Source organism: Adlercreutzia wanghongyangiae (assembly GCF_035989245.1).
In the GTDB taxonomy this organism is placed as follows: domain Bacteria; phylum Actinomycetota; class Coriobacteriia; order Coriobacteriales; family Eggerthellaceae; genus Adlercreutzia; species Adlercreutzia wanghongyangiae.
On sequence record NZ_JAYMFF010000024.1, the window covers coordinates 1 to 57,671 of the forward strand.

47 protein-coding genes are annotated in these 57,671 nt (G+C 62.8%); 12 read left to right on the forward strand and 35 right to left on the reverse strand.

Going from position 1 to position 57,671, the window contains the following annotated elements; all coding sequences use genetic code 11:
• Positions 1–182: 182 nt before the first annotated feature.
• Positions 183–1,067: an electron transfer flavoprotein subunit alpha/FixB family protein gene (locus tag VIN30_RS10480; protein ID WP_338211421.1), complete on the reverse strand. Its 885-nt coding sequence runs from the start codon at positions 1,065–1,067 to the stop codon at positions 183–185.
• A gap of 43 nt (positions 1,068–1,110) precedes the next feature.
• Entirely contained in the window at positions 1,111–1,866 is a 756-nt protein-coding gene (locus tag VIN30_RS10485; RefSeq protein ID WP_338211423.1) for an adenine nucleotide alpha hydrolase family protein, read from the reverse strand.
• Positions 1,867–2,156: 290 nt separating this feature from the next.
• On the opposite strand from VIN30_RS10485, the gene VIN30_RS10490 reads away from it, so the two are divergent.
• Positions 2,157–2,942, forward strand: coding sequence for an enoyl-CoA hydratase/isomerase family protein (locus VIN30_RS10490; RefSeq protein WP_326423610.1), 786 nt, complete (start codon positions 2,157–2,159; stop codon positions 2,940–2,942).
• A 135-nt stretch (positions 2,943–3,077) separates the two neighbouring features.
• Here the strand turns inward: VIN30_RS10490 and VIN30_RS10495 are convergent, their stop codons facing one another.
• The 8 genes from VIN30_RS10495 to VIN30_RS10530 form a co-directional block, all read right to left on the reverse strand.
• Positions 3,078–4,076 carry an MBL fold metallo-hydrolase gene (locus VIN30_RS10495; protein WP_338211426.1) on the reverse strand — a complete coding sequence of 333 codons (999 nt, stop codon included), beginning with the start codon at positions 4,074–4,076 and terminating at the stop codon, positions 3,078–3,080.
• A gap of 15 nt (positions 4,077–4,091) precedes the next feature.
• Positions 4,092–5,636: an MFS transporter gene (locus tag VIN30_RS10500; RefSeq protein ID WP_338211429.1), complete on the reverse strand. Its 1,545-nt coding sequence runs from the start codon at positions 5,634–5,636 to the stop codon at positions 4,092–4,094.
• A 19-nt stretch (positions 5,637–5,655) separates the two neighbouring features.
• Positions 5,656–6,522, reverse strand: a complete 867-nt coding sequence (locus VIN30_RS10505) for a MaoC/PaaZ C-terminal domain-containing protein (protein WP_338211431.1) — start codon at positions 6,520–6,522, stop codon at positions 5,656–5,658.
• A 30-nt stretch (positions 6,523–6,552) separates the two neighbouring features.
• The gene (gene caiC, locus VIN30_RS10510; RefSeq protein ID WP_338211433.1) at positions 6,553–8,145 is read right to left on the reverse strand and encodes a crotonobetaine/carnitine-CoA ligase; all 1,593 of its coding nucleotides are present in this window, start codon (positions 8,143–8,145) and stop codon (positions 6,553–6,555) included.
• Positions 8,146–8,240: 95 nt separating this feature from the next.
• On the reverse strand, positions 8,241–9,461 hold the full coding sequence (gene caiB, locus VIN30_RS10515) for an L-carnitine CoA-transferase (protein WP_338211435.1): 1,221 nt from the start codon (positions 9,459–9,461) through the stop codon (positions 8,241–8,243).
• Between the two features lie 102 nt (positions 9,462–9,563).
• Positions 9,564–10,712: a crotonobetainyl-CoA dehydrogenase gene (gene caiA, locus VIN30_RS10520; RefSeq protein ID WP_326423616.1), complete on the reverse strand. Its 1,149-nt coding sequence runs from the start codon at positions 10,710–10,712 to the stop codon at positions 9,564–9,566.
• A 78-nt stretch (positions 10,713–10,790) separates the two neighbouring features.
• Positions 10,791–11,774, reverse strand: a complete 984-nt coding sequence (aes, locus tag VIN30_RS10525; RefSeq protein WP_338211437.1) for an acetyl esterase — start codon at positions 11,772–11,774, stop codon at positions 10,791–10,793.
• Between the two features lie 31 nt (positions 11,775–11,805).
• The gene (locus VIN30_RS10530) at positions 11,806–13,143 is read right to left on the reverse strand and encodes an MFS transporter (protein ID WP_338211439.1); all 1,338 of its coding nucleotides are present in this window, start codon (positions 13,141–13,143) and stop codon (positions 11,806–11,808) included.
• Positions 13,144–13,537: 394 nt separating this feature from the next.
• On the opposite strand from VIN30_RS10530, the gene VIN30_RS10535 reads away from it, so the two are divergent.
• The 3 genes from VIN30_RS10535 to VIN30_RS10545 all read left to right on the forward strand — a co-directional run bounded on the left by VIN30_RS10535 (position 13,538) and on the right by VIN30_RS10545 (position 18,403).
• Positions 13,538–15,004: a helix-turn-helix transcriptional regulator gene (locus VIN30_RS10535; RefSeq protein ID WP_338211441.1), complete on the forward strand. Its 1,467-nt coding sequence runs from the start codon at positions 13,538–13,540 to the stop codon at positions 15,002–15,004.
• A gap of 153 nt (positions 15,005–15,157) precedes the next feature.
• A complete protein-coding gene (locus VIN30_RS10540) occupies positions 15,158–16,768 on the forward strand; it encodes an FAD-dependent oxidoreductase (RefSeq protein WP_338211443.1) in 1,611 nt (536 codons plus the stop codon).
• Between the two features lie 156 nt (positions 16,769–16,924).
• Complete coding sequence (locus tag VIN30_RS10545) at positions 16,925–18,403, forward strand: helix-turn-helix transcriptional regulator (protein WP_338211445.1); 1,479 nt, start codon at positions 16,925–16,927, stop codon at positions 18,401–18,403.
• 228 nt (positions 18,404–18,631) lie between these two features.
• On the opposite strand, the gene VIN30_RS10550 is transcribed toward VIN30_RS10545, so the two are convergent.
• From VIN30_RS10550 to VIN30_RS10590, 9 genes are all read right to left on the reverse strand, one after another.
• On the reverse strand, positions 18,632–20,323 hold the full coding sequence (locus VIN30_RS10550) for an AMP-binding protein (protein WP_338211447.1): 1,692 nt from the start codon (positions 20,321–20,323) through the stop codon (positions 18,632–18,634).
• An 8-nt stretch (positions 20,324–20,331) separates the two neighbouring features.
• Positions 20,332–20,910 (reverse strand): helix-turn-helix domain-containing protein, encoded by a 579-nt coding sequence (locus VIN30_RS10555; RefSeq protein ID WP_338211449.1) that lies wholly within the window; start codon positions 20,908–20,910, stop codon positions 20,332–20,334.
• Between the two features lie 191 nt (positions 20,911–21,101).
• Positions 21,102–21,401, reverse strand: coding sequence for a ferredoxin family protein (locus VIN30_RS10560; RefSeq protein WP_338211452.1), 300 nt, complete (start codon positions 21,399–21,401; stop codon positions 21,102–21,104).
• Positions 21,398–22,699 carry an FAD-dependent oxidoreductase gene (locus VIN30_RS10565; protein WP_338211453.1) on the reverse strand — a complete coding sequence of 434 codons (1,302 nt, stop codon included), beginning with the start codon at positions 22,697–22,699 and terminating at the stop codon, positions 21,398–21,400. The genes VIN30_RS10560 and VIN30_RS10565 overlap by 4 nt, the downstream gene beginning before the upstream one ends.
• A gap of 63 nt (positions 22,700–22,762) precedes the next feature.
• On the reverse strand, positions 22,763–23,953 hold the full coding sequence (locus VIN30_RS10570; protein WP_338211455.1) for an MFS transporter: 1,191 nt from the start codon (positions 23,951–23,953) through the stop codon (positions 22,763–22,765).
• A gap of 202 nt (positions 23,954–24,155) precedes the next feature.
• Positions 24,156–25,316 carry an acyl-CoA dehydrogenase family protein gene (locus VIN30_RS10575; RefSeq protein ID WP_338211456.1) on the reverse strand — a complete coding sequence of 387 codons (1,161 nt, stop codon included), beginning with the start codon at positions 25,314–25,316 and terminating at the stop codon, positions 24,156–24,158.
• 1 nt (position 25,317) lies between these two features.
• On the reverse strand, positions 25,318–26,232 hold the full coding sequence (locus VIN30_RS10580) for an electron transfer flavoprotein subunit alpha/FixB family protein (RefSeq protein ID WP_338211457.1): 915 nt from the start codon (positions 26,230–26,232) through the stop codon (positions 25,318–25,320).
• Entirely contained in the window at positions 26,232–27,005 is a 774-nt protein-coding gene (locus tag VIN30_RS10585) for an electron transfer flavoprotein subunit beta/FixA family protein (protein ID WP_338211458.1), read from the reverse strand. The genes VIN30_RS10580 and VIN30_RS10585 overlap by 1 nt, the downstream gene beginning before the upstream one ends.
• Positions 27,006–27,095: 90 nt before the next feature.
• Positions 27,096–27,842 carry an SDR family NAD(P)-dependent oxidoreductase gene (locus VIN30_RS10590; RefSeq protein WP_338211459.1) on the reverse strand — a complete coding sequence of 249 codons (747 nt, stop codon included), beginning with the start codon at positions 27,840–27,842 and terminating at the stop codon, positions 27,096–27,098.
• Between the two features lie 445 nt (positions 27,843–28,287).
• Between VIN30_RS10590 and VIN30_RS10595 the strand changes: the two genes are divergently transcribed.
• Positions 28,288–29,856, forward strand: coding sequence for a PucR family transcriptional regulator (locus tag VIN30_RS10595; RefSeq protein WP_338211460.1), 1,569 nt, complete (start codon positions 28,288–28,290; stop codon positions 29,854–29,856).
• Here VIN30_RS10595 and VIN30_RS10600 read toward each other — a convergent pair.
• The 4 genes from VIN30_RS10600 to serC form a co-directional block, all read right to left on the reverse strand.
• Positions 29,853–31,790, reverse strand: a complete 1,938-nt coding sequence (locus tag VIN30_RS10600; RefSeq protein WP_338211462.1) for an MDR family MFS transporter — start codon at positions 31,788–31,790, stop codon at positions 29,853–29,855. The two genes, VIN30_RS10595 and VIN30_RS10600, sit on opposite strands and share 4 nt — an antisense overlap.
• 285 nt (positions 31,791–32,075) lie before the next feature.
• On the reverse strand, positions 32,076–33,596 hold the full coding sequence (locus VIN30_RS10605; RefSeq protein ID WP_338211464.1) for a 2-isopropylmalate synthase: 1,521 nt from the start codon (positions 33,594–33,596) through the stop codon (positions 32,076–32,078).
• 152 nt (positions 33,597–33,748) lie between these two features.
• Positions 33,749–35,326: a phosphoglycerate dehydrogenase gene (gene serA / locus VIN30_RS10610; protein WP_338211465.1), complete on the reverse strand. Its 1,578-nt coding sequence runs from the start codon at positions 35,324–35,326 to the stop codon at positions 33,749–33,751.
• A 24-nt stretch (positions 35,327–35,350) separates the two neighbouring features.
• Positions 35,351–36,433 carry a 3-phosphoserine/phosphohydroxythreonine transaminase gene (serC, locus tag VIN30_RS10615; RefSeq protein ID WP_338211466.1) on the reverse strand — a complete coding sequence of 361 codons (1,083 nt, stop codon included), beginning with the start codon at positions 36,431–36,433 and terminating at the stop codon, positions 35,351–35,353.
• A 402-nt stretch (positions 36,434–36,835) separates the two neighbouring features.
• On the opposite strand from serC, the gene VIN30_RS10620 reads away from it, so the two are divergent.
• Entirely contained in the window at positions 36,836–37,090 is a 255-nt protein-coding gene (locus tag VIN30_RS10620) for a glutaredoxin family protein (RefSeq protein ID WP_338211467.1), read from the forward strand.
• 130 nt (positions 37,091–37,220) lie between these two features.
• Complete coding sequence (locus VIN30_RS10625) at positions 37,221–37,997, forward strand: dimethylarginine dimethylaminohydrolase family protein (RefSeq protein WP_338211468.1); 777 nt, start codon at positions 37,221–37,223, stop codon at positions 37,995–37,997.
• A gap of 133 nt (positions 37,998–38,130) precedes the next feature.
• On the opposite strand, the gene VIN30_RS10630 is transcribed toward VIN30_RS10625, so the two are convergent.
• The 3 genes from VIN30_RS10630 to VIN30_RS10640 form a co-directional block, all read right to left on the reverse strand.
• On the reverse strand, positions 38,131–38,436 hold the full coding sequence (locus VIN30_RS10630) for a hypothetical protein (RefSeq protein ID WP_338211469.1): 306 nt from the start codon (positions 38,434–38,436) through the stop codon (positions 38,131–38,133).
• 184 nt (positions 38,437–38,620) lie between these two features.
• Positions 38,621–42,460, reverse strand: coding sequence for a UvrD-helicase domain-containing protein (locus VIN30_RS10635; protein WP_338211471.1), 3,840 nt, complete (start codon positions 42,458–42,460; stop codon positions 38,621–38,623).
• Positions 42,457–45,156, reverse strand: coding sequence for a PD-(D/E)XK nuclease family protein (locus VIN30_RS10640; RefSeq protein WP_338211472.1), 2,700 nt, complete (start codon positions 45,154–45,156; stop codon positions 42,457–42,459). Before VIN30_RS10640 ends, VIN30_RS10635 begins: the two co-directional genes overlap by 4 nt.
• Before the next feature lie 227 nt (positions 45,157–45,383).
• Between VIN30_RS10640 and VIN30_RS10645 the strand changes: the two genes are divergently transcribed.
• Complete coding sequence (locus tag VIN30_RS10645; RefSeq protein ID WP_326423643.1) at positions 45,384–45,701, forward strand: hypothetical protein; 318 nt, start codon at positions 45,384–45,386, stop codon at positions 45,699–45,701.
• A gap of 130 nt (positions 45,702–45,831) precedes the next feature.
• Here VIN30_RS10645 and VIN30_RS10650 read toward each other — a convergent pair whose 3' ends face one another.
• A complete protein-coding gene (locus VIN30_RS10650; protein ID WP_338211473.1) occupies positions 45,832–46,785 on the reverse strand; it encodes a tetratricopeptide repeat protein in 954 nt (317 codons plus the stop codon).
• Positions 46,778–47,104 (reverse strand): HIRAN domain-containing protein, encoded by a 327-nt coding sequence (locus tag VIN30_RS10655; RefSeq protein WP_326423645.1) that lies wholly within the window; start codon positions 47,102–47,104, stop codon positions 46,778–46,780. The genes VIN30_RS10650 and VIN30_RS10655 overlap by 8 nt, the downstream gene beginning before the upstream one ends.
• A gap of 189 nt (positions 47,105–47,293) precedes the next feature.
• Here VIN30_RS10655 and VIN30_RS10660 point away from each other — a divergent pair, with 189 nt between their 5' ends.
• A complete protein-coding gene (locus VIN30_RS10660; protein WP_338211476.1) occupies positions 47,294–47,551 on the forward strand; it encodes a hypothetical protein in 258 nt (85 codons plus the stop codon).
• Between the two features lie 93 nt (positions 47,552–47,644).
• On the opposite strand, the gene VIN30_RS10665 is transcribed toward VIN30_RS10660, so the two are convergent.
• From VIN30_RS10665 to VIN30_RS10685, 5 genes are all read right to left on the reverse strand, one after another.
• Positions 47,645–48,529 (reverse strand): nucleotidyl transferase AbiEii/AbiGii toxin family protein, encoded by an 885-nt coding sequence (locus tag VIN30_RS10665; RefSeq protein WP_338211477.1) that lies wholly within the window; start codon positions 48,527–48,529, stop codon positions 47,645–47,647.
• On the reverse strand, positions 48,522–49,058 hold the full coding sequence (gene abiEi, locus VIN30_RS10670) for a type IV toxin-antitoxin system AbiEi family antitoxin (protein ID WP_326423648.1): 537 nt from the start codon (positions 49,056–49,058) through the stop codon (positions 48,522–48,524). Before abiEi ends, VIN30_RS10665 begins: the two co-directional genes overlap by 8 nt.
• A 64-nt stretch (positions 49,059–49,122) precedes the next feature.
• On the reverse strand, positions 49,123–50,646 hold the full coding sequence (locus tag VIN30_RS10675) for a DUF2130 domain-containing protein (RefSeq protein ID WP_338211478.1): 1,524 nt from the start codon (positions 50,644–50,646) through the stop codon (positions 49,123–49,125).
• A 10-nt stretch (positions 50,647–50,656) separates the two neighbouring features.
• Complete coding sequence (locus VIN30_RS10680; protein WP_326423650.1) at positions 50,657–51,085, reverse strand: YolD-like family protein; 429 nt, start codon at positions 51,083–51,085, stop codon at positions 50,657–50,659.
• Positions 51,078–52,436: a Y-family DNA polymerase gene (locus VIN30_RS10685; protein ID WP_338211479.1), complete on the reverse strand. Its 1,359-nt coding sequence runs from the start codon at positions 52,434–52,436 to the stop codon at positions 51,078–51,080. The genes VIN30_RS10680 and VIN30_RS10685 overlap by 8 nt, the downstream gene beginning before the upstream one ends.
• 131 nt (positions 52,437–52,567) lie before the next feature.
• On the opposite strand from VIN30_RS10685, the gene VIN30_RS10690 reads away from it, so the two are divergent.
• From VIN30_RS10690 to VIN30_RS10700, 3 genes are all read left to right on the forward strand, one after another.
• Positions 52,568–54,622 carry a DUF262 domain-containing protein gene (locus tag VIN30_RS10690; protein ID WP_338211480.1) on the forward strand — a complete coding sequence of 685 codons (2,055 nt, stop codon included), beginning with the start codon at positions 52,568–52,570 and terminating at the stop codon, positions 54,620–54,622.
• Positions 54,623–54,765: 143 nt separating this feature from the next.
• Positions 54,766–54,993: a type II toxin-antitoxin system RelB family antitoxin gene (gene relB, locus VIN30_RS10695; RefSeq protein WP_338211481.1), complete on the forward strand. Its 228-nt coding sequence runs from the start codon at positions 54,766–54,768 to the stop codon at positions 54,991–54,993.
• Positions 54,990–55,274 carry a type II toxin-antitoxin system RelE family toxin gene (locus VIN30_RS10700; RefSeq protein WP_338211482.1) on the forward strand — a complete coding sequence of 95 codons (285 nt, stop codon included), beginning with the start codon at positions 54,990–54,992 and terminating at the stop codon, positions 55,272–55,274. The genes relB and VIN30_RS10700 overlap by 4 nt, the downstream gene beginning before the upstream one ends.
• A 54-nt stretch (positions 55,275–55,328) precedes the next feature.
• Here the strand turns inward: VIN30_RS10700 and VIN30_RS10705 are convergent, their stop codons facing one another.
• Both VIN30_RS10705 and VIN30_RS10710 read right to left on the reverse strand, forming a co-directional pair.
• Positions 55,329–56,021 carry a DNA alkylation repair protein gene (locus VIN30_RS10705; RefSeq protein WP_338211483.1) on the reverse strand — a complete coding sequence of 231 codons (693 nt, stop codon included), beginning with the start codon at positions 56,019–56,021 and terminating at the stop codon, positions 55,329–55,331.
• Between the two features lie 126 nt (positions 56,022–56,147).
• The gene (locus VIN30_RS10710) at positions 56,148–57,569 is read right to left on the reverse strand and encodes a helix-turn-helix transcriptional regulator (RefSeq protein ID WP_338211484.1); all 1,422 of its coding nucleotides are present in this window, start codon (positions 57,567–57,569) and stop codon (positions 56,148–56,150) included.
• Positions 57,570–57,671 lie beyond the last annotated feature (102 nt).

Here is a 57,671-nt window from a genome sequence, read left to right on the forward strand (position 1 = left end):
CCCGCGCTCGCGGCCACGTAGGCCGCCACGGCGCCGGCGCAACCGGAGCCGACGACGATGATGTCGAAATCTGCCTCGGACACTCGTCTCTCCTTTCCTCTACGGTTCGTTGGGGTCGGGCCCGTGCCGTATTCCCCGGCGCAACATCGCCACCGCGCGGGCCCAACCCTCTTCGAACGATCCTACAGGGCGGCCGTCACAGCGGGCAGCACGTCCTTAATGTCGCCCACCAAGCCGAAATCACACTGCTTGAATACGGGGGCGTTCTTGTCCTTGTTGATAGCAAATACCATGCCAGAACGGTTGCAACCCACCATGTGCTGCATCTGGCCGGAAATACCGCAGGCCACGTATACCTTCGGCGTGAGCACCAAACCTGACACACCCACATAAGTGCCCGACGGCATCCAGTCTACGCCCTCGGTCAGGGGACGCGAGCAGGCCAAGCCGCCGTCGATCTTCTCAGCCAGGGCGCGAGCCCAATCCAGCTCGGACTCCTCGGCGAAGCCGCGGCCGCACGCCACTACGGCATCGGCCTTGAACAGGTCGGCACCACCCTTCTCACGCTCACGGGAGGAAACCAGGGTCACCGGCGTGGCGGGCGCCTGCCACGTCACCGTTTCCACCACATCGGTGCCAGCGGGCTCGGCGCCCTCGAAGGTGCCGGGAGCCACCGTGTAGAAGGCAACGTCGCCGGCCGCCTTGCGCACGCGCTCGCCCACGCCGCCGAAGTACAGGCTCTTCGCGCCTTCCTCATCCAGCGCCACGGCATCGGTGATCACCGACGCGCCCGCGGCGGCGGCCACCCGACCCAGCACGCTCTTCACATGGCGGCGCGGCTCGCCCAGCACCACTGCCGGCGCCTCGGCATCATAGATGGCCTGCACCGTCGCGTAAGCGTCGTCGACCACAGCCCCCTCGGGAACGGCAACGACCAGGGTCTTGTCGGCCACACCCGTCGGAGTAGCCCCGAAGGTGACCAGCACCACCTCATCGGCCAGGGTGCGGGCACCAGCGGCCAACTCGCGGGCAGCATCGGTGGTCTCGGCAATTACCAGTGCTTTCATGTTCAGCTCTGCCTTTCTCTTCTATCTATTCAACCAACGAAACTTACAGGGCAGCCTTCAGCGCCGCCGCGAACTCCTCCACGGCGCCATCGGCGGAGGCGTCCAGCACCGTGCAGGCACGCTCGGCGGCCTGAGGCGCCGCGCAGGACACTACCTCGATCGTCCGCGCGGGAGCCACCGAAGCCGCAGTCACTTCCATGGGTTTTTTGCCGGCGGCCAGAATGTCCTTCATGCCGGGGATGCGCGGCAACGCCACATCGGGCGACACCGCCACTACTGCGGGCAGAGGCACGCGCACTTCCTCCACTACGTCTTCCAAGGTGCGCTCGGCCACAATAGTGTCACCTTCGGCCGTAAGGGCCGTCACCGCGCTCACGCTCGGCAGCCCCAGGCGGGCAGCCAGCTGCACGTCAACCTGCTGGGCGTAGTCGTCAGCCGAACCATCGCCGCACAGCACCACATCGAAGTCAGTCCCGCCGAGCAGGGCCGCCAGCGCCTCGGCCGTGGCCGCGGCATCCAAATCGGCCAGAGCGTCGTCGGCCACCATGCGCAGGTTGTCCACCCCGCGGGCGAGCACGTTCTTCTTCAGCTTGGAATCATCGATGGAGGCGGGGCCGACGGTGATGGCGGTCACCGTGGAGCCCGGATGGGCGGCGGCCAGCTGGGCGGCGGCCTCGATGGCGTTCAGGTCGTAGGCGGACACGATGCCCTTGGCCTTCGAGAAATCCAGCGACCGGTCCCCCGCGACCTGGATGTCCTGATCATCGGGAACCACCTTGAATGCAACGACGATATTCACTTCAGCACACTCCCTTCTAATTGGTACTCCTCGTGCTTGAGCTTTCCGCAAGCGATGCCGGACGCATCCGCCCTCGCTTCGATGAGCGAAATTATTCGCGTTCCCCTCAGCGTCGCGCATCGCCTAAACCCCGTGAAAGCATCGTTACTCAAAAGTTAGTGATAGGCCATATTCGGGGTATTCCCCACATACCGCGCTCCATGCGATGCCCGCCCACGTGCCCACGGCCTATCATCGCGATGGATGCACCGCGCATCCGCAATTCCGTTTCCAATATTGAGGAGGAACCCATGGCAGACTACTTTGGCACCGACACCGTCGTCTCCGAGTTGCGCGAGGACGGCCTGCTGATCATCCGCATCAACCGCCCCGACGTGGCCAACGCCCTGAACGGCGTCACGTCGGCCGCCATGGAGAACATCATGAACCATGCGGAGACCGACAAGAACGTGCGCGCCATCATCGTCACGGGCACCGGCAAGGTGTTCTGCGCCGGCGAGGACCTCTCGGAGCTGTCCGAGGGCGGCGAGTGCCAGACCGTCACCGAGCACGGCTTCGGCGGCCTGACCGCGCGCCTGTGCTCGAAGCCCGTCATCTGCGCCTGCAACGGCTCGGCGGCTGGCGGCGGCATGGAAATCGCCCTGTCCTGCGACATGGTGGTGGCCGCCGAGAACGCGAAGTTCGGCTGCACCGAGGTGGGGCTCGGCATCATCGCCTCCACCGGCGGCATCGTGCGCCTGGCCCGCGATATCAACCGCAAGGACTGCATGGAGCTTCTGCTCACCGGCAAGAAGATCAAGGCCCCCGAGGCCAAGGCCCTGGGCCTCATCAACTACGTGGTGCCCGCCGAGGAGGTGCTCGACCGCGCCATCGAGCTGGCCGAGGAGTGCCTGAAGAACGCGCCTTTGGCCCTGAAGTGGACGAAATTCATCGTGCACGCTGCCGACCAGATGTCCGAGGAGGACGCCATGCGCTTCTCCGACGCCGCCTACCGCTTCCTCGAGAAGACCGAGGACGGCATCGAGGGTCCGGCCGCCTTCGTCGAGAAGCGCGCGCCCCAGTGGATCGGTCGCTAACCCAGCCTTCTCCTCGCAGCCGGCATGCCGCCTCCTACCCCAGGCGATCTTTCCCCGAGCATCCCGGCGACTTTCCCCAGAGCCCGCCCCTCCGGCGGGCTCTTCTCGTTGAGGCCCGAGAAGCCCCCCACAGGTTCAGCGGGGGCGGAAGAGGGCGGCGCGCCCGTCGGTTGCGAGGCGTTCGACCCTTCCGGTTGCGCACAGGTGCCGCAGCACGACCAGGGCCTCCAGCATGAAATAGTAGCGCGCCATGGGCCTCGTCGCGCGCCAGGACGCGTCGGAGAGGCCCGCGAGGGCGCAGCGGGCCACCTCCTGGCCCGTCGCCCCCTTCCGCTCGCACAAGAAGGCGAGCACTGCTTGCACGCGGGACCGCTTGCGGGCGACGATGGCGTCGATGCGGGCGGCCAGGGTCGCTCTGTCGCGCTCGGGATCGCCGTGACCGAACAGCGCGAGGCGGACGGGCAGATCGCGCACGCGGCGCATATGACACAGATACAGACCGAGGCCGTCTACGCCATCGGGATGGGCGTCCACCGCAGGCGTCGTAGCGGGCAGCACGTGATCGCCGGCGAATAGAATGCCCCGATCGGGCTCGTAGAAGCAGAGGTGGTCGGGGGTGTGGCCGGGCGTCTCCATCACGCGAAACCGGCAGCGGCCCACCGAAATCTCATCGCCGTCGGCAACGGGACGGTAGGCGAAGCGCCCCGCGGGGAACACGGCGGTCTCGGCGTTGCAGGCGCCGTAGCCTCGCGCATCCTCGGAAGAAGCGCCCATGTCCCGCATCTCGCGCCGAAACCCCTCCTGGGTGCGCCTGAGCCGGACGGCCTCGCGCGCAGCCACCGCCTGAGGACTCAGGTGCAGAGGCACCGAGGCCGACAACAAAGCGGGCAGCACCCCCGCATGGTCGAAGTGCCCGTGGGTGAGCATCACCTGGCACGCTCCAAAATCGACGCCCAGCTCGCGCAAAGCCGTCTGCAGCCGACGCGCATTACCCAGGCCGGCCGCACCGGCATCCACAATCAGCCATTGACCGTGATCGTGCAGCACATGGCAATTCGTCTCCCCCGCGCCCACGTTGGCGAAGGGAAGGCGAATGCGGTAGATCGCGGGATCGGCGCATACGAGCTCGACCACGGGCGCCCTTTCGCCCTAGCGGCGCGGGCGTACCGCGGGCACGCCGTCGATCTCCTGCAGCGCGCTCGTCTCGGCCAGCGACTTGCCGCGCGTTTCCGGCGCCATCGCGAAGGAGGTCGCCAGCCCGCCGAGCACGAGCACGGCCGCGGCCAGCATCACCGGCCCCACACCGCAGGCGTCCAGCATCAGCGGCGTGGCGTAGGTGGCGGCGATGGTGCCGATGCGCGAGAAGGCGATGGCGATACCCACGGCCGTGGCGCGCACCTCGGTAGGAAACAGCTCGTTGGGATACAGCCACTGCAGGATGCCCGGGCCGCCGCTGAAGAAGGCGTACAGTCCGAAGGCGGCGATAACCACCGCAATCGGAGCTGTCGGCCACAGGCCCAACACCAGCAGCCCCACGGCCATAAGCGCCAAGCTGACCAGCAGCAACGGGCGGCGACCCATGGAGTTCAGCCAGAACATGGCAGGAATGCTGCCCACGAGGAAGAACAGGCTCACGGCGCTCTCGCCCAAAATGGCCTCGCGGCCCTCCCCCAAGCCGAAGGCCGTCATAATCTCGGGACCGAACGTGTAGATGGCGTACATGGGCACCACCTGGCACAGGATGAACACCCCCAGGAAGAACATGCGCTTCAGGTAGCCGCCCTTGAGCAGCGTGGCCAGCGAGGTTTTCTGGGGCACTTCCTCGGGTTCCAGCTCCACATCGGGGCCGAACACGCGGGCCACCACGGCCGTGGCCTCGTCGGTGCGCCCCTTGCTCGCCAGCCACAGGGGCGACTCGGGAATGTCGTGGCGCCCGATGAGCAGTATCGCGCAGGGCACAACGGCGCTGCCGAGCATCCACTTCCACCCGTCATCCAGGCCGTAGAGGACATAGCCCACCACTGCGGCCACCGTTGCTCCCAGATACCATGCCGCCGACACCAGCCCCATGGACACGGCCCGGTGCTTCTTGGGCGTGAACTCGGCGATAAGCGAGGTGGCGATGGGATAGTCGGCGCCCACGAACACGCCGATGAGGAAGCGGGCCGCCACCAGCTGCCACGCCGTGGTGGCGAACACGCTCGCCAGCGAGAACACCGCGATGGCGATAATGTCGATGGTGAACATTTTCTTGCGCCCGACGATGTCGGTGAGGTATCCCCCGAAAATAGTGCCGAAGAAGATGCCGAGCATGACCGACGCGCCGATGGCCGCGCTCTCGGCCGCCGTCAGGCCCATCATGGGCACGATCTGGGTGAGCGCCACGCCGATCAGCGAGAGCACATAGCCGTCCAAAAACGATCCGCCGCTGGAGAACAGCGACACCTTGCGCAGAAACGGGGTCATCTGCACGTCGTCGATGCTCTTCTTGGCCGTTTGCCGCGTCTTAGCCGGAAGCTCGCGCAGCACCCGCCCCACCGACCCGGCCGACCGCTTCAGCTGCTCCTCCCGGTAGGCGCGCTGGGAACGCACGTCGGGGTTCACGTGCACGCAGCGCACCGCGGTGCCGCCCGGCGCCGCCAGGCATCCCTCGGGAGGACTCGTCACCTGGGTCTTGCCCTTCACGTCGCTCATCACAGCTCCCTTCCGACCCTTACTCCCACTCCAGCACGCCGGCATTCAGAAACGGCTTGTCCTCGGGCGCATCGGCATTTACCATGCGGAAGCGCGCCTCAGCGTCGGACACCTTCCACACCTGGGTTGCCAGGCGCGTGCCGGGCAGCACCGGAGCCGTGAACCGGCATTTGAAGCGGCGCAGGCGCTCTGGCTGGCCCGGGAACAGCAGCGCGATTCCGTGGCGCATGGCGATGCCGGCCGTACACACCCCGTGGTTGATGGGGCGCGCGAGCCCGGTCTGCTCGGTATAGCCCCAGTCAATATGCTGCTGGTGCCAATCGCCCATGAGCCGGTAGATGAGGGGCCACTGGTAGCCGCACACCTCCTCGTACGTCAAATCGGGCGCGCGATCGGGGTAGTCCACCACATCGGCCGGGGGCCGCTCGCCGCCGAACCCGCCGTCGTAGATGCAGCAATCGTAGGTCTCCACGGTGCACAGGTGGGTGCCGTCGGCGGAATAGGACCTCCCCACCTGCTTGGAAAGGGATCCGCGCCCCTCCCCGCGGTCCCACAGGGCCTCCTGGGTCACATAGGTCTCCACATGATCGTTCATCTTGAACGGTGCATGAAAGAAGGCGTCGATGCCGTAGTGCAGCGACCCCGCATAGTCGAAGCCGTAATCGAGCGTAGTCGTCATCTCCTCGTTCACCGTCAGCGGCACGCCGAAGATGGGGAGCACCTTCAGCTGGGGATTGGTCGCATCGTGTTCGTTCACGTATTCCAAGTCCGTTCTGCCGTCCCATCCTGCGCCGCAGCCGAGCGCGCAGATCTCCAAATCGCGGAACGTGTAGTCGCGCACGAAGGGGCCGAAGGTGCGCCCGACGATCTCAGTGCTCACGGTCATGCATCTCTCCTTTGAACGGGCGTCCGGCGCTCAGCCGAGCCGCTTCTTCTCCACCTTGCCCACGCTGGTGTGGGGCAGGCTGTCCACCACCTCCACGATGGTGGGAACCTTGAAATCGGCCAGACGGCAGGCGCAGTAGGCCGTTATCTCCTCGACGGGCGCCTCGCACCCCGCGACGGGCACCACGAAGGCCTTCACGGCCATGTCCCGCACCGGGTCGGGCACGCCGATGACGGCGGCCTCGGCCACTGCCGGATGATCGACCAGCACCTCTTCCACCTCGGAGGCCGAGATGTTCTCGCCGGCGCGCTTGATCATGTTGCTCTTGCGGTCCACGAAGTAGAACCAGCCGTCGGCATCGCAATAGCCCTTGTCGCCGGGAAGGTGCCAGCCCCCGGCGCTCAGCGCGGCGGCCGTGGCGGCCTCGTCGCGGTAGTAGCCCTTCATGAGCGAAACGCCGGGGATGCCGCGCACGGCGATGTCCCCCACTTCGCCCGCCGCGGCGGCCCGCCCGTCCTCCCCCAGGATGGCCACCTCGTAGCCCGGACCCGGCCGGCCCACGCTGGGCCAGCGCCGCGGGCCGCTCACGCGGTCGGTCAGCACCCAGCACACCGATTCGGTGGAGCCGTAGCAGTTCTGCAGGCGCACGCCGAAGCGCTGCTCGAAGGCCTCCTTCTCGTCGTCGGACAAGGCCAGGTAGTACTGCACCGACCGCACGCAATGGTCGCGGTCGGCGGGGTCGGGCGGCTGCATCATCATGGTGCGCGCCATCATGGCCACCAGCTGAATGGCCGTCGCCCGGTAGGCGCGCACCTGGGACCAGTAGCGGCGCGCGCTGTACTTCTCGATCATGATGAGGGTGGCACCGGCCGTGAGCACGGGCATGAGCGCCGCGGTCTGGAAGTTCGAATGGAAGGCCGGCATGGTGGTGAGCAGGCGGTCCGCCGCCGTAAGGCCGCACTGCCATTCGCCGTAGCGGCCGCCGAAGATCAGGTTGGCATGGGTCAGCTCAACCCCCTTCGGGCACGAGGTGGTGCCCGAGGTGAAGATGATCATGGCCGTGTCCAAAGGATCGATCGAGCGCAGCTCGCCCAACTGGTCGGGGCAGGCCTCCACGGCGGCGTCGAAGTCGACGGCGCGGCCGAACAGGGGCGCACCTGCCGCGTGGGCGATCAGCACGTGCTCCATGGCATAGGGCCGTACGCCCTCGCAGGAGCCCGCGCAGCTGCCCTCGGGCCGCGGCGCATCGGCGCAATAGCAGCACTGGCAGTCGGACTCGGCCACCACAGTGCGAATGCCGCATTTCTCAAGGACGAAGGCCGTCTCCTCCAGCTTGTGCTGCATATTGATGGGCACCGCCACCGCCCCGATCTTGGCCAGGGCGAAGGTGACGCTCACATATTCGGGCGAGTTGTACAGCTGAACGGCCACGTTCTCGCCCTTGCGAATGCCCAGGGCCAGAAAGTAGTTCGCCGTCCGGTTGATAAGGCGGTCGAATGCCGCATAGGTGAAAGAGCGCTCGGTGCCGAAACGGTCCCGGCTCACCAGGAAGAGATGATCGCCGCGACTGGCGGAAAGCCCGTTCCACAAGTCGCGGAGATTCTCGTTGCCCCCGATAGCCATTACCTGATCCTCCTTCTCGCTCGCACGTTCCCCCGAAGAGGAACCCGCCGGGCGGGCGGGTCCCTCGCTCTCTCTTAGGACTTGCGCCCTGCGGCCTAGTTCTCGCCGCGGCGGATGGCGCCTTCCTCCTCCAGGGCCGCCATCTGCTCCTCGGTGTAGCCCAGCTTGGACAGCACGTCGGCCGTGTCGCCGCCCTTGGCGGGCATGGGGCGCCAGATGCGGCCGGGCGTCTGCTCGAAGCGCGGCATGGGCGAGAGGCCCTTGAAGGTCTCGCCATCGGCGGTCTGCCACTCCACGAAGTTGCCGCGGGCGGCCATGTGGGCGTCGGCCACCATGTCCTCGAACTCGTAGACGCTCTGAGCAGCGATGGCCTGCTCGGCCAGGATGTCCTCCAGCTCCAGCTTGGTGCGCTCCTTCAGCCACGCCTCCAAGCGGCGCTCGAACTCCTCGGCGATGGGCATGGAAAGCCACAGCGACGCGGTGTCCTCGGGCAGCTCGGGCGTGCCCCAGGCCTCGCCCAAACCCAGCGTCTCCAGCATCCACTTGTTCTGGCGGATGCCGAACAGGTTCAGCGCGATGAAGCCGTCGGCGCACTCGTAGACGCCGATGCCGCAGAGGTTCTGGTTGCGGGCGCCCGCGCGGGGCCACTTGATGCCGTCGTTCAAGTAGTCCACCAGGTAGTACTGGCTCATGTACATGATGCCCTCGTACATGGCCCAGTCGATGGACTCGCCCTCGCCCGTGCGCTCGGCCTTGCGCAGAGCCGCCAGCGATGCGGCGATGAGCAGATAGGAGTTGATGTAGTCGCCGGAATAGGGCATGGTGATCATGGGCTGCTCGGGCGTGCCGTTCTGGCAGGTGAAGCCGGCATAGGGCCCCACGGTGCCGTCGTAGGCCGGGCGCTTCACGCGGTCGGGATCGCCGAACTTGCCGTAGCCGGAGCAGTGCACGATGACGAGCTTCGGGTTCACGGCCCACATGTCCTCATCGGTGAAGCCCTTGCGCTCCCAGGTGCCGCCCTTGGACGACTCGAAGAAGATGTCGGCGTCCTTCAGCATGTCCAGCAGCACCTGCTTGCCGCCGGGGGTGAACTGGTTCAGCTGCACCGAACGGCAGTTGCGGCGCTCGGCCTGGGCGGCGTTCTTGGCGTCGCGCACGGTGTCGCCGTAACCGGTGTTTTCCAACCAGATAACGTCGGCGCCCCAGTCGGCCATGATGTTGCAGGCGCGCGGGATAGCCTCCTCCATGGCGGCGAAGACGACCTTCACGTCGTCCAGAACGCCGAAGGACGGTTTCTCAGTGGGGATAGCAGCCATTTCTCTCTCCTTTACAAAAGCAATTTGGCAATTTGGCAATATCAGAGATTCACCCAAGAAAGTCGGCGGCCGTCGGGCCCGTCAGACTCGACGGCCAACCGGTTACTGGCGGTACTTGATGGAGGCGCCCTTGGACGTGGCCAAGATCATCATCTCGTCGGTGCCGCCGGACACGCGGTCGACGCGCAGGTCGCGCCAGATGCGGTTGATGCGGTGCTCGCTGGCCACGGCGATGCCGCCCATCACCTGCATGGCGTCGTCGGTCACCTCGAAGGAGGCGTTGGCGCAGTAGTACTTGCACATGGCCGCCATAGCCGCGTCGAACTCGCCGCCCGCGTTGTCGGCCATCCAGGCGGCCTCGTACAGCATGTTGCGCATGTTGGTCAGCTTGATGCACATCTCGGTGATCTTCAGCTGGTTCAGCTGGAAGCGGCTGATGGGCTTGCCGAAGGCCATGCGGGTATTGGCGTGCTTCATGGCATCCTCGAAGGCACAGATGGCCGTGCCGTAGTCGCAGGCGCCCACGAGCCAGCGCTCGAAGTTGAAGTCGGACACGCCGCGCATGAAGCCGTTGCCCTCGCGGCCGAAGATGTCGGACTCCTCCAGCTCTACGTTGTCCAGGTACACCTCGCAGCAGCTGTCCATGCGCAGGCCCAGCTTCGGCAGCGGCGACAGCTTCACGCCCGGCTTGGACATATCCACGAAGAACTCGGTGAACACCGACTCGTCATCGGCGTTCTTCGCCATGATGACCAGGTACTTCACGCCCGCCGACGAGGTGATGAAAGTCTTGGTGCCGTTCAGGTAGATCTTGCCGTTCTCGCGCTTGTAGGTGGTGGCCAGCGAGCTCACATCGCTGCCGGCGCCCGGCTCGGTGCAGGCGGAGTTCCAGATCTGCTCGCCAGTGCCCAGCGTGGCCATCACGGCGTCGATCTGCTCGGGCGTGCCCTCGCGGATGATGGTCTCGAAGCCGGGCAGCTGGTACAGCACGTAGGTGGGCGCGCCGTAGCGGCCGAGCACCTCGTAGACGGCCATCAGCGTCACGCAGGGCTGCTCCAGGCCCAAACCGCCGTGGGACTCGGGCAGCATGATCTGGTCGAAGCCCAGCTCGCACAGGCCGGCCACCCAGCGCAGGGGGTACTCGTGCTTCTCGTCGCACTCGTGGAAGTAGGTCTCCCAGTTCTCGCTTTCCATGTACTCGCGGTAGCTGTCGACAATCAGCTCCTGCTCGTCGGTAAGCTTGAAGTCCATAGTCGGTTTCTCCTTTCGGGTTATGGTGTCGTTGCCAGCGAAGAGGGCGGCGGGGGCCGCCCTCCCGTATCCAGTTGATCAGGCAAGACCCAGGGTCTCGCGGTAGAAGGCGGCGGCGTGATCCAGGGCGTCGTTGGCCGCATCGAGCATCTTGGTGTAGTGCAAAAACGCGTGGATGACGCCCTCGAACACCTCGTAGCGGCACGGAATGCCGTACTGCTCGCAGATGGCCGCCAGGCAGGCCGAGTCGTCGCGCAGCGGATCGAACTCGGCGGCCGCGATGTAGCAGGCCGGCACATCGCGGGTCAAGTCGTTCAGGAACAGGTTCGCGTAGGGCTCCTGCGCCAGCTCCTCCGGGTTCTCGGCGTACAGCCCCATGTAGAACTGCCAGTCCTCTTCGGCCAGACCGTCCCAGGGACCTCCCAGAAGCCGCATGGAGGCGGAATCGGTCAGACCGAACCAGCCGTAGAACAAAAGCAGGCACCGCACGAAGTCGGCCCCATCGCACTCCTCGCGCAGGTACAGCGTGGCCGCCAGCCCCAGATGAGCGCCGCCCGAGTCGCCGGCGAAGGCCAGACGATCGCCGTCGATGCCCCAACCCGCACCCTCCCGGTGCAGGAAGGAGGCAACGGAGGCTACCTCGCGCACGGCGCTGGGATAGCGCGCCTCGGGCGAGAGCCGGTAGTCCACGGCCACCACGGGCACGCCCGCCCGCTCGGCCAGAATGCGGCAGATGCGGTCATGGGTGTCCAGGTTGCCCAGCACGAACCCGCCGCCGTGCACGTACACGATAGCCGGCGACGTCTCCCCCGCCGCCAGCGGGCGCGGGTAGTAGCGGCGCACGGGAATGGCGCCCGAGGGTCCCTCCACCGCATCGTCGACCACGCAGGCCAGCTCCGGCGCTCCCTCGTTCCACCAGGCCCGCCCGGCCACGTAGTTCTCGCGCATCTGGGCGAAGCCGGCGCTCGTGTCGTTCGCATCCCCCGCCAGGGCGTCCTCCTGGGCCAGCACGGCGCTCATCTGGGGGCTAATGCGGGACAGCACATCGATCTTGTTCGGCATGGCGCGCTTCCTTTCCAACGTCGGTCGGATGCTATACGGTGGCCTCGCCGCCGGCGATCTGCTGGGCCTCAGCCTCCTCGGCGGCGTTCACCGTCTCGGTGCCGAAATGCTTCTTGATGGAACGCAGCAGCATGACCAGGCAGATGCAGCCGATGACGCCGAACATGATCTCGAAGCCGAAAATGCTGTTGTAGGCCGCGATGCCCTGGGCGTCGATCAGGCCGCCGTACCAGGTGTGGATGAACACGTCGGGCAGAAAGCCGATGACCGAGAGCAGGCCGGCGGCGGTGCCGAAGATGCGCATGGGAATCTTGATCTCCGACAGCGGCGAGCTTCCGATGGAGAAGGCGCCGTAGGTGGTGAAGCCAAACACCACGACCAGCACGGCGGCTACCAGCGAGCTGCCCGGATCATGCGGGAACAGGATGAAGCCCACCAGCACGGCCATGGACAGGATGAAGGCGCCCAGAATGACCTTGGAGGGGCTCTTCAGCTTCGTGGCCAGCCAGCCCACCACCGGGCCGGCGACAAGGCCGATGCCGTAGGTGCGGATGAGACCCACCACGTTCACCAGGTTGCCATCGGCATCGAAGCACTGGGTGAGGTAGGGCGTGGTGTAGGTAGCGCCCTGGTACACGGCGTACACGCAGAAGTAGGCGACGCAGGCCCAGATGACGCCCGGATGCTTGATGGCCTCCAGGGCCTCCTTCACGCTGAACAGCTTGGCGTCCTTGTTGATCTCGCCCTTGAAGTCGGGGATGAGGAAGATGGAGGCCACGCCCAGCACCGCGATCATCACGGCCAGGAAGACGAGCATCACCTGCACGCCGGCCACCACGTTGGAGATGGCGGCGATGATGCCGGCGTTGATAAGGCCGATTACCAGGCCGGTCACGCCGTAGATGGAGTAGCTGATGCCGATCTTGGAGGCGTACTCGTCCTCCTCGCAGCACAGGCGGATCACCTTGAAGCGGGTGCCCCACCAAACCAGGATGGAGGTGACGCCCATCAGCACGAACAGCACGAGGCAGATCTGCACCGAGGGCAGCATCGCGTACACGCCCACGAGCACCGCCGTGGCCAGAAAGCCGCCCACAGCCAAGGTGCGCATGCGGAACTTGTCGGCCACGATGCCCGAGGGCAGGTAGCAGATCATGGCCGCGATGCCGTAGGCCGACACCATCAGGCCCAGATCGGCGTTGCTGCACCCCAGCGCCTGCATCAGCGGATCGTAGAACACGTTCTTCAGATACATGGGCGCGTAGATGATGGACGAGCCCATGGAAATGAGCACGACGAGTGCCCACTTGTGAAGCGACGTCAGATCCTTGTACGTCACTTCCCCCTTGCCCTTTGCAAGCAACGACATGGTGGTGCTTCCTTTCTCTTACGTCAGGCCCGGCACCCCCGCCGAGCGGCCCCGCAGGACCTCGCGAATCCCTTTCGCGTACCTGACCGATCTGGTGAGCATTGTGGAATCGCAACCGCGTCGCGCCATCGCTCGAACACCATGAAAGCGTCGTTACCTAGTTTTTTGCGAGGGCCGCAAAAAGATCGCAAAGGCAGCGTTTTCCATCGCAAATCCCTGATGAGATGGGGAATACTCAAAATGTAGTGATGTCATTTCGCGATGGTGATTCATATACTCAAAATCGAGAAAGCGGGTTCGAGAGAGCAGTCGGGAAACTGCCATTGCGGTACGCTATGCTATAGTGATGTTTCGCCGCGCGATACCCGACGAGACGACGCAGGAAGGTTCGCCCATGGATGTCACGCGCCCCGAAACCGACTCGAGCACCGACGGGCGGCACGAGGCGATCGTCGCCTTCCTCGACCGTCCCTTGGCGAAGTACGTCGGCTTCGCGCTTCTGCTCGCGTGGCATTACACCCTGTGGTTTATCCCCGACTTCTTCTTCGACGTGCAGCTGCTGGACGACCGCGTTACCGTCAGCTGGATCGTCAGCCTGCTGGCCTCCTCGGTGTTCCTGTTCCTCATCGCGGCCCTGCTGGGACGCAAACGCCACCTCAGCGACTGCCGCGCCGCCCTGCCTGCCGCCACCGCCGTCGCCGTAGCGGGCACCTTGGCCCTGGGCTTTCTCCCCTTCCAGCTGGTGGCCGCCCCGGTCTACTTCGCCATCGCCCTGGTGATCAGTGCGGCCGAGGCCGTGCTGTGGATCCTGTGGGGCGAGCGGTACGCCTGCATCAAGGCAAGCTTCACCATCAACCGCATCGGCACGGTGTTCGGGCTCACGTTGTTCCTCTGCGTCCTTGCCGCCTATTTGCTGCCCTCGCCGCTCACCGCCCCCTTCGCGGCCCTGCTGCCGCTTATCTCCGGCATCGCCCTGGCCGTCGCGCGCACCGACGGCCGCGACACCTTCCCCGTGCTGCTGCCGCGCAGCGCCACCAAGAGCGGTTTCAAGAACATGCTCGGAGTCAGCTTCGTCACCCTGTTCGCCTGCGCCGCCTGCTACTTCCTCAGCTGCATCATCCCGTGGGAGCAGCTGCCCACCTCCGACGATTCGTTCACCTTCGGCATTCTGGGCGGTGCCCTGTTCATTTTGGCCATCGCCGGCATCTACACTCTTTCGCGCAACCGCCTGAACATATTCAAGATATACCCGGCGCTGCTGGTGGCGCTCATGGTGGGCTTCGCGCTGTTCCTGTCGTCTCCGGCACTGTATCTGGCCGCCTTCGTCGTGGGCATCGGCATCCAAGCGCTGTTCGAGGTGCTGCTCATCATGTATTTCGGCATCCTGACCACCAAAGGCTATGCCACGCCGGCCCTCACCTTCGCCATGGCCGGAGGTTTCGTGCGCCTGGGCCTGGCAGCTGGAAACTCCCTGGCGCTGCAGTACGAGAGCATGCCGCTAGCAGTGAGCAGTGCCATCACGCCGCCCACCTGCCTGGCACTTATGTGCCTTCTGGCCATCGTGCTGGTGCCGCTCGTGCGCATGGAGTTCAGCATCGTGGCACTGACCGCCGCCCCTCCCACTCGCAACGAGGTGGAGGAGATCTGCACCGAGGTGGCCGCCGAGTTCTCGCTGTCGGCTCGCGAGGCCGAGATCCTGCTGCTCATCGCCCGCGGCCACACTACCAACTCCATGGCCGAGAAGCTGGTCATATCCCCCTACACCGTGAACACCCACATCCGCCACATCTACGACAAGATGCAGATCCACAAGCGCAGCGAACTGCTCAACTACCTGAACATGCAGCGCTCCGATTTCTAAGCCTTCACCAGGGGTTTACCCCGCGCGTAACATGAAAGGGATGACCGCGTCCGCCGACAAACCTCTGAAACGGAGGTCGACGGCGGCCGTCACGGCCCCCTACCATGGCGTCATCGCCTTCGGGCGACACGCTACATGGAGAAGGAGGACATCATGGACATCTCTCGTCGCAATTTCCTGAAAGGAGCGGGCGCCCTGGGTGCCGGCACCCTGGTGGCCGGCCTTGCGGCCTGCTCCTCGCCCAACACGTTGGCTTCCACGCAGGGAGCAAACGGCGATGCCACTAACGCACCCGAACCCAAGACCTACACGCCCGACGAGACCCTCTCGGCCGACGTCGCCATCGTCGGCGCCGGCAACTCCGGCATGTGCGCCGCCATCGAGGCCGCGAACGCCGGACTGAAGGTCGCTCTCGTCGAGAAGCAGAACGAGATCGGCGGATCGTCGTTCGCCACCGAGGTCATCTTCGGCCTCGGCTCCACGATGCAGAAGGAGGCGAACCTGCCGCTGCCCTACCGCTACGAGGTGGTGGACCAGGAGCTCAACTATACCAACTACCATAGCGACCCCCTTCTGTGGGGCGACTACATCGAGCATTCGGGCGAGAACATCGACTGGCTCCAGCAGCAGGGCGTGGCGTTCGATTCCGTTGACGACTATCGCGGCGTCAGCGCGTTCCCGACCGCCCACTGGTGGGAGGGAAAGATCGGCACCAGCTTCATGGAGGCCATGGCAAAGAAGGTCGGCGAGCTCGACATCCAGGTGCTCACCTCCACGGCCGCCCTCGACCTGAAATCTGACAACGGCACCGTAACCGGCCTATACGCCGAGACCCCGGAGGGCTCTACCCTGGAGATCGACGCGCCGGCTGTGTTGCTGGCCTGCGGGGGCATCGGCAACGACCTCGAGCTGCTGCAGGAAAAGACTGGCATCGACACCACCCACGTGAAGACCGAGTTCCCGCTGCCCAACGTGGGCGACGGTCACCGCATGGCCTGGGCCGTGGGTGCCAAGGAGACCGATATCTCCATTCTGCCCTGCATGGGCGTGGATGGCTTCGTGATTCGCGACGCCATTTCCCTCGCCTCCTGCATCCAGCCCGGCCTCTACATCAACGCGACCGGCGAGCGCTTCATGGCCGAGGACCTGCACCTGAAGAAGCTGTACGCCCTGGTGCTGAACGCGCAGAGATCGCAGCAGTGCGACACGTTCACCTTCTTCGACAACGACTTCATCGAGCTGCTTGAAAACGGACGCGGCCTTTACGTGGGCAACCTCGAGTTCGAGGCCGGCGACAAGATTCCCGGGCTTCGCGATCAACTGGAAACCGGCTCGCAGGCCACGGGCTACCGCGTCGTGTTCAAGGGCGACACCCTGGAGACGCTCGCCGCCGACATGGGCGCTGACCCCGAAACTCTCGCCGCCACGGTGCAGCGATACAACGAGCTGTGCGCCCAGAAGGTGGACGAGGACTTCGGCAAGGACGCCGCGTACCTGAATCCCATCGGCGAGGGCCCCTACTACGCCGTCCACTGCGACATGTCGGTGCTGACCACCTTCGGCGGTATCGCCATCAACCGCCGCATGCAGGTGCTCGACGAGGAGGGCGCGATCATTCCCGGCCTCTACAGCTCAGGTGTCACGTCGTGCAGCCTGTACCAGGATACCTATAACTACCAGATCTCGGGCGGCATGAACGGCTACTGCACCTATTCGGGCCGAACAGCAGCCCAGCAGATCGCCGCCGACCTCGGCAAGGCCTAGGGCCCGCGCCGACGCCATCCGCACAGCTGCGGGAAGCTCCCAGTCCCCTCCCCCGATTGCTTCCCGCATCTGTAACATTGACCCGCCCGTCTCTCCGAGAAGCCGCTAGGATGAAGGAGAGACGGGTTGCGCCGTATTGTCCGACAAGGAGGGGCCATGGAAACGCTGCGAACGTACTTCGACCACGCATCGGCACGATGCATCGTGGGCTTCGCCCTCTGCTGGGCCTGGATCGACACCGCCCTGGTCGGCCTTCCGTCGGCGCAGCTTCTTTCGACCCAAACGGCCCTGGGCGAGCTTACCTCCATGGTCTCGGTCGTCTTCTGCATCGGCGCCTACGTGCTCTGCTACCTCCGGCCGGCTTTCTCGCGCAGACTGCGCACGAGAAAGGCCCAATGGCTCACGGCAGCGGCCGCCTGCCTCGGCACCGCGCTCGTGCACGCGCCCAATCCCGCGCCGGCGAGCGCGCCCACCCTCATCGGGCTCGCCCTCGCCGGAGTCGCCATGGCCCTTCTCGTGCTCATGTGGGCCGAGGACTACGCGAGCGACCCGCATTCCCGCGGATACATCTGGGTCGCGGGCTCCATCGCCCTGTCCTTCCCGCTCTACCTGTTCGCCACCGAGTTGTCCCACTGGCTGCGCATCATCATCGTGGCCGGATTCCCCCTCGTCAGCTGCGCCCTGCTCCGCACCGCCGAGAGTCCGGCGGCCCAGGATGCCGCGAGGCCCCCGCTGCTCGCGCACGGCGGGAAGAACGGCGCCAGGCGCGAAATCCGCATTCTGGGGTTCTCGGGCAGCCTCGCGTTCTGGTTCTTCGCCTTCGGCTTCGTGTTCGGCATCATGCAGCGCTTCTCGCCGGCCACCGATATGCCCTCCCCCATCCTGATGGACTTCCAGCAAGGCGGCCGCGCCCTGGCGGCCGTGGTGTTCTTCATCGGGCTCTACTTCTTCTCGTGGAAGCCCCATACCGCCTACCGCATTTCCACCATCATCGTGCTCGGCGCGCTGGTGGTGCTGCCCATCTTCGGCTCGAACAACACCTTCGCCGCCGGATTCATCGCCCATACGGCGTACGGGTTCTTCGAGTGCATGACCTGGTCCATCATCTTCGAAGCCATGCGCGTCCACCGAAGGGACGCAGGGGCCGAGGCCGGCGCGGCGCGGCTGCTCTCGGCGCTGGGGCTGCTCGGGGGCACTCTCGTCATCCTCGTCGCCCGAGACGTTTTCGCGGCCAATGCGCTGCAGATGCAGAGCATCCTGTCCTCGGCCGTCTGCATGCTCGTCATCTCGGTCATGATGGTGCTGGGCAACACAGCCGACAACAACGTCTGGGCCATGATGAAGGCCGGAGACGCCTCCCGCTCCCAGGCGAAAAACCACTCCGGGAACGCCCTTGCAGCTGGCGCTGCGCGCCTGGGCGAACGCTGCGGCCTCACCGACCGGGAAATGCAGATTCTGGCCCTTTTGGCCGAGGGAAGGAGCTCTCCCTACATCAGCGAGGAGCTGCTCATCGGCGTCAACACCGTGAACACCCACAAGCGCCGCATCTACCAGAAATTGGGCATCCACAACAAGCAAGAGCTCATCGACAAGGTCAGACACGCCGCCGAAGACGCCATCACCGCCGCCCCCTGAGCAAGCGCAGCAGCGCGGAGGATGCCCTTGCCGAACACCCGCATCCCCTCTGTAGGGGCGGGCTTCAGCCCGCTCCCCCTCCGAAGGGATGGTCTCGGTCGTTTCCTTCCGTAGGGGCGGGCTTCAGCCCGTCCTCCGCCACATCTCTCAGCAGAGGGGGCGGCTCAAGCCGCCCCCTACGAAGACAGGTTGTCTCCTGGATACACGTCGCCGCAAGATTCGAAGGCGCTACTGCCCCGACCTCACCAGCTCCTCGGCCATCTCGCGCAGCTTGAACTTCTGCACCTTCATGGACGGCGTCATGGGGAAATCGTCTACGAAGAACACGCGCTTGGGCACCTTGTAGCGGGCGATGCGCGGGATGGCGTAGGCGCGCACGTCGTCCTCGGTCATGTCCTCGAAGCCGGGGCGCACGCGGATGAACGCGCCCACGATCTCGCCGAACTTCGCATCGGGAATGCCCACCACCTGGGCATCCAGCACGCCGGGCATGGTCAGCAGGAAGTTCTCCACCTCAAGCGGGTAGATGTTCTCGCCACCGCGGATGATCATATCCTTGATGCGGCCCGTCACACGGAAGTAGCCGTCCTCGTCCACGGTGCCCATGTCGCCCGAATGCAGAAAGCCGTTCTCGTCAATGGCCTTGGCCGTTTCCTCGGGCATCTTGTAGTAGCCCTTCATGACGTTGTAGCCCTTGCAGCACAACTCGCCGTGCTCGCCGGGCGCGCAGATGTGCCCGTCGTTCACATCCAGCACGCGCACCTCCACCGGCGGGTGCGCCCGGCCCACGGTCTCGCACTTGTGGGGAATGTCGTCGTCCACCGAGGTCTGGGTGAACACCGGGCTCGTTTCGGTGAGGCCGTAGCAGATGGTCACGTCCCGCATGTTCATGCGCTCCATCACCTCGCGCATGGTCTCGGGCGGACAGGGGCTGCCGGCCATGATGCCCGTGCGCAGGTGCGACAGGTCGAAGGAGTCGAAGTCGGGGTGGTTCAGCTCGGCGATGAACATCGTGGGCACGCCGTAAACCGCCGTGGCCTTCTCCTTGTGCAGGGCCTGCAGCACCAGCTCGGCGCTGAAGTCCTCCACGATGATCATGGTGCAGCGGTGCGTGAGCGAGGCCATGACGCCCAGCACGCAGCCGAAGCAGTGGAAGAAGGGCACCGGCAGGCACACGCGGTCATCGGGACCGAGCTTTTGCCCCTCGCCGATGTAGAAGCCGTTGTTCAGGATGTTGCGGTGCGTGAGCATGACGCCCTTGGGGAATCCCGTGGTGCCGCTCGTGTACTGCATCATGACCACGTCGTTGTTGTCGAACTGGCCCTGGGCCCATTCCAGCGAGCTGTCGGGCTTGTGCTGGCCGAGCAGCAGAAGCTCCGGCACGCTGTAGAAGCCGCGGTGCTTCTCGGGACCCATGTAGATGAGGTTCTCCAGGAAGGGATATTCCTCAGAGCGGAGGAAGCCGCGCTGAACGCTTAAGGACTCGGGCACCAAGTCGCGGATGATCTTCAGATAGTCCACGTCACGGTAGGCATCGATGACGCAGAGCGCCTTCATGTCCGACTGCTTCAGCACGTAGTCCAGCTCATGGGACTTGTACACCGGGTTCACCGTGACCATGACCACGCCGATCTTGGCGCTCGCGTACATGAAGGTGAGCCAGTCGGGGATGTTGCGCGCCCACACGCCCAAGTGATCGCCCGGCTTCATGCCGATGGCGAGCAGGCCCTTGGCGAGGTTATCGGTGCGCTCGTCGAAGTCGCGGTAGGTCCAGCGCAGGTCGCGGTCGGGGTACACCACAAACTCGTGATCGGGGTCGACCGCCACCTGCTGCTTCAGGTAGGCGCCCAATGTCAGCTCCGAGTGCAGCGGATAATCCGGCGACCCGGGCACCGGCGCGTTGTTCTGCTCTTCAGTCATCGCGCCTCCTAGAACGGGGTGTACACGCAGGCCAAGAATTTAGCATTTTGCCCGTTGTGCGCTCTAACCTGGTGGGGCACGATGGAGTCGTAGTAGATGGACTCGCCGGGGCCGAGCACGTAGGTCTCGCTGCCGTACTCGATCTCGATGGAGCCCTCCATGCCGTAGAGCCACTCCTCGCCCTCGTGGGAGTCGAGTTTGTGGGAAGTCTCACCGGTAGGTGTCACCGTGATGATGAAGGGGTCCATGTGCCGGGAGGGTCGGCCTGCAGCCAGGCTGAAGTAGGACAGGTCGCCGGCGTCCTTGGCGGTCTGCAGCGACTTCACGCGCTCCACCTCGGCCATGGCATCGGCCGAGATGTAGGCAGGCCCGAAGTCCTCGTCGTCGTCCATGAGCGTGCCGAGGCGCACGCCGAGGGCGCGGGTCAGCTTGATAAGCGGTGCCAGCGACGCGGGCACCTCGCCGCCCTCCAGCTTCTCGATGGCCTCCACCTCGCAGCCGCAGCGGTCGGCCAAGTCCTGGGTGGAAAGGTGATGGGCCTCGCGCAGCGTCGTGATCTTGCGCCCGAGCTTGTTGTCGTCTGTCATAGCGCCTCCTTCTCCTTAAGGTTTCGGCGTATCATACACGAAAACACCTGGGAAAAGAAAGAAGCCGACCGGAACGTTCCGGCCGGCTTCGGCAGAAAGCGATATGTGCTCGAACTCACCATGACCATCAACCGACTCAGAAAACAAACAGCGGTCGAGGCGACAGGATCCATCGAACAAAAGGAGCAGCTTCACCCGAAGCGATACTCCACCCCCATGGTTGGCTGGGGGTTCTCCCACTTCCTCACGATGGTGCCCTCGCAGGCGATGCGGCAGGTGCCGCACTCCAGGCAACCGGCGTAGTCGAAGATAGCAGAGCCGTCCTCGCCCAGGCGGTACAAAGCAGCAGGACACAGACGCACGAGCTTCCTGAACTCCTCCATGTCAGGGTCGTCCACCAGCTCGATGTGCGCGTTCTCCTCGTCCACCTCGAACTTGTCCATGCTGACGAGGCTGTCAACGTTCACTGTGATCGGTCCGATCTGGCTCATAGGGCGCTCACCGCCTTCCTCACTTCACGGGCGGTCTTGATGAGGCCGCGCTTCTTCACGATGGGCATGATGCGGCGGCGCAGCGGCTGCTGGGGCTGGCCATCCACGCAGAACATGGCATTGAAAATCTCGCGCACCATGACAGGGTAGTCGTTGAACATGGCGTCCCATTCCTCCATCACGTGCGGCCACTTCTGGAAGGTGGCCAGGTCCTTGATGACGAAGGAGTCCTCCATGCGCTGCTTGTACCCGGCCAGGCCCGCGGCGCTCACGTCGCCCGCGTCGATGGCCTCGCAGGCGGCCTCGGCGGCCATGCGGCCCGATGCCACGGCGAAGTCCATGCCGCGCACCTGGTAGCCCATGTTCATGCACAGGCCCGCCGCCTCGCCGGCCACCAGCGCGCCGTCGAACACGTACTGCGGGATCATCACGTAGCCGCCCTCGGGCACCATGTGCCCGGAGTGCTCCACCAGCTTCGCGCCCTTGATGATGGGCGCCACGGCCGGATGCTCCTTGAAGTCGGCCAGCATCTGGTACACGGGGGTTGGGTTGTCCCCGTCGCCCGCCGTTGAGATGGTGGCCACGAGCCCCAGGCTGATGGAGTCCTTGTTGGTGTACAGGAAGCCGCCGCCCACCTTGCCGTGGGTGGCGTCGCCCACGAACAGCATGGCGGCGCCCTCCCCCTCCGGCAGCAGGAAGCGGTCCTCGATGACCTGCGCGGGAAGCTCGAACACCTCCTTGATGCCCACGGCCATCTGGCTGGGCTTGGGGCGCGGGTTGCCCAGGCTGCGCTCGCACAGCAGCGAGTTCACGCCCTCGGCCACGATGACCACTTCGGCGGTGATCTCGTCGCCGCCGGCGCGCACGCCCACCACCTTGCTGGTCTCGTCGCGCATGAGCTCCTCCACGGCGATGCCGCAGATGTACTCCGCGCCCGCCTCCTCGGCCTTGGCGGCCAGCCACTGGTCGAAGGGGCCGCGCAGCACGCTGTAGGAGTCCTGGCCCTCGCGCGCCAGCTCGGGGCTGGTGAAGTCGATGGTCATGGCGCTTTCGGGATCGGTCATAGCAATACGCTCATGGGTAATCTTGCGCTCCAACGGTGCCTCCTGCTCGAAGTCGGGGAACACCTCCTTGAGCGAATGGCTGTAGATGCGGCCCCCGGTCATGTTCTTTGCGCCGGCGTACACGCCGCGCTCCACCACCAGCACGCTCTTGCCGGCCGACGCTGCCACGTAGGCGGCCACGGCGCCGGCGCACCCGGAGCCCACCACGATGATGTCGAAATCGGAATCGGACACGTTCTCCTCCTTTCACGAGAAGGGGCCCCGCGCGGGGCGGGGCCCGTCAGACATTTGGCACGCCTAGGCCGCCAGCGAGTCCTTGGACGTGCGCGAGGCGCGGATTGCCAGCACCACGGAGATGCCGGCGCAGATCAGCGCCGTGATGGCCACGGGCAGGAAGGTGGGGGCAATGGCCTCGGTGCCCATCATGGCCTGGTAGCCGATGATGGCGTAGGAGGACAGGAAGCCGCCAAGACCCAAGGCTGACGCAACAACAGATACCGATAAGGATACGCTGTTAGCCGGTACAATTGTTTCCGCATGCATATAGTAGAACGACATTCCGAGACCCTCGATGCAGCCAAGGATTGCTACGGCCACGCCGATAACGCCCGCATTCGGGAATACGTACATGCCCAAGTAGGCCAAACCCATGACCCCAAAGAGAAGTACGGGCATGGCACGGTGCAGACGCATAAATATAATGGCAAAGATGAAACCAGATATGAATTGGCCGATGGTTATGAACGATGTGTACATGCCAGCCGTGGCGGCATCGCCAATACCCATTTCTGCCAGATACAGAGCGAGGAAATACGAGACGATGCAAAAGATGCACTGGAACATCATAACTGCGATAGCCACAGCGCCCAGCTTTACCCAAGACACCTTCTCGCGAGGACCAGTACCGTCCTCCTCCTGAGCAGTCTTACCATCGGGCTTGGTTTTCGGCACGAACACAATGGTCAAAATCAGGATAGGAATGATGATGGCGTAGACCAAGAAGCTATAATGCCAGTTGATTACAGCTAAAAAGCCCGCAAGAAGCGAACAGGCAACTCCAAAGGCGGCTGCGATACCGTTGTATACGCCGACCAGAGTGCTGCGCTCCTTCTCGTCTCTGAACAACTCTGTGATGAGGCTAATCACGACAACACCGCCGGAGCCATAGCCCAAACCGACGAGCATGCGCATAATTAGCATGTAATAGACATTCTCGATAGCTCCACCGAATACGCCGCCCACCAGAAGAATGAGCTCCGAGGCAACAAGAATGTACTTTTTACTTACGCGCTTCGCCAAGACGCCGCTCAGCAAGGCGCCGGCCACGCAGGCAAAGAGCGAGACGGTTATAAGCATGTTCAGAATTGCCTGGTTTTCATCTGGGAAAATGGCGAAAATCTCCGCGCTGATAGGAATGAAGATGTAGTCGGCAGCCCCCAAGAACGCAAGAGATAACAGGGTGAACTTCAAAATTGTTTTGCTTTTCATAGCTTTCCCCTTTCAAAGGGTTTCGGGCCATGAAAGGACGGAATTCTCCTTATTGCGCCGCAGATACGCGCAGTTAATCAAGAGGAAGCGAATTCCGCCTTTCAAACCCGATATTGAAGTGATAAGGATGCTTCTGAAATCTGAGGCTGCCCAATTCTGAGCGAGTCCAACCTCTTCAGAAGGTTAACCCAGATAATTTACCCTAATCCGAAAGCGTGTACTTTACGCCAAGACCCAGGAAAGATGCAATCTGCTGATAGTGGGCGTCCGTCGAGCGACACGGAGCCAAGCAATTTACCGCATCGCGCACATAGCGAGAGATACCGGTGTCTTCGACGATACCCAGGCCGCCCCACAAATCAGTGCACTGGACGGCAATGTCCACGAACTTCTGGGTGGTCATAGCCTTCAGCATGTTCTGCAGGCCTCGCGGAACACTCATGGGGTCAGCATCGTAGATGCGCAGAGCATTATGGAACAGGCAGCGACAGGCCTCTATCTCCGTAGCCATACGGGCCATCTTGTCACCCACTACGGACATGTTGCCAATCGGCTCGCCATGGGTATTGCGAGCCTTCACGTACTCAAGGGTCTTCTCGAACACGCCCTGCATGCCGCCCACAGCAGCAGCCACGGTACCCATGTAACCGAAGCCGATGCCGGCACGATCATCGTCGCGCGGGTCGGGGAAGAAGGTGAGTTCCTGGTCGGCGGGCACACGCACGTCCTTGAAGTTCAGGACCGTGGTGTCCTGGCCCTTCCAGCCGATCTTCTTCTCCACCTTGGCCACCTCGATGCCCGGGGTGGTGTGGTCCATGTACCAGTAGCGGAAGTTGCCGTCCTCGGCGCGGCCCATGAACACGATGATCTTAGCCACGGCGCCGAAGGTGGCGAAGCAGCGCGTGCCGTTGAGGACCCACTCGTCGCCGTCCTTGACAGCAGCTACAGGCCATTCAGGGTAGTTGTAGCCACCGATGGGGTCAGTGCCGGCCTGAGCAATCGGCACTTTTCCCTTGAGAGCCTCATCGAAATACTTGTCTTTCAACTTCGTGTAGCACAGGGCGATGTTCAAGGGAGCGTCCAGGCTAAAGGGAACAGCAAAGCCCAGAGAGGGGCTCACCTTGCCCACTTCCTCGCCGATAAGCAGGGCCGTGGTCACGCCATGGCCTCCGCCGCCCAGCTCCTCGGGAAGCATGAGGTGGTACAGGCCCAGGTCACCCATGCGCTCGTAGATCTTCCAGGGATAAGCATTGGTCTCGTCAATCTCAGGGAGCAGCGGGGCGATGTCGTTCTCGGCGAAGTCCTTTACCGTGTCCAGGATGAGCTTCTGCTCTTCGTTGAGCGGGTAGTAGAAAGTCGTCATGTTAGTTCTCCTCTTTCAGGGCCTTCAAAAGCAAAGGCATGATTTCCTTGTAGTCTCCGACGATGCCGTAGTCGGCCTGCTGGAAGATGGGGGCGTCCTTGGCGGTGTTGACGGCTGCGATGGTCTTGGCCTCGCGCACGCCGAACATGTGCTGCAGGGCTCCGGACAGGGCCACGGCCAAGTACAGGTCGGGCTTCAGTACCAATCCAGAGATACCGATGTACTCGTCGGTGCTGAACCAGCCGCGATCCTCGGCCACGCTGCGCGTGCAGCCCACGCCGCCGTCCAGCTGAGCGGCCACTTCGCGCACCATGCCCAGGTCGGCCTCATCGTCGATGCCCAGGCCCACGGCCACCACGGTCTTGGCGGCGGTCAGGTCCACGCCGGACCTCTCGGCTGGCTTGGACTCCACCACCTTCACGCGGCCAGCAGGGGCGATAGACACCTCTTCCATCTCCGCTGCGCCCGAGCCGGGCTCGCAACTGCCCGCGGCCACCGTGGCCACGGCGAAGCCGGGGACGGTCTCCTGCTGCACCAGCGAACCGCCGTACACCATGCGCTTTCCAGTGAGGCCCTCGTCTGTCAGGGCCAGGTCGGAGGCGTCGGCCAGCAGGGCGGCGCGGGCGAAGCCGGCCACCTGCGCGGCCAAGTCGCGGCCGCGCATCGTGGAGCCCACCAGGAGGGCGGAGGCGCCCCGCTCCTTCAGGAAATCGGCTATGGCGCGGGCGTTGTTCTCGGGCATGGGATCGGCGCCTGTGAGCAGGTACACCTTGTCGGCGTCGGAGTCGGACAGGTCGGCCGCCTCGGCGGCGCTCAAGGCGATGGCATTCGCTCGGCCCCCCATGGACTTCGCCAGGGTCGCCAGCTCGGCAGCGAGTCCGGCCTTATCGCTGTACACAAAGATTTCGGCAGCCATTACGCAACGCCCTCCTTTCGCAGTGCCGCGAGCAGCGCCGCCACGTTGGCCTCGGCGGAGCCCTCGTCGATCACGATGTTCTTGCGCTCGGTCTGGTAGCCCTTCAGGCCCGTCACCTCGGCGGCCGGGTCGGTCTCCACGGCCAGGTCGGCCAGGGCCACCTGCTCGCTCGGCTTCTTGCGGGCGTCCAGGATGGCGCGCATACCGGGCATCTCGGGGCTGTTGATCTCGGGCAGCACGGCAACCACGCAGGGCAGGGGCACCTCCACGGTCTCCTCCACGTCCTCCAGCTTGCGTACCGCCCTGAGGGTGTCGCCCTCGAGGGACATGCCGGTCACCGCGGTGACCACGGGCCAGTCGAGCACGGCGGCCAGGCGCGGGGCGGTCTGGCGGCCGAACTGGTCGCTCGACCCCTCCGAGCACACCACCACGGACACCTCGCCGATGTTGCCGATGCCGGCGGCCAGAGCGTCGGCCAACACCACATAGTCGGTCACCGCCTCGGCGCCCGTATCCACCAGCACGGCCTCGGAAAGGCCGCGGGCCAGGGCCTCCTTCTGAGACGACGCGGCACCTGAGTCGCCCACGGTCAGACCGACGGACAACCCCTCCCCAGCCTCATCGGCCAGCTGCACGGCGGCCTCGATGGCGTTGCGATCGTACTCGCTGATTTTCGGTCGGGCCTTGCTCATGTCGGGGTTCAAATCCTTGTCGAAAGAAACATCGGCCTCATCTAGAACCCACTTGTAGCACGCAACAATTTTCTGCGACATTAAATGTCACCTCCTACCTTGTATTATTTCCCGATTCATTTCGTTGCAAGGAGCTGCTTAGAATTAAGACGGCTGGGACACAAGACGGCTCTACAAAGCCCATGCCCCATTGGCATCCAAGACGCGTCCGGAGCAATACGAAGCCTCATCAGACGCCATGAACAGAATCGGATAAGCCAATTCGATAGGCTCGCCCATACGCTTCATAGGAATATCCTCGATCATCGCATTGAGGATCTCGGCCGAGTACTCCTTGTGGATGTCAGTGTTCACAACACCCGGAGATACGCAGTTCACACGGATACCGTACTCCGCGAATTCCGTAGCCAAAAACTTCGTCATTGCAATGACGCCTGCTTTAGCATAGGCGTAAATCGTGGAACCCCACGTTGCCTTATGCACGCAAGTCGACGTAACGTTGACAATGGAGCCAGACCCGTTCTTCATCATAATCGGAAGAACGTTCTTTACCCCCAGAAAGACACTAAGACCGTTCAGATCGTTAATATCATTCCAGTCTTTAACAGTGTAGTCAACGAAGTTCTGGGAGTTACCTCCGCCCGCATTGTTGACAAGAATATCAATAGTGCCGTATTGCTCAACAGTCTTTGCTACCAAATTCTCCATGTCTTCCGGAACAGTGACATCTGTTCGCACGAACATAGCTTCGCCGCCGTCGGCCTTGATGCTCTCCACCAACTTGACGCCCAGCTCTTCATTTCGACCGGACACAACAACTTTCGCGCCCTCTTTTGCGAACAACTCTGCCGTAGCTCTTCCGATGCCACGCGTGCTTGCCGCCACAATAGCTACCTTGTTCTCGAGACGATTTCCCATGTTGCTTGCCTCCTCTTATAGGCGTTTGAACATTCAGGGCCTCAATGCCCTAGATGCACTATACGTACGGTGTACACATAGTCGCAATACAGCAATCAATTCGAGAATCTACTAAAAGATTTGGATAATATTCCAAGGCTTTCGAAAGCAAAACAACGTCCATTCTTCATTGCCGTCCACCCAATGCCGTACAAACCAATAATCCGTTGAAGCAAAATCTGGTAAATGACTTTATTCTGCGGTAAAACATACCTTAATCGGCTTATCTTTTCTTTACGATCGTACCTCAATTAAAGATAACCCAAATCCGACCATCTCATTTCCGAACAAAATGAGCTTTACCTCGAGGAAATATCGACTGGAGCACTTTTGACAATTGTGGGGCATTTGCTATGCTAGATTGAACAATCGTCCTAATACCCGTACCCGAGGAGTCTGGTTCGCCATGGAGCTTGCCAAGATCATGTCCGCGCTCGAGCAGAAGTTCCCCGTCACGCAGCTCTCCACGGCCGGAGCCGCGAACATCCGCAACATCTATCTGCTCGACCGAGAGCTGGATTCCTTCGAGCCCGACGTGCTCTACGTCGGCGACTTCGACCAAATAAGCCCCGGGGCGGAGGTGCCCCCGCAAACGCCCCTGCTGCTGTGCGGCACCGTGCCCCGCGAGTTCACCCTGAGCCACGGATGCTTGGCGTTCTTCCCCGAGGATCGCCTTTTCGCGCTCTTCAACTTCGCCAAGGACTTCCTCGCGGAGGAGACGATGCTCGTGGCGCAGCTCTCGCAGTACGTTGTGGCGGCGGGGCGTGAGAACGACCTGCAGGTCATCGTGGACGAGGCCAGCCGCATCATCGGAAACCCGCTCATCCTCATGGATATCTCGTACAACATCATGGCGCTGTCCGAAGGCTACCCCATCGAGGGCTCCCCCTTCGAGAACAGCATCGTGGACGGCCAGTTCACCGATGAGTGGCTGTTGTTCGCCCTGGAAGCCGACAAGGTGGAAGCCGAGCGCAAGCAGCGCGGCGAGTATGTTGGCTATCCCGACAACGAGCCCTACTTCTCCTCGTGCCTGAGGCGCGAGCACCCGGTGCTGTGCTGCAAGCTGTACGCCAACAACAAGAACCTGGGGTATCTCATCTCCCACTCGTGCAACACGCCCTTCACCGACCGACACACCGCGCAGCTGGCCGTCATCAGCAACGTGGTGGCCTCCACCATCGAGGGGCGCTTCGGGCTGAAGAACATGGGATCCGCCCAGGAGAAGCTGCTGGCGGACATCCTGGAGGCCGAGAGCCCGAAGGAGATCGAGGGGCTGTTCTACAAGTTCTCGTACCTGGCGGCCGGCCAAATCCCGGACAAGATGTGCGCCGTCGTGCTCGACCCGGACGGCGATGCGCGCCAGAACATCGTGCCCTACCTGCGGCTTCGCCTGAAGGCGCTCTTGCCCCAGGCACTCGTGGCCTATTCCGGACACCACCTGGTGGCGGTCATTCCCATAAACGCCGAAGCTCCCACTCTTTCCCCAGCCGACACAACAGCCCTGGAGGAGCTCGCCGTCCAGGACGGCGTGCGCGCAGGCATCAGCAACCCCTGTACGGACATTCGCCAACTTCCACAAGCCGTACTCCAGGCTACCCGTGCCCTGGAGTACGGCTCGCGCTACGAGAAGTTTTCGCACCTCAGCTGGTACTGCGACAATGTCTTCTTCGAGATGCTGACTGCTTGCCAGAACAAGCTACCCCTGTCCAACATGACCCATCCCGTTTTGGAATTGCTGTCAGACTATGACCAGGCGCACGGCACCGACCTGCACCATACATTGCAGGTGTACCTGCTCAACAACAAGAACATCTACCGCTGCACCGATTTGCTGCATCTCAGCCGCAGCTCGCTGTACTACCGGCTGAACCGCATTAAGGAACTGACCGGCGCAGATATCGACGATTCCGACATGGCCTTCGATCTACTGTGCTCTTTCAAAACCGAGGAGTTCGCGCGCCGCAACGTTCGCTAAGCTCTTGACCCCTCGATATCTTCGCTCCGAGCCATCTGCTCGATGGCGGTAAGATTTTCCATAGTAGAGCGAATGATGTCGCTGCGGGAGAGCGAGCCCACCAGCTTCCCATCCGACACCACCGGCACCTTCTTGATGCGCCGCTCCGCCAGAAGACGGCAAGCCTCCTCAAGAGCGGTGTCAACCCGCACGCTGATAGCACGCAGCGTGGCGATGTTTCTCACCGGCAGACTCATGAGCGACACCACGCGCTGGGCAAAATCCTCGTCGTCGGCAGCTTGGTACAGCATGCGCGTGGTGTCCAGCACCGTAGCGTCGTTTCGACCTATGTACTTCATAATATCACCGTCTGACACAAATCCCACCACACGCATCTGGTCGTCAACGACGGGCAGCCCCGATGTCTTGTGCTGAATCATGAGACGAAACACCTTACTCACCTGGGCGTCCTGTCCCACATAGTACGGGTCGCGACGCATGACCGCGCCCACCTTTATGACGGTCCCGGCCTCCGTGGGCATAGCCTCCATCACGTAGTCAGCTTGAGCGCTAGGCTCCAGCCCGCGGTCCCTCACTGCGAATACCGCTAGCACGAACACGGCCGCCAATATGACCGCCGCGAAGGTGAAGGCGATATGGATGCCCGCCATCTGCTGTTCAAGCGACGAAAGCGAGGGGTAAAGGGAGGACGATAGAGCCGACAGCGACACCAAGATGGCGGTGCCCAGCGATGCGCAGATCTGGTTGAGAGTGTTAGAGGTGGCGTTCGCATGCTGAATCACATTGTTCGTGAGCGCATTCAGCCCCCAGGTGCTAACAGGAGTCATGGTGAACTCGAGACCCACCATCAGCACGGTGTACACGCAGGCCACAAACACAAGCGTGGTGCCTGTGGAGAACATGATCATCCCGATACCGCCCGCCATGGCGAGGAACACGCCAGGCAGCACCAGACGGCGCGCGCCCAGCTTATCGAACAACCTGCCGGCCATGAGCGCTGTCGTCGCGCCCAATATTGCTCCGGGCAGCATGATAAGGCCGGTCTGCAGGGGTGTTGCAGCCAGAACGTTCTGCAGCATGATGGGCAGAAGCACGCCCGAGCCCACGAGAACCGCCTGAAAGGCGCCGATGACGATGACGGACACACGAAACTCGCGAGTGGCCAGCACCTGGATGCGAAGAAACGGTGTAGGCAGTTTCAGCTGGCGACGCACGAACAACGCCATGAGCACCAATCCAAGAAGCATAAGCCCTACCTGTATCCACGGAGTCCGCGTGGAGGCAATGGAAGACAGTCCGTACAGCAGGGCCAGCAGGCCCAGGGACGACAGCACTACCGAGAGTTTATCGAAACCAGCACGCTCGAAAGCGAACGTATCTCGCAGGGCAACGACAGCGCCCACGATAACAGCGGCCGTAAAGAGCGCCACAATGACAAACAGCGCCCGCCAGCCCACTGTTTCCACCATCACACCCGAGAGTGACGGACCCACGGCCGGCGCAAATCCGATAATGAGAGACACAAGTCCCATGGCGCTTCCCCTGTGCTCACGGGGAAACACCAGCACGATAATCGAGAACACCATAGGCATAACAAACCCAGTAGCTGCAGCCTGCAGCATTCGTCCGAGCAGAAGCAAGACGAATATCGGCGCGAAGGCAGAGAGCATCGTACCGGCGAAGAAGAGAACCATGCCGCCGATAAAAAGCTGTCGCGTCGTGAAGCGACCCATCAAATAAGCCGACAAAGGGATGACAATCGCCTCCACCAGGGCATAACCGCTCGTAAGCCATTGCACAGTGGTAGCGTCTACCCGAAAATCGTCCATAATTACCGGCAAAGCCGGAGACAACAGCGTTTGGTTCAGCACCGCAATAAGCGCACCGGCTAGGAGAACCGAGACCATGCGCAACTGTTCGCCCGTCAATCCCATACTTTTCACTTCCACCCATCGAATACATGAGAGATTTCATTTCACCGTCTTACTCTATGGCACCCTTTTCTCAACGGCAATGAGGCAAAGCATGCGAGAGTTTCGCGATTGGTTTCGACATTTGTTCAACTTGCCTGTCGGCTGCAGGAAAGGCATCTCCGGCAGCATAAGCCGATGCATGCCTCATGGGTTGCCCCGACCAACGAAAAGGACTGCCCGTAGGCAGCCCTTTCGCACTTTCCTTGTTGTAAAAGGCCCGTATGCCGACTCGCCGCGCGGCTCCCCCTAGCGCTTCTCGGAGAGCAGGCGGTTCAGGGCGTTCAGATAGGCCTTGGCCGAGGACACGATGATGTCGCCGTCGGCACCGCGGCCCACGTACACCTCGCCGCCGGCGGCCTTCACGCGCACCGTCACCTCGCCGAGGGCATCGATGCCGCGGGTCACGGCGGTCACCGCGAACTCGGACAGATCGTTTTCCACCTGCACGATCTGGTCGATGGCCTTGTACACGGCGTCGATGGGACCAGTGCCCCAGTCGCACACGGTGCGCACATCGCCCTCGGGGCCGCGCAGGGTGACCGTAGCCGTGGGCTTCAGGGGGAAGCCGCAGCTCACCTGGGCGCCCTCCAGCGTGTAGATGGCGGTCTCCTCGCGGTCGCGCTCGTTCACGAGGGCCTCCAGGTCCTCGTCGTAGACTTCCTTCTTCTTGTCGGCCACATCCAGGAAGGCGGTGTAGATGCGGTCGAGCTCCTCGCCCTCGTAGCTGTAGCCCAGCTCCTCCAGGCGGTGCTTCAGGGCCGCATGCCCACTGCGGGCCGTCAGCACGATCTGACTGGCACCCACGCCCACCTCGGCCGGATCGATGATCTCGTAGGTGTCGCGCTTCTTCAGCACGCCGTCCTGGTGGATGCCCGAGGAGTGCGCGAAGGCGTTGGCACCCACGATGGCCTTGTTGGCCTGCACGTTCATGCCGGTGATGGAGCTCACCAGGCGGCTCGCCTTGATGAACTCGCGGGTGTTGATGTCGGTATGGGCATCAAGTTCGTCGCCGTGCATGCGCATGGCCATGACCACTTCCTCCATGGCCGTGTTGCCCGCACGCTCGCCCAGGCCGTTGATGGTGCACTCAATCTGCGTGGCGCCGTTACGCACGCCCGCGAGCGACAGCGCCGTGGCCATGCCCAGATCGTTGTGGCAGTGCACCGACACCGTGACGTCCTCGATGCCCTTCACGTTGTCCATCAGGTACTTGATGCGCGCGCCGAAGTCCTCGGGCAGCGAGTAGCCCGTGGTATCGGGGATGTTCACCACCGTGGCACCGGCGGCGATGACCGCCTCGATGACCCGCGCCAGGAAGGCGAAGTCGGAACGGCCCGCGTCCTCGGCGTAGAACTGCACGTCATCCACGAATTTCTTGGCATAGCTCACGCACTTCACGGCGCGCTCGACGCACTCGTCCTCGGTGATGCGCAGCTTGTCACGCATGTGCGAGGGCGACACGCCGATGCCAGTGTGGATGCGCGGGCGCTTGGCGTAGCGCAGCGCATCGGCCGCCGAGTCGATGTCCTTCTCCACCGCGCGGGTGAGCGCGCAGACAGTGGCGGCGTCGCCGGCCAGCTCGGCGATGCGCCGCACGCTCTCGAAGTCGCCCGGGCTGGAGATGGGGAATCCCGCCTCGATGACGTCCACGTTCAGGCGAAGAAGCTCGCGGGCGATGACCAGTTTCTCCTCGGTGTTCATGGAGGCGCCCGGCGACTGCTCGCCGTCGCGCAGGGTGGTGTCGAAGATGTCGATCTTCCGTGTCATGGCCGTTCCTTCTTTCTCGTCGTCCGTAACGTGGCCGCTCAGCTAAAACTGATCGGAAGAATCATAGCAAAAGCAACAGCGCCTCCCTGCGGAAGCGCCGTCGACGTACCGTTAAAAGTTCCGATGGCCCGGCATCGGCGAGCGCGATGGCCCTACAGCGCGATCTTCCAGAGGTTGCGAAGATCGATGGCCTCTCGCAGCCGTGCAAGCACCGCCTCGTCCACCGCGCCCTCCACGTTCATGTACACGAGCGCGCAGGACTCCTCGGGCTTCGTGCCGATCTGCATGGTGGTGATGTTGGCACCGGCCTCGCCCAAAATGGTGCCGATGGTGCCGATGCGGCCGGGCGCATCCACGTACTCGAACACAAGCGAGCAGGCCGCCGGGGCGATGTCGATCTTGTAGCCCATGAGCGAGATGATGCGCGGGGCGTGCTCGGTACCGAAGAGCGTAGCCGCCACCTCCACCTCATCGGCCACCACGCGCACCGAGGAAGCGTATTCCTCGGCGTTGCGCTCGGCAGCAGTGGTCACCGCGATGCCATGCTGGGATGCCACCGCCTCGGCACTGGCCGCCGTGAAGGCGCCCAGGCGGCGGTAGGAAAGGCCGCCGTCCAGCACCGCCGCCAGAAGCGGGGCCGGATCGGCGTCGCACAAGGTGCCGGCCAATTCCAACTTCAGGTTCTTGGGCGTGCGGCCCAGAATCTGGCTGGCCATCGCGCCCAGCATCTTGCAGGCGTGGATGTAGGGTCCCACGATGTCGAAGGCCTCGGGCGGCAGCGGCGAGAGGTTCACCGCCGTGGCCACCATGCCGCCTTCCAGGCCGGCCGCCACGTACTCCGCAATCTGGGCGGAGGCGCGGCGCTGGGCCTCGTGGGTCATGGGCGACAGGTGCGGCGTGAGGATGGCCCCCGGAAACTCGTGCAGGGGCGACGTGGTGCAGGGCTCGCATTCAAAGGAATCCACAGCCACGCCGGCCACCTTGCCCGCCGCAACGAAGTCGGCCAAGGCCTCCATGTTGAAAATGCCTCCGCGGGCGGCGTTCACCAGCACCACGCCGTCCTTCATAGCGGCGAACTCGTCGGGGCCGAACATGCCCTCGGTGCTCACCGTGCGCGGCAGGTGCACCGTGATGAAGTCGGCCTGGGCCAGCACCGGAGCCACCTCGTCGTACAACGTGACGCCCAGATGCAGCGCCCGCTCCGGCGAGCAGTAGGGATCGTGGCCGATGAGGTTCATGCCGAAGGCCGCCGCGCGCTCGGCCACCAGGCCCCCCACGCGCCCGAGCCCGAAGATGGCCAGCGTCTTGCCGTACAGCTCGCTGCCCATGAAGTCGCCGCGGCGCCATTGGCCCGCGTGCATGGAGGCGCTGGCTTCGGGAATATGGCGGGCAGCGGCCAGCAGCAGGGCCATAGTGTGCTCAGCGGCCGAGATCACGTTGGAGTTCGGCGCGTTGCACACGACGATCCCGCGCTCGGAGGCCGCTTCCACATCGATGTTGTCCACAGTCACACCGGCGCGCCCGATGATCTTCAGGTTCTCCGCCGCATCCAGAAGAGCGGCGTCGACGTGGGTGTTCGGATGCACGATGAGCGCATCGTAAGGAGCGATGGCAGCGACCAGCTCATCGACCGTAGGGTCGATGAGCAAATCAACCTCGTAGCCGCGCTCGACCAGCGAGTCGATGCCCTCTTGCACCAAATCTTCCGTGACCAGAATCTTCATAGCCATGGATGCGTCCTTTCGACTTCTCCCCTACGCGTTGTTCTTCTCGAACTCGGCCATGAAGGCCACGAGCGCCTCCACACCGGCCTTGGGCATGGCGTTGTAGATGCTCGCACGCATGCCGCCCACGGAGCGGTGGCCCTTAATGGACTCGATACCGTGGCTCTTAGCCTCGGACACGAACAGCGCGTCCAGCTCAGCCGAGCCCGTGACGAAGGGCACGTTCATCAGCGAACGGTCTTCCTTGCGGGCAGTGCCGCGGAACAGCTGGCTCTGGTCCAGGTAATCGTACAGGATGGCAGCTTTCTCCTTGTTGCGCTCGGCCATAACCGCCAGACCGCCCATGTTCTTCAGCCACTTGAATACCAAGCCGCAGATGTAGATGCCGTAGGCCGGCGGGGTGTTGGAAAGCGACTTCGCCTCCACCTGGGTGGTGTAGCGCATGATGGACGGCGTAAAGGGCAGCACGTCCTCGCGCACCAAGTCGTCGCGCACGATGACGATGGTCACGCCGGCAGGCCCGATGTTCTTCTGCACGCCGCCGTAGATGAGGCCGAACTTCGACACGTCCATGGGCTCGGAGAGGAACATGGAGCTGACATCGGTCACGAGCGGGATGTCGCCGGTGTCGGGCAGCGTCGGATAGGTGGTGCCGTAGATGGTCTCGTTCTGGCAGATGTACACGTAATCGGCCTGCGGGTCGAACTGAAGGCCGGCCACATCGGGCACGTAGGAGAAGTTCTCGTCCTCGGAGGAGGCCACGCAGCGGACCTCGCCGTACAGTTTCGCCTCCTTCCACGCCTTCTTCGACCAAGAACCCGACACGATGTAGTCGGCCTTCTTGTTGCGCATGAGGTTCATGGGGATGGCGGCGAACTGCTGGGTGGCACCGCCCTGCAGGAAAAGCACCTGGTAGTTATCGGGAATAGCCAGAAGCTCGCGCAAGTCGGCCTCGGCGGTTTCGATGATCTCGGCGAAGGGCGCAGACCGGTGGCTCATCTCCATGACGGACATGCCGGTGCCGTTGTAATCGAGCATTTCGGCAGCGGCCTGGCGCAGCACCTCCTCGGGCAGCACAGCCGGACCGGCGGAAAAATTGTAGACCCTACCCATGGACAGTTCTCCTTCGTCGCGTGCCCGAAGCGGCTCTGCGCGAGCGCCAGTGCGGCATTTCACGCGGCCTCGAACCTCGAGCAATCGTCAATTACCTGGCCATTGTACCCCCATAGACGAGCATCGCCGTCAACATAAGAGCCGAGCGGCTTGGCCGCAGCCCCCTCAGCCAAGGTTGCGACACATTTTTCCTTCGTTTCTGGTCAGAAAAGCGACTTTTGTGTCGTGTCTACGGTTCAATATAATGAATTGCGTTAATTAAACGGTCTTCTGACCAGATGAAAGCCGTCCCCTGCAGCCCTAAATGAGCATTTATCATCAATTCGAACGGTCGAAGCGACACAAAAGTCGCTTTTCTGACCAGAAACGAGGAAGAGTCTTGTCTGCGAGAAAGGATCTCCCATGTATTTCGACAATATGGTCCTGTACTACAAGCCCACCTGCCCCTTCTGCCACAAGGTGCTCGCCTTCATGGAGCAGGAGGACATCGCCATGCCCATGCGCGACACGCTGGAGCCTGGCGTGAAAGACGACCTCATCCGCCTGGCCGGCAAGGGCCAGGTGCCGTGCCTGGTGGTAGATGGCGAGCCGATGTTCGAGTCCGATGACATCATCCGATTCCTCGGCAACCTTATCCTGGAACGCGAGGAAGGCTAGCCCCCGCAGCCTCTTCGGCCGCTGCGGAAAACCTCTTGAAAGCCCAAGAATCCCGCCCATTGTCGCCGCGTCAGCGCTACACTGTTCCTGCGCGCAAATGCGCGTGTTTCGCGGAGACAAGGAGTCATCTATGACCAAATTCGAGAACGTCATCGTCCGCCGCCCGGGCAAGTCGCTGTGCGACGGCATCACCAGCGCCCCCGAGCTGGGCCAGCCCATCTACGAGCGCGCCATCGAGGAGCATGACGACTACATCGAGGCGCTGAAGCAGTGCGGCGTGGCGGTAACGGTGCTGCCGGCCTTGGAGGAGTTCCCCGACTCCTGCTTCGTGGAGGACCCGGCCGTCATCACGCGCTGCGGCGCCATCATCACCAATCCCGGCGCCGACAGCCGCAACGGCGAGAAGGAGGCCATCGAGCCTACCATCCGCCTGTTCTTCGACGACGACAAGGTGAAGCACATCGTGGCGCCGGGCACGCTGGACGGCGGCGACGTGATGATGGTGGGCGACCACTTCTTCGTAGGCAGAAGCGCCCGCACCAACGAGGAGGGCATCCGCCAGTTCATCGAGATTCTGGAGGGCTGGGGGCTTTCTGGCTCCGAGGTGCCCCTGGAGGAGGTACTGCACCTGAAGACCGGCGTGAACTACCTGGAGGACGGCAACATGCTCGTGTCCGGCGAGTTCATCGACAAGCCCGACTTCGCCGCGTACAACAAGGTGGTCGTGCCCGAGGACGAGGCCTACGGCGCCAACTGCATCTGGGTGAACGGCACCGTCATCGTGCCCGAGGGCTACCCCACGGTGCTCAAGGCCGTGCAGGATCTGGGCTACAAGACGCTCGTGGTTGACACCTCCGAGTACCGCAAGGTTGACGGCGGCCTGTCCTGCCTGAGCCTGCGCTTCTAACCCAGGCGACATAGCGACAACGAGAAGAGGGCCTACGGGCCCTCTTCTTTTGCCGTATATGCGCCTACACCCTCGTCGCACACGTTTTTACAGTGCGCTTTTCACTGACGACAACGCCGCGGGCGTCCAGTCCCTACTCCACCGTGCCGTAGACCTGGCCCCAGGCGTGGCCGGCGATGGCAGAGTTCAGCTGGGTGCATAGGCGTGTACGCGTATAGTCGCCAGGCGGCAGCAGGGTGACGATGCGCAGCAGTTCCTCGGGCAGATCGGCCGCCTCGGCGGCCACCACCACGTCGAGCCGGCGCACCTTGGCGCCGATGGCCTCGGCGATGGTCGGGTCCAAATCGCCGTACTGGGCAAACAGCGCGTCCACAAGATCCTGCAGCGCACCGTAGTACTCGCTGCGCTCGCGGTTGGTTCCAGTATGCTCACGAGCCACCGTAGGGCCTCCTTGTCTTTCGCTCTTTCATCTGACAGCATAGCGCACTGCCGCTACCCGCAGGAGACGACTTCATTCGCCCCTTCGCACCCGGGAAATTACCCACGTTCATTGAGTCGTTGTCGCTTACGGCAGAGGGGCGACTGAAGTCGCCCCCTACGGGTGGAGTCCCTTACGGATGGAGCTATGCCGTTGCTTCTTGCTGCGTGCTGATTATAAGCGCTTCCAGCGCGGGGAGGTCGTCCTCATCGAAATGATAGGGAACGATCTGCGGGTCGCGCGGATTGTCCGCCGAGGCGTGCTCGATGCGCAGGAAGTGGGCGTCTACCGACGTGTAGCCCGCGCGCATGAGCGCGTAGGCGTAGCAGCTCGCCTGCAGACGGTGCTTCGCATCCAGGGCCTCGGGCGCCTCGTCGGGAGTGCCGCCGGTCTTGTAGTCGATGAGGAAAGCGGCCCCATCGCCGTTGTCGGCCAAGCCGTCGATCTCCCCTTCCAGGAAGAAGAAATCGCGCGGAAGATCCTGCGATTCGCTTCGCTCGCTCGGGATGACACTTTCAGCCGGGTCGTCCGCCGAAAGACCGGCGGGTACCTGCACGATGAAGGGCACCTCAGCGGAGCGCATCTCGAAGGAAGCGAAGCGGGCGGACTCGTCGCTTCCGAGCCAGCGGGAGAGCGCCTGTCGCAAGCGCGCCTGCTGCCCTTCCGACAGGCCCTCCTTCTGAATCTGCGCTACGATAGCCGCCTCCCCAGGGCAGAAGAGCGCCCCTTGGTCGCTGCGCTCGATGGCCTGCTGGGCCAGGCGGTGGAACGCCGTGCCGAGGGCCGTGGCGCTCTCGGGCGCGCCATCCGCAGCGTTGGCCGAGAATCCGAAGGCGCTGCCGGCCGCAGCACCGGCCGGCCACCCCGGCGTGGCCCCAACCGCGGACGGGGTCGACTCGGAAACGGCCTCAGCGCCGGCCGAAGGCTCAAATAAGGCCGGCGCGATGCGTCCCTCGCCGTCTTCTGAGACCGGCTCGTCGCTATCAGGGTGCGCACCCGACAGCGACGAATAGGAATACAGGCCCTCGCGCGCAAAGTTCCGCGGCACCGCCAGAGGCGTGGGCACCGGCTCGCGCCGGGCGATCAGGAAGGGCCCCGGGTCGCCATCGGCCGCCCCGTCCGCATCGGCAGCGTACCCATCCGCAGGCAAATCGGCATCGGCCTCGCCCGCCGCACGCTGGCCGTCGCCATCCTCCGCAGCATCTCCCCCATCGCCTTCATCCTCTTCGGCAGCGAAGTACCTGAACTCGACTTTCGCGGGTGCCGAACCGCCATACTCCAGGCAGTCAACCGCCATGCGATCGGATGTGGACCAGGGCACCGCACGGTAGATATCCTCGAAGACGCCCGCGCCGGCGTAGCCCTTGTCGGGATTGCCCCTGAACTCCAGGGATACCAGCAGCGAACGGCTCGCGCGCGTAAGCGCCACGTACAGCAGACGGCGCGCCTCGGCAAGCGCCTGGTCTTTCGCGTAGCCAGCCAACGCCGCATAACGCTTGCCGGGAGAGAGCCCCTCGATCGCTTCCGCAGCTCCCTCCTCAAGCGAGCTCAAATCGGGCGCCAGATCGTCCTCGATCTTCTTCGCCATACGGTCATAGGTACCCCGGGACTTCTCGAATTCCGGATCGGCGAAACTTGCGGCGGCATAGGTCTTCCGACCGATGTTCTCCACCACAAGCCGGCCCGCATTCTCGCGCCCGTCCTTCAAATCGGCAATGGCCACATGGGAAAACTCCAAACCCTTGGAGGCATGTACCGTCATGATGCGCACGAAATCGCAGCCCGACGAGGCAAGCGCCCCAGGTGCCTCCTTGGCCGTGGCCAGATGGGCGTCGAACGAGGCCGACAGCGACGCTATGCCGCAGCAGGTGCGCTCCATCTCGGCCACAAGGCGCAGCGCCTTGGCGAAGTTGCCTCCGGCGGCAAGACCGTCCACGCCCTCGGCTTCCAGACGGTCGAGCAATCCAGAGGCCACGAAAAGCTCCTCGAGCGCCCGTTTGGCCTGGCCTCCGCGCGCACGCCGAACGAAGGCCGCCAACTGCGCACGAGCCTCCATCAGAACGGCCACCGCCGGCTCATCCAAGCCAAGGGCCCGCGCGTCGTCGCCGAGGGCAGGGCTCGCAAAACCGGTGCCGATAGATTGGGACCCGATGTTGCCGTCCTCGCGCCGGCGAGAGGCCAAAACGAGCAGGCTATCATCACCCACCGCGAACAGAGGGCCGACCAGCACCTGGTACAAAGCCTCGTCATCGCGCGCGTTCACGGCGAACCGCAAAAGCGCCGACACAAGCGCCGGTTCCGGCATGGAGGAGAACACCGAGCCCCCCGTGATCATAGAGGCCAGCCCGCGCTCGCGCAGAGCCTCGGCGTAGCAGTGCGCCCGGCTCATATTCCCCAGCAAGAGCACCATGTCCCCGGCCGAGGCGCCAGCGGCAGCCAAGTCGGCGAAATGGTCGGCGATAGCCGCGGCGGAGGCGTTCAAGGTAACGGAGGAGTCGACCCCCGACCAAGGGCGCTGGGCCACGTGAACGCGAATGCGAGGGCGCGTCATGCCGGCGCCCCCCTCGAACAGCGGGTCGGGGGTATCGTTTACCGACCCACAGGCCTCCAGCCGCAGGAAGTCGTCGCCGAATACCTCGTCGGCCGAGAACACGTGCTCGACAAAGGAGAGGATATCGCTGTGACTGCGGAAGTTACTCTTAAGCGGCACGAGAGCGTCCCCGCCCGAGCGTGCCTCCAGATCGCGCCGGTACTCCATAAACACGTTCACGTCGGCGCCGCGGAAGCGGTAGATGCTTTGCTGGGCGTCGCCCACCGTGCACACGTTGGAGAACCCAGGCTGCGCGATGGCCCCGACGATGTCCACCTGCATGCGGTCGGTATCCTGGAACTCGTCAACCATGATGATCTTGAAGGTATTCCGCAGATCCTCCGCGATGGTCGGGTGCTCGCGCAAGGCGCGGGCGCACATAGCCAGAAGATCGTTGTTGTCCAGGCGTCCCGGGCCCTTCAGCGCGGCAAAAGCCGCATCCACCTTGCGAGCCAGCGACACGACGGCCGCCAGCCACAGGGAGGCCGCGCCAGCACGCACCTCGCGCTCCAAATCAATCATCGCGCGCTGCCAGTCGTCGAAGTTGGGCTTGTCCTTCCCCGTGGCCGCGCCAGTGGTCAGGGGGAAGCCGTAGAAGAGCCGGCAGAAGCCGTCGATGTCGAAATCAGGATCGTCAAAGGAGGCATCCTGCGCCCCGTCGAGCCACCCGAGAGCCCGATCCCGGGCGGCGGTCAGGTTATCGACGAACGCGAGCTTGGTCGGGCTCGGCTTCACCCATGCCTCGCTCGCCGCAAGCATCTCGTCGGCATAGGCGCACGCCCAACGCACGATAGCCCCGGGTTTCGCGCCCCTTGCGGACACATCGAGCCCCTCGAAACGCTCGGGCATGGCGTACACACGAGCAAGCACAGCTTCCACCTGGTCCATTATCCCGCCCGAGATGCCGTCGCCTCCCAAACGCTCGGCCAGCAAGAGGCGGCCGAGCACGGGATCGCCGGCCGCCTCGGCCTCGGCGATCACCGACTCCACCGCCTCGGCGAGCAGCTCCTCGCGCTCGGCCCCCTCGATAACCTCGAAGGCCGGATCGATGCCGATCTCAAGCGCATGCTCGCGTAGAATGCGCGAGGCCATGCCATGAATCGTCGACACCCAGGCCCCGTCCACCTTCAGCGCCTCGTCGTAAAGTCCTTCAGCCAAAAGCAGCGACTTGATACGCCCCTTCAACTCGCCGGCAGCCTTCTTCGTGAAGGTAATGGCCAAAAGCTCGTCCACCGAATGAAGATAGGGCTTCCCGTTGCCGGGAGCCAGCGCAAAGGCCACCCGCTGGGTTAAGGTGAAGGTCTTTCCCGAGCCGGCACCGGCCGACACCATAAGCGGAGCATCCAGCGTAGTGACAACCGAACGCTGGGCATCTGTGCACTGATCGAGGTTCACGACAGCCTCCTCTCGCAGCCCACGGCAGGGCAGAAACGGCAGGTTGAAGCCGAACGCGGAACGGGAGCGATCTCGCCCCGCCGAAGACCCGAAAGCCCGTCGGCAACCAATGCCTCCACCGCGTCGAGATAGGCCTCGAAGTTCATGGGAACCGTCGAGGCACCGCCCAGAAAGTCCCCGTCGTCGAAGGTGTCATCGGCGGCCCCCACGAAAGCGGTGCCGCGGTTCCGTGCGGAATAGCTCAGGTACAGCGCGCCGGCGCAGTGCAGCCCTTCGAGACGCGCGCGCAGAGCCTGGGCGTACACATCGGCCTGAATGCGACCGGGCAGTAGCACATCCCCGTCGTCCTTCATGGCCGCCGCGTAATCGCGGCCCGCTGACCCCTTGTAGTCGACCACGACGAACCGTCCCGATTCCGCATCGACATCGACGCGATCGGCGCGCCCGTTCAGGCGGAATCCCGCGTAATCGATGCCGTCATCCGGAACGATGGCCAACTCGTGGCCAAACACCCGGTAGGCCGGGGCGAATGCCGCCAAGCGGTGCAGCGTTCCGTGGAGCTGCCCTCGCAAGCGCTCGACCTCCACCTTCTCGCTCTTCGAGCGCGCCACCAGGCGTCCCGAGCCGGGCTCCCCGGCGTATTGCTGCGCCGCGCATCGATCGAAGACGTCGTCGAGACGGCACTCGCATGCCGCAAGATTGCCCGCATCGACGCGCGTGATTCCCTCAGCCGCCAGTTCGTCGTAGAAACGCGCCAGCACACTGTGGACAAAGCTGCCCTTCTCGGCCGCCCCGAACTGCTCGTCTGGCGGGTTCGGACGAATGCGCCTCTGCAGGAACCATCCGTAAGGGCAACCCAGATAGGCCTCCATAGCAGAAGGCGACAGAACGAGAGCATCCCCCGCCGCACCCGGTGCATGCTTCAGAAAATCAGTCAACCTGAGACCGCGCAGCGTACCCCGCACCGCAGGGAGCACCTCGTTCATGTTCGTCGGCGCAGCAAAGTTGCGTCCCACTCCGCGGACGAGCGACTCCTCCCCGGCCCGGCGGGCACCCCGCACGAACGGCGCGGGCAGGTCGAAAGCGCCTTTGTCCCGAGCGCTCCAATCGCAAGCGTAGGCCGCATTACCGGTACTTTCAGCAGCTTGTACCAGGCTATCGGCATACTCGCTCAGCAGAAAAGCGGGATAGGTTTCCTCACCCCCCTCGTCTCGCTGAGAAATTGCAATGGTGAAGCGGCGGCGGGCAGCCTCCAGAGCCGCGGCAAAGCGGATCCGCTCTCTCTCGAACTCATCAGCCGCACTGCCGTAGCCGAGCTTCTCGGCAAGACCGTCGAGCGCCGTCGTCTCGGCCCTCGCCGGGAAGGCGGCCTGGGACAGATCGGCAACAATTACCGTGTCGTACGTGGCCGCCACCAGAGAGTCAAGACGCTCCATGGATGCAAATTCGACCGACGGCGCGCAGTCGCCGATCGCTACCTGCACCGGCACCGACACCGCCTCCAAAAGAAGGCCCACCGGGCAGGCGGCACCGCCCACGCGCGCTCGAGCTTCCAGCAATCCCCGAATCTTTTCCAGGGCCGCCGCCTCACGCTTTCTCTCGGCCGGCGATAGGCCGGCATCACCTGCAATGCGAGCCGCCAGGGCGTCAAATGCCCCCGCAGCATCGCCGACCTTCCCATTCAGGGCTCCGGAAATCGCGGCGAAAGCATCGAACGCGGGAGCTATGGCGCGCAGCTCCTGCAGCACCGTTTCAGGCCCCGCGCAGCGATCTTCCCGGATAGCGCGGTTCAGACGCTGAACATCCCGAGGCTGCGCCCCCGAGAGCCGGTTGTAGCCGAAATCGGCGGCGCACTCGGCCAGATGCGAGCCGCCGATCCTTTCCGCAGCCGCGAGCGCGTGGCCGACGAGCGTCTCGCCGAAGGGGCACGAACATCGCAACGCCGCTGCCGCTCCCCGCTCCGCAAGAGGGCCGGCCAAAACGTCGAAGAGCTCATCGGCCTGGGGAAACACCACCAAAATGCTTCTGTCTCCAGCGGCAATGCAGTCCTCAATCTCATCCAGCAGCAGGCCGGCAAGCACCGTGGGACCCGCCGGCAAAACAAGAGCCTCCTCCACGGCATCGGGAAGCAGAAACAACCCGCTATGGGCATCGGGCCCCACACCGCCCGCAGCACGCAGAAGCGCCTCTACGCCGGCGCCAAACCGGTCGGCATCCACGACGGCAAGAGCGATAGGGGGCATATCCCCGGCCTCCAACATACGCGCAAGTATTGCGGCCGCTTGCTCGAGCTCCACCAGCCCGCGCTCGTGCAAGCGCTCGCAATAGCAGGCTGCCATGTCGAGCACCGCCCCCTCGCGCGCGGTGAACTCTACCGCAGCCGTACCGCAGCCGTCGACAAGGCAGCCCACGCGGGCGAAGAAGCGCGCGAGCAGCCGTATGGTGCCCGCCGAAGTCTGAAGCCCGACCTGCTCGCCCCGCTCGGCCAAAAGCGCGCCCACGAGCACGTTGCGCTCGTCAGCCGAGACGAGCGCGCGGCCGTCGCCCCACAGATCCCACAGCTCCTCGATCAACGCGGGCACCGTCAGCCGTCGCACTCCGAAGGCGGCGCCGGTGCCCGCATCAACCGCAGCAGCCTTGGCGCTCGCATTGGCGCGTTCTATCGTACGATACAGTTCCACAACGGGCTGAGGCACAGCTCCTCCTTCATGCTCTTTCGTTCCCCGGTATTCTAGCGCGAAACCCGTGTCCTCGTGTCCTCCTTATGTCCCACATAAGCGTTTGGCAACGGATTGCCTCCCATGCGGTGACCCGTAGAACACCCGTTCCGCTACCAAGGGGACAGGCGCGTACCATACTACGAGACGAGCGCGCAGGTCGCCAACGCCCGCGCTCTTTCGACCGCACAAGCTAGGAGGCACCCATGACCTATCAGGAACTGGTTACCAAGCTCATCGAGATTCAGAAGCACCTGATGCCCGATCTAGAGAAGTTCGAACGCGAGGGCCGGCTTCCCCACGACCTGAAGGTCGCCAAGGCCGAGATCATCGAGTGGGAGCACACGGTGGACGGCGACGGCGGCCTGGAAGAGCCGCCCGAGATCTGGCCCGTGGAGAAGTTCGCCCGGGCGCTGCGCGAGCATTACGACGACTTCAACGACTTCATGCGCCGCAACATCGCCGAGTACGAGGTGCTGGCCGGCAAACTGCCCGCGGCCTTCGAAAACCCGCTGGACCAATAGGCGCAAAAACCGCGTCTCCACCGCGGATTATCCCTCCCCTCCGCCCTGGTCCGAGCCGATGCCGCCCGGCGGGTAATTCCGCGACGAGCCGTCCTACGGGGCGGCTCGTCGCTTGCGCTCGGGGAGGACCTCAGTAGCAGCCCGCTATCTCCTGGGCCATGCGGGCCACGCCGCGGCGAGCCTCCAGGCGCTCGCGCTTGAAGTGCCACTGGCCGGCATCGAAGGCAGCACCCAGGCTGATGGCCGCCAGGCGATACCAGGTGCGGGCCCGGCGAAAATCCTGCACACAGCCGCGCCCGCACTCGAACGCCCGAGCCAAGCGCAGGGCGGCATTGCCCGTGGACGCGCGGTCCTCGTCGATGGCACCGCTTTCCACGTCGAAGGCGCGCCGGTACCACATGCAGGCATGCTCGGCCGATGCCTCGCAGCCGCGCCCGGCGGCCACCATGTCCCCCAGACGCCAGCAGCATTCCCCATGACCATGCAGCGCACCGTAGGAGAAATGCAGATAGGCGCGCTGGTCGCAGGGCATATCGGCGCTATGCAGCGCGCGAGACTCCAGAAGACCGCACCAGTACTCGCCCTCGCACAGGTCGCCCTCGTAGATGATGCCAAGCCGGCAGTGGGCGGCAACGCAGCCGCGCTGGGCGGCGTGCAGCAGCAGTATCTCGGCGGCACGGTAGCAGTCGATACGCCGACGACGCTGGTCTTCCCCTGTCAGGCCCAGAGCCTCGCCGAAGTAGATTTCCGCCAGCTCCCATGCACGCCAGCCGCCGCGATCGGGCCCCGACGGATAGGAGGCCACGAAGGCGCGGCCGTCGCCAACGCAATCGGGAACGACTTCGCTCACCCAAATGCGTGGAAGGCGCTCGGAGGCCTCGGCGCCCTTGCGGTCCACGGCGAACACCGCGGTGCGCTCACGGCGGCGGTGCCAAGCGGCCCCGCGCATCACGTGGGGAACGAAGCTGGCATCGGCGCCTCCGTTGGAGCGGCGCACGCTGGGGGCGCCGAACACGGCAGCGGCTGCGCGCTGGGCCAGCGACACCCCCGAGGCCCGGCGCTGAACGGCAACGGCGCTAGTCATTGAGATGCACCCCCATCACCAAACGACACCACGACCCGATCTGCTCATGGGCCTCCAAGCGGCCCTCCACCGACTTTCCCCCGTCGATGAGACGCCCCACGAACTCGTTGCACTCGCAGGAAACGTAGCCGATGCGCCGGTCGCTGCCGTCGCGCACCTCCACGGCCCAAGGGTCGAAGCGGTTAGCGGCGTCGCGCACGAGCGCGAAGCGCTCCCCCACCTGATAGGCTGCGGCCAGCTCGGCTACCCCCGGCACATGCCGCGTGCCCGCCACCGTTGTGCCCTCCACGACGCAGATCGATGATGCTGTGTTTGCCATGGCGTCCTCCGTTCATTTGAATGCGATGGGAACATCCTACGCCGCGGCAATTTCGCAAGTGTCCTATATTTAGTACAGCTATGGAAGTGATATCCAAGTAGGCGACAAGGAGGCGCCGCGGTTGGTGAGGGCTGCGGGCCATGGTATACTGCCCGCCATTCAATGAACCTGTTCCCCGCGAGGAGTCCCATGAAAGACAAGAAGGACAAGAAGCAGAAGAAGGCGGCGGCCGACAAGAAAGCCGATAAGCTGAAGCGCAAGAAGAAGCACACGGGCTGTAAAGGCGAAAGACACGCCGCCGGCTGCAAGGGCTGCGAGAAGGCCAAGGCGGCCCTCAAGCTAGAGCACTGCACCTGCTGCAAGAAGCACTGCCCCCTCTCGAAGCCCAAATGCGGCAAAGGCCGCCGCCTCGCCGCCGCGCTCAGGATGCGAGAGGAAAAAGCCTAGCGGGAATCGCGCCTGAAAACCCACCGCGTCCATTGCCTAGTGAGGACCGAAATCATCCTCTGGAAAATACTGCAGAACAAGCTTGCCGCCTGCTTAAGAGATAAGGGCGATCGTTTGTTGATACCCCTCAACGATGAGGTTCTTCAATGCCTCTCGCTGAAGGGGTCGTTCAATGGTATCCGCCATTACGGAGGACGGCAGGAAACGCCGCATCTGGGCGATATAGGCCTCGGAGACAGCGTATTCAGCCGCTCTCTCAGCACCATCGGCCAGCAATTCCGCAGGCGCTCTCCCAGTAGCGTAATCCCCTACCTTTTTTAGAACGAGATCAGCTGCAAGGGCAATCTCGACTCCGGGACGCTGCATGATCCAAGGAATGTCCCAGAGGTCGCGATAACGCGGTGCCTTCACCTGCTGAGCGAACGAAACGAGCTTATCCGCAAGGATTTCGTTAAGAGACTGGCATCCCACGAGCAAACTCCCATACACTCCCTGAATTTCAGAATAGTTCTCAACGACAACTCTGTTCTCACGGGTATAAGAAGGCACTTGGGCGATTTCAATCTTAATTTTCTGCGAGGGCAAATCGGGCCGCTCAGGAGCCGTATCCACGACCACCTGCCACCTCTTCATGGTGCCACCGCCGTCGAATTGCTTAACCTTTTTCGGCTCTTTGACGCGCACATCGACGCCAAACCTCTTCGTGAGATTGCGGCCTATAACATCCTTGAAGCCGCTCAGATCGGTAGCTGTGAGGTCAAGCCGTGTGTTGAAATCAAGGTCTTCGCTATAGCGCACGCCACCATAGCAGAGGCGCAGGCAAGTGCCGCCCTGGAAATTGAGCTTGCAGAGCCAATCTGATTGCGCGAGTGCCCGGAGGATGTCGTAATGAATAAGCTCCTTCTCCACGACGGGGAGAAGGTCCTCCACCTTGTTGCGCACAGCTACCTTCCGAGAGAATTCAAGAAAATCACTCATCGTCTTCCACCTCTTCCCAATCGATGAGATCTAAAGACCTCCCAGAGCGAAGAAGCCCGCGCACGGTATGGTCTTTCGTCGCCAAACGCAATCCATGGCCCGGATAGTCGACCGTATGGTCAAGCAAATACGCCCAGTCTCGAGATGTATGCACGAACTCAATCACGCCAAACGGCGTCTTGAATTCACCCTCCTTGCCCGTCGTGACGACCGTCAACCGACCAACGGGAATCTGGGAAATCACACCCCACAGGGAGGCCGCGCTCTCCATGCCGATGAAGTTCATCTCGCCGGAGCGAAGCGCTACGGCGAGCTCCTCGATGGCGGGAATATCGGAGACTCCCGCAGAGGCGTACCAGTACAGGTCGCGTGCAATATGCCACAATGACCCGGCTTTTACCAGGCGGGAAATCGTGCTGCGCAGTTTCGTGCCGTCTTCGGCGAACACGAGAGCCAGATCAGTCGTGCGAAAAGCCCTCTTCCCGTCCGCATACATGCATAGCGCTTTGTCGGCCTCATAAAGCTTCATTGTTTCCTTACTCTACTGTTATGATGCTATTTTACATCATAACAGTAGAGTTATAGGAAAAGAGCTATTCTTCACCGTCGTTCAGAACATCCACCTCGGCAATCTCATCGGCAACCTCTTGACGCTCCGTTCCCTGCCCCTCCTTCGCCTCGCGGGCCTCATCCAAGAGGGCCTTCATGGTGGGGTTCTTGCGGGTGAGCTTCTTCACCGTGAGGTCCTCGGCCTTCTGGTTGGCCAAGCGAAGGTTGTTCTCGCTGCCCAGCAGATTGTCCTTGATCTTCTGCAGATGATCGATGGACTTGTCGATCTCCTCGATGGCCTTGCGGAACTTGTCGCTCGCAATGCGGTAGTTGCGCCCGAACTTGTCCTTGAAGTCGGCCAGCTGATCCTCGAAGTTCGTGACGTCAATGTTCTGCTGGCGCACCAGGGCGAGTTCCTTGCGGTATTGAAGCGACGAGAGCGCCGCGTTGCGCAGCAGCGTGATCAGCGGGATGAAGAACTGCGGGCGAATGACGTACATTTTCTCGTAACGATAGGACACATCCGTGATGCCGGCGTTGTACAACTCGCTTTCCGGCTCGAGCAGCGACACGAGCACGGCGTACTCGCAGCCCTTCTTCGCGCGGTCGGCGTCCAGCTTCTTGAAGTGCGATTCGTTGGTCTTCTTATGGGTGGAGTCGTCGGCCTCGTTCTTCATCTCGAACATGATGGAGACGATCTCGTTGCCGTCCTCGTCGAAGTCGCGGAAGACGAAATCGCCCTTGGTGCCCTCCACCACCTCGTTGTCTTTCTCGAAGTAGGCACGCGGGAAGGCCGTGGGGCGCAGGCGGTTGAACTCGATCTCGCAGTGCTGCTCCAGCGACTCGCCGAGCATCTTGGTGGAAAGCCGCGCCTTCATGTCCTGGATGCGCTCGATCTCGCGCTCGCGGTCGGCGATGAGCTCGTCTTTCATCTTCAGCCTCTCGGCAAGCTCCACCTTGTGCTCCGCCTCAGCCCGAGAGAGTGCCTCGCGCTCGCGAGCCACCTGAGCGCGCAAATCGTCGCGCTCGCGCTCCACGGCCACCTGGGCGTCCTTGGCAGCGGCGTTGGCCTGCTGCACCGCCAGCTGGGTCTCCATGGATGCCTGGGCGCGCTGGCTTTCCAGCTTCTGGGCCAACTCGTCGCGCTCGCGCTCCACCGCGCGCAGCCGTTCCACCTCGGCGGCCACCGCATCGCTCACCGCCAGCTTGCGCGCGACCTCGGCCTCGCCGTCCTTGGAGGCCAGCTGGGCACGCAACCCCTCCACCTGCTTCTCCAGTTCCGCCTTCTCGTTCTGCGCTGCAAGCTGAAAGTCCTTCGCCTGCGCCTTGAAACGCTCGGTCTGGGCGGCCAGCTGCCCGTCGCGCTCGGCTATTTGCGCGCGCAGGACCTCTTCGGCCTTAGTCACTGCCAGGGCCACTTCCTGCTCGCGGGCCTTCTCGGCCAAGGAGACGCGGGCATCCACCTCGCGCTGGAACTCCTGGTCGCGCACTTGGCTGAGAATGGCGGCGTAGCCGCTTTCATCCACCGCGAAGGCCTCGCCGCAATGAGGGCACTTGATCTCGTTCATGGTCATCCTTTCAGGAAAGCGCTTCCAAGGCGCACAGCTCGTCAAAGGGGATGCGCGTGCGCACTATCCACAGGTCATGATAGATCATATCTATCTGGCTGACTGTCCCGACAATGGTTCGGTAAGCGTCATTTTCGTAGAACGTGACGCTTACAAGCTGTCCGCGCTGCAACTGCGCCACAGCCTCGGCAAGCTCGCGGGCCTCGTCCTCGGCCAGCGGGCGGCGGGGTTCCACAACGCGCTCCTTCTCCTGCACCAGGTCGTAGTAGCCGCGCAGGGCTGCGAAGGGCGCGAACTGCCGGGCGCGTTCGGGATGGGGGCGTCCCAATCCCGCCGGAACCGGCCGGTCGATATCCCCACACGCGCCCGATCCGGTGCCAGGCGGGGCGTCTTCCACCTCGACCCATGCCAATCCCTCGAAGGCTTCCCCACTAGCCATGGTGACCGCCCACCATCTCGTTGCGCTCCCGACCGAGGGCACGCTCCTTCAAACTCGTGCCCTTGATAAGGGCGTTCTTCCCGAACTTCCCCTTCACGGCAAGCACGGCCTCAGCGCGTCGGCGCTCGCGCGCAGCGGCCTCCACATCGGTGAACAGGTCCACCGTGGCCAAATCTTCGTCCACCAGGTTGCCGAAGCCGATGCTGATCTTGCGCATGGTGCGCGTCGGATCCACCGTCTCGCGGAAGAGCGCCTCCAAATACCCGTAGAGCTTCGCGAACGAGTTCGTGCGCTCGGGAATCTTGCGCCCGCCCCCGCCATGGGGCCGCACTCCCCCGATGCGGCGCACCCCGTGACCGCCTTCGAAGAGCACCTCATCAGACGCCGCCTTCGCCGCCGGCTCCCTTGCCGTCCCCACCTCGGCAGCGTTGTCGCGCCCGTAGCTCACGTGCAGCGAAATATGGTCGGTCACCAGGCGCTTCTGCACCAGATCGAGCACCGCATCGTCTACCATCTCGCGCATCACCATGAGGGTGTCGTCGAAGGAGTAGCCGCAGGGCAGAATCTGGCCGTTCATGAGCGAGGAGCTCTCCGGCTCGTAGGCCTTGATCTCGGCGATGGTGCAGGGCTCCAGCCCCCAAGCATGGTCGATGAGGTACTCGGCATTCACCCCGAACTCGCTATAGAGCGCATCGGGATCCATCTCGGTCACGCCGCGCAGGTCGAACACGCGGTATTGCGCCAGACGGCGGGCGATGCCCGGCCCGATGTTCCAAATGTCGGTAATGGGCCGATGCGGCCAAATCTGCTCGCGGAAGGTACGCTCGGTAAGTTCGCCGATGCCGTCGGCGGCATGCTTGGCCGCAATGTCGAGCGCCACCTTGGCCAGAAACAGGTTCGGCCCGATGCCCGCCGTGGCGGGAATGCCCGTCTCGGCAAGCACGGCCCCGCGCAACGTGTCGGCGAACTCGCGGGCTGTAAGGTCGTAAAGCTCCAGATAGGGCGTGGCGTCGATAAAGCACTCGTCGATGGAGTACGGGTGAATGTCGTCGGGCGAGACGTAGCGCAGATAGGTGGCGTAGATGTCCGCCGACACCTGCATGTACGTTTTCATGCGGGGTTGGGCGGTGATGAACTCCATCCCCGTGGGAATCTCGTGCAGGCGGCAGCGGTTGCGCACGCCGGCCGCCTTCATGGCCGGGCTCACCGCCAAACAGATGGTCATTTCCGAGCGCGTGGGATCGGCTACGACGAGCTTCGTCGTCATAGGATCGAGCCCACGCGCAACGCACTCCACCGAGGCGTAGAAGCTCTTCAAGTCGATGCAAACGTATGTGCGCTCATATTCCATGGCCTCAGTATAACATGGAACATTAGTTCTTGTTTTACCAATTAAACATTAATGCCTGTTACTTCGCTTACAATGGGAAATGTAACGGAACACCTGTTTGAGTCCTGGTAGAACAGTGGAGAGGAAAACAGATGAAAGGCGAAGAAAGATATTTGGTGAACTTGCTAGAGGGCACAAAAACCCGATTCCATATTCCCGTATATCAGCGCAACTACGATTGGCGAATCGAAGATTGCAAGCAGCTCTTCGACGACCTCGAAGAGTTGGCAGTTGGTAGCGAAAGCACCCATTTCTTCGGTAGCATTGTGTCGCAAGCCGACGGAGATGTGCGTATTGTTATTGACGGGCAGCAGAGAATCACAACGTCTTATCTTCTGCTGCTTGCGCTTGTTCACCTTTTGCAGAAGGGGTCTATCGTTTCAGAGGATGCCAATCTGGCAGAGATGATCAACGAAGAATACCTTATCGACAAATGGCATAAAAATGACAGCAAGCTGAAACTAAAGCTCATCAAAGACGATCAGAGAGCATTCGAAGCTATTTACTCGGCCGATGAGAGCAAATTCATCAGCACCTCCAACATCACCGTGAACTACAACTACTTCCGAAAAAGAATAGCTGCAAGCGAGTTATCTGCCGATCAGCTTCAATTAGCGATCGAAAAATTAATGGTTATCGACATTAAACTTGACGGAACCGACGACGCTCAGCGCATCTTCGAAAGCCTCAACTCTACAGGCTTAGAGCTAAGTGAAGGCGACAAGATACGCAACTTCATCCTCATGGGGCTAGATTCCGAATCTCAGGAAAAATACTACGAAGAGTATTGGAATAGGATCGAGAAGAACACTGATTATGATGTCAGCTCATTCGCCCGCGACTGGCTAGCGGCCACGCAACGGAAGACCCCTGCCATCAAAAAGGTCTACGCGATCTTCAAAAACTATGTGAGAGGCAACGGGATTGAGACAAACTATCTCCTGGAGAATCTACTCAGGCACTCAGAGTATTACAGACTCATTCGTAAACATGATTCTGGGAATGCCTCGATAGACGCAGTCCTAAAAAGGCTTGTATTGCTGGACACAAGCGTCGTCAATCCATACTTGCTCAACTTATTCGAATACCGAGAAACCCAAAAGATAACCGATGCCGAAATAGCGGAATCCCTTGAGGCAATCGAAAACTACATATTCCGCCGTTGGGTTTGCAAAGTGCCAACAAACGCCTTAAATAAGGTGTTCGAAACACTGCATTCCGAAACGCTTCGAGGCGCTAAAAGCGAAAACCGCTATCCCGACGTGCTGAAATATATCCTTTTGGCAAAAGAAGGAAGCGGGCGCTATCCCCGCGACGAAGAGTTCATGGACGAATTCGAGAGACGAGATTTCTATAGAATCGGAGCGTACCGATTCTATCTATACGACAAACTCGAAAACGGCAATAGCCTAGAGCGAGTCAATATTGTTGGCGGCATGAAAGAAGATCGATATACCGTTGAACACGTCATGCCGCAATCCCTCTCTCCGAGTTGGAAAGAGGATCTGGGAGCAGATTACGAGAGGGTTCATGACCGCTGGCTCAATTCTCTCGCAAATCTAACTTTGACGGCATACAATTCCCAATACAGCAACAAACGCTTCATCGACAAACGAGACTCAGAAGGCGGTTTCAAAGACACCGGTTTCAGAATGAGTAAACAAATAGCCGACAGTGAAAAATGGACCGAAGCGGAACTCGAGCAGAGAAACAAATGGCTTAAGAAGCGATTTCTCGAATTATGGCCAACAATCGAGACTAGCTATATGCCAGCTTTTGATATGCACGAAGAAGTCGGACTTGATGAGGATTTCGAGTTCACAAACAGAAAGATAGCCGCATACACGTTCCTCGGGTCAAGGTTTACGACGAGAAATTGGGCAGAAATGATTTGTGGAGTGCTTTCTTCCGTCTACGACCTCGATCCGTCCGCCCTTCTTCGCTATATTCCCGATGGAGAGTTCCCTGCACGATTTTTCTTTTCGGAAGAGTCGGACTACTGCTATGAAATAGCCGCTGGGCTTTACTTTAATCCCGGAAGTTCAACATTAACTAAGATAGACATATTGAAACGTGTGTTTTCGGCGGCTCAGCTTGACGCGAGTGAGCTCACATTCGAGCTCTATCGGAACAAGGAAGAAGAATGATTGCCACCGCCAGTCGTGCGCCAAAGGCTAGCCCACTTCTCATGTAGTCCTTCCGTCACGCCACAATTAGCTCATCGTTGCTCGACTTTCGCTATTGCACCTGCTAATATGTACTACATCGTTATACGTTCAAGGGAGCATTTATGGCCATGGAGGCAACGGCGATCCGGTTCGCGCCAGAAGAAAAGAGCTGGATTCAGAGCTATGCGGATTTCTGCGGCAAAACGTTCTCGGACGTCGTGCGCGAGGCAGTTCTCGAAAAGGTAGAGGATGCTGCCGACTTGGAAGCCTACACGGAAGCTCTTGAAGCCGACGACGGTGCTCGCTTTTCCATGGAAGAGGTCATGCGCATGGCCATGATGGCGGAATGAGTTTCAATGTCGTCTGGACCAAACGAGCGGCAAAAGAGTTGCTTTCAGTGCCGAAGAAGCAACGGCTCATGATAGCGAAGTGGGTACAGGACCATCTTCAAGGATGCTCCAATCCAAAAGCGGTTCCCGGCTCTAAAGCTATTCAAGGGTCGCAGCAAGGTTGGCGCTATCGCGTTGGCAGCTATCGCATTCTCGCTCGCATCGAAGAAGACGATCTTATCATTGAGGTGATACGCGTCGGTCACCGCCAGGGGGTCTATCAGAACTTGCCGAAGATGTAGAGAAAGCCTTTGAGGGCACAGCGCCCCTCGGAGGCGTTTCGCTAAACTCCTAGCTCACGCGCGACGTCTCATGGCGCGCAGGCGGTCCTTCTGCTCGGGGGAAATGCGGCGGCTCTCCACGACCTTCTGGATGGCCTTGTTGTGGGTCCACGTATCGAGAGCGCCGGAGGCGATGACCTCCTCGGCGGCCACGGGTTGCTTCGCCAACGCCTCGGCGAAGTACCATGCCCGCATCATGTTCACGTAATACTCTGGGCGCGAAACGCCAACGACCCACTGAAAGAGCTCCGGCCGGAACCGCTCCTCTAGGAACAACTCCATGAGCACCCCGATAGCGAAACGCACCGTGTACTCGTGATCGCTTTCCAGCCAGTGCCACGCCCGACCCAACGCCGCATCGGGATCGGCGGCAAGACCACGGCAGGACAGCTGGTCGCAGGTGGCCCAGTTGTCGACGAAGGGCAAGAAGCGCTCGATCTCGCCGACGAGCTTATCGAAGTCACGTTCCTGGGCGATAATGAACGAGTGCAGCTGATTCTCCTCGAAGCTGCCATGGGGCAGCACCGCCAGAAACTCCTCCGCATCCTCGCGCCGCGCAAGCGCCTTCGCGAACTTCCGCAGCTCGGGCGTGTGCACACCCACAATAGAGTCGGGATCAATATTCGGTATGAGCTTCGCCTGGAACGCCCGGTACCCCTCATCGGCATGGGAGGCGAGAAACGCCCCGACATCCTCCTGAATCGCCACCGCTCCCCTTTCCCATCGCATGAACGCCGCCATTCTAGCACGTATCGGGAATGCCGCGAATGGATCAACGCACCGGCTCTCCGCCAAGGAACGCTCGACCGAAGCCGGATCGGAAACGCCTTCGCTTCAGTCGCGTTCCCAGACAAGGGCCATCAACTCGTCCTTGCTGCTCACGCCGAGCTTGCCGTAGATGCGGTAGCGGTGGCTGTTCACCGTCTTCGGCGAGATGAACAACCGCTCCCCTATGGCGGTCGCGCTCATGGCCGAGGCGAAGAAGGGAAGCAGCTCCGCCTCCCGCGCCGACAGGCCGCAGCACGCGCTCAGCACGGCGCACCGGGCGTCGATGAAGTTGCGGCTGTCCGACGACGTCCTCGGCTCAGCCGCATCCGCGACGTTTCGCGCGGCACCCGCGGCCACCTCCGCTCCTCGCGCCCGGTAGGCGAAGAAGATGAGGTAAAGGAGCCCCAGGCAGGCCGCGAAGGCCAGCGCCGCCCGGGCGAAACGCAGGCTCATCAGGCTTCCCACGAACGTGAACAGGGCGAAAAGCGCCAGAAAGTACACGAGCAGCAGCGTTCCCGCGAGGCCAGGAGATCGGGAGGACCGATCGAGCAGCAGCGCGCAAGCCCAGATAATCGACAGGAAGCAGAATTCCGACATCGCCGCCAGAGCGTACTCGAAGGGAGAAGGCGCCACGGCATAGCAGACCGTGAGCACAACAGCCAGCGACAGCGGCAGCGCCGAGGCCAGCAACAGGGCATCGGCGCTGCGCATCCTCACCCAGGCGATCCGCAGGCATACCAACATGGCCACAGCCGCCAGCGAGCCGACGAAGAACGGGACGGGCTCCGCGCGGGCATCGTAGAAAGGATTGAGGCTCCACGACCCTCCCAGGCTCATGGAGCAGGCCAAGCAGACCACCAGAACGGGAACGGCCGACCGAACGGAGGAAACGAGCAGGGCACCCAAGGAGGCCTCGCCTTCCTCGCAGGCCGCCCCTTCGGGGGTCAAAGCAGCCGGGCCGCGCAGCACGCGCCATCCCATGAGCACTCCGGCACCGGCCAGCGGCAGAGCGAGAGCCCCCGCACCGAGACCGAAAAGAACCGGAGCACCGTGGATCGCCACGCTTAAAACCCCGCTGATGCCGAAGGCGAGCGCGGCCGCAAGCAGCGTGTCGGAGAAATCGAGGGGGTTGCCCCGGACGACGAGGAAGAACTGCGCGATGCACACCGCCGCCAAGCCCAACGAAACGAAAAGAGCCGTCGCGGCGCCGAAAAGCCACGACAGAGGCAGGAGGGCCAGAGGCACGGCGACGTCAAGCGCCGCAATGAGCCGGCATCCCCCTTGGGGCCACAACCACACGATGGCCATGCAACCGAGGGCCCCAAAACCAGCGACGGCCACATGAAGAGCCGCTGCCTCCACGGCGCTGATGCCCGACAGGGCGCTTTGGGCGATCCCCAACTTGAACGAGAACGCCACCAGATAGCACAACGGACCGGCCTGCAGGCACGCCTGCATCAAGACCGACCCGACTCTTCCTCCCGTCATGGCCCTTCTCCTTTCCACTCCGTTCAGTATAGCGGCCCCACAGGAGGAGAAGGCGCCCTTTGCCGCCGAAACAAAGGGCGAAGTGCCCTTTTACTAACGAAA

Coding starts and splice junctions, on each gene's coding strand:
- VIN30_RS10500 (WP_338211429.1), bottom strand. CDS start 5,636: ATGAGCGACGTGAAGGGCAAGACCCAGGTGACGAGTCCTCCCGAGGGA.
- VIN30_RS10540 (WP_338211443.1), top strand. CDS start 15,158: ATGGACATCTCTCGTCGCAATTTCCTGAAAGGAGCGGGCGCCCTGGGT.
- VIN30_RS10595 (WP_338211460.1), top strand. CDS start 28,288: ATGGAGCTTGCCAAGATCATGTCCGCGCTCGAGCAGAAGTTCCCCGTC.
- VIN30_RS10660 (WP_338211476.1), top strand. CDS start 47,294: ATGAAAGACAAGAAGGACAAGAAGCAGAAGAAGGCGGCGGCCGACAAG.
- VIN30_RS10600 (WP_338211462.1), bottom strand. CDS start 31,790: ATGGGATTGACGGGCGAACAGTTGCGCATGGTCTCGGTTCTCCTAGCC.
- aes (WP_338211437.1), bottom strand. CDS start 11,774: ATGCCGAACAAGATCGATGTGCTGTCCCGCATTAGCCCCCAGATGAGC.
- VIN30_RS10665 (WP_338211477.1), bottom strand. CDS start 48,529: ATGAGTGATTTTCTTGAATTCTCTCGGAAGGTAGCTGTGCGCAACAAG.
- caiC (WP_338211433.1), bottom strand. CDS start 8,145: ATGGCTATCGGGGGCAACGAGAATCTCCGCGACTTGTGGAACGGGCTT.
- VIN30_RS10505 (WP_338211431.1), bottom strand. CDS start 6,522: ATGACCGTGAGCACTGAGATCGTCGGGCGCACCTTCGGCCCCTTCGTG.
- VIN30_RS10590 (WP_338211459.1), bottom strand. CDS start 27,842: ATGGGAAATCGTCTCGAGAACAAGGTAGCTATTGTGGCGGCAAGCACG.
- VIN30_RS10490 (WP_326423610.1), top strand. CDS start 2,157: ATGGCAGACTACTTTGGCACCGACACCGTCGTCTCCGAGTTGCGCGAG.
- VIN30_RS10560 (WP_338211452.1), bottom strand. CDS start 21,401: ATGAGCCAGATCGGACCGATCACAGTGAACGTTGACAGCCTCGTCAGC.
- VIN30_RS10625 (WP_338211468.1), top strand. CDS start 37,221: ATGACCAAATTCGAGAACGTCATCGTCCGCCGCCCGGGCAAGTCGCTG.
- serC (WP_338211466.1), bottom strand. CDS start 36,433: ATGGGTAGGGTCTACAATTTTTCCGCCGGTCCGGCTGTGCTGCCCGAG.
- VIN30_RS10620 (WP_338211467.1), top strand. CDS start 36,836: ATGTATTTCGACAATATGGTCCTGTACTACAAGCCCACCTGCCCCTTC.
- VIN30_RS10675 (WP_338211478.1), bottom strand. CDS start 50,646: ATGAACGAGATCAAGTGCCCTCATTGCGGCGAGGCCTTCGCGGTGGAT.
- VIN30_RS10585 (WP_338211458.1), bottom strand. CDS start 27,005: ATGTCGCAGAAAATTGTTGCGTGCTACAAGTGGGTTCTAGATGAGGCC.
- abiEi (WP_326423648.1), bottom strand. CDS start 49,058: ATGAAGCTTTATGAGGCCGACAAAGCGCTATGCATGTATGCGGACGGG.
- VIN30_RS10545 (WP_338211445.1), top strand. CDS start 16,925: ATGGAAACGCTGCGAACGTACTTCGACCACGCATCGGCACGATGCATC.
- VIN30_RS10700 (WP_338211482.1), top strand. CDS start 54,990: ATGAGTTTCAATGTCGTCTGGACCAAACGAGCGGCAAAAGAGTTGCTT.
- VIN30_RS10690 (WP_338211480.1), top strand. CDS start 52,568: ATGAAAGGCGAAGAAAGATATTTGGTGAACTTGCTAGAGGGCACAAAA.
- VIN30_RS10535 (WP_338211441.1), top strand. CDS start 13,538: ATGGATGTCACGCGCCCCGAAACCGACTCGAGCACCGACGGGCGGCAC.
- VIN30_RS10645 (WP_326423643.1), top strand. CDS start 45,384: ATGACCTATCAGGAACTGGTTACCAAGCTCATCGAGATTCAGAAGCAC.
- VIN30_RS10655 (WP_326423645.1), bottom strand. CDS start 47,104: ATGGCAAACACAGCATCATCGATCTGCGTCGTGGAGGGCACAACGGTG.
- caiB (WP_338211435.1), bottom strand. CDS start 9,461: ATGGCTGCTATCCCCACTGAGAAACCGTCCTTCGGCGTTCTGGACGAC.
- VIN30_RS10710 (WP_338211484.1), bottom strand. CDS start 57,569: ATGACGGGAGGAAGAGTCGGGTCGGTCTTGATGCAGGCGTGCCTGCAG.
- VIN30_RS10570 (WP_338211455.1), bottom strand. CDS start 23,953: ATGAAAAGCAAAACAATTTTGAAGTTCACCCTGTTATCTCTTGCGTTC.
- VIN30_RS10680 (WP_326423650.1), bottom strand. CDS start 51,085: ATGGCTAGTGGGGAAGCCTTCGAGGGATTGGCATGGGTCGAGGTGGAA.
- VIN30_RS10530 (WP_338211439.1), bottom strand. CDS start 13,143: ATGTCGTTGCTTGCAAAGGGCAAGGGGGAAGTGACGTACAAGGATCTG.
- VIN30_RS10550 (WP_338211447.1), bottom strand. CDS start 20,323: ATGACTGAAGAGCAGAACAACGCGCCGGTGCCCGGGTCGCCGGATTAT.
- caiA (WP_326423616.1), bottom strand. CDS start 10,712: ATGGACTTCAAGCTTACCGACGAGCAGGAGCTGATTGTCGACAGCTAC.
- VIN30_RS10685 (WP_338211479.1), bottom strand. CDS start 52,436: ATGGAATATGAGCGCACATACGTTTGCATCGACTTGAAGAGCTTCTAC.
- relB (WP_338211481.1), top strand. CDS start 54,766: ATGGCCATGGAGGCAACGGCGATCCGGTTCGCGCCAGAAGAAAAGAGC.
- VIN30_RS10555 (WP_338211449.1), bottom strand. CDS start 20,910: ATGACAGACGACAACAAGCTCGGGCGCAAGATCACGACGCTGCGCGAG.
- VIN30_RS10575 (WP_338211456.1), bottom strand. CDS start 25,316: ATGACGACTTTCTACTACCCGCTCAACGAAGAGCAGAAGCTCATCCTG.
- VIN30_RS10480 (WP_338211421.1), bottom strand. CDS start 1,067: ATGAAAGCACTGGTAATTGCCGAGACCACCGATGCTGCCCGCGAGTTG.
- VIN30_RS10605 (WP_338211464.1), bottom strand. CDS start 33,596: ATGACACGGAAGATCGACATCTTCGACACCACCCTGCGCGACGGCGAG.
- VIN30_RS10650 (WP_338211473.1), bottom strand. CDS start 46,785: ATGACTAGCGCCGTTGCCGTTCAGCGCCGGGCCTCGGGGGTGTCGCTG.
- serA (WP_338211465.1), bottom strand. CDS start 35,326: ATGGCTATGAAGATTCTGGTCACGGAAGATTTGGTGCAAGAGGGCATC.
- VIN30_RS10580 (WP_338211457.1), bottom strand. CDS start 26,232: ATGGCTGCCGAAATCTTTGTGTACAGCGATAAGGCCGGACTCGCTGCC.